A 57,671-nucleotide genomic window follows, 5' to 3' on the forward strand; every position below is an offset into this window, starting at 1 on the left:
ATGATTGAAATAAGGATAACGTCCCATGAGTACAATCTCGTTGTTTTTTAGATTGATTTCAGAAGATTGATGTTGAGAAAATTTTCCCCTATGTAAAGGCATTTCTTTTTTTGAATATAGGGAAATGTTTTTGTTTTTAAAGGAATAATCCTCCCATTGAGCATCTATTTCCTGAGCCAAAGCACTGAGAAAAGTGGATTTTCCAGCACCATTAGGACCGATAATCGCTATGAGTTCGCCTGGTTGAATGTCAATTGAAAGCGAATCTAACAAAGATTTATTGTTTATTTTGAAATGTAAATTTATGATTTTTAGCATAACTGATAGGGGGTATTACATTTTTCTCTTATAATTTATCAGAATAGCGATAAAAACGGGAGCTCCCATCAATGCGGTAAGGATTCCAACAGGCAATTCGGCAGGGAGTACGATGATACGACTGATAGTATCTGCCAAAAGCATAACTACTGCTCCTAAAAGCATTGAAAGTGGTAGTAAAATTTTGTAATCCGATCGAAAAATAAATCGCAAAATATACGGTACTACCAATCCAATAAAACCAATAGTACCATTAAATGCCACAATAGTTCCCACTATAAAAGCAACTGCAATGATGATGTGTTTTTTGGTTTTTTCAACATCAAATCCCAAATGAGATGCTTCCTTTTCCCCCAAAAGTAAAGCGTTGAGTGTCTTTCCTTTGTTTATTAAAAAAAGCGAACCGATGATTACCACAGTGGCTACAATTAGTACTTTCCACCAATTGGTTCCTGCCATACTTCCCAATGACCAAAAAGTAATATCTCGCAATTCGTCTTCGGTAGAAAGGTAGGTTAAAAAACCAGTAACAGCACCAGCCATAGCCGAAATCGCTACTCCGGATAAGAGTAAAATGAGAATATGCGTTTTTCCTCTACTTGTTGCCATGCGATACACAAAAATCATAGTAAGTAATGCTCCAATAAATGCCATAATACTCAACAGAGAATATTTGACAAAAGAGGGTAAAACTTTCATCATACTAGCCCCAGAAACAATGGTCAATGCCGCAAATAGAACTGCTCCAGAGGTGATACCAATCAAATCTGGAGTAGCCAATGGATTTTTAAACAATCCCTGCATACTCGTACCTGCGATTGCCAATCCTGCTCCTGTGCATATTGCCATCAATATTCTTGGAATACGCAATTCGATTAATACATACGAATCGGGCGTATGCTGACCAGTAGAAAAATAGTTTTTTACACTTTGAATCATTGATTGGTCAAAATCATAAGCACCTAAGTATAACGAAGATGCAAATGCGATAATCAATAGTATGTAAAATACTATTTTATAGCTGTTTATTTTGTTCATTATAAATCTTTTGGATTTTGTCTATTGTCCCAAAAACGAACGATTCTAATCGTATTATTTTCAGAATAAACATAGAAAAACAAACTAAATTTTTTTAATATCAAAGTTCTTCTAAGTTGTTGAAAATCTGTAATTGGATGGATTTCTGGAAAATGTGAAATAAAATACATTTCCTGATTCACGAGTTCTTGATTTTTTTTGTGAATAGGAATTATTACCTGTATATTCTTTCCAGAATTGGAGAATGTCTTTAAATCTTGTATTGTTTGTTATGATCAAATTATTTCCATAATTCATCAATTTCAGCCATTACCTATTGATGTGTATGAAATTTTCCGTTTTCGAAATTATCAAGTCCTTTTTGAAGTTTTATTTTTTCTTCTTGTGAAAGAAAAATTTGATTTGTAAAATCTTCAGAAACTTCAATACCAATATTTTCAAGGGTTTTCACAGCCATTTAATATTGTGTAAAACTGATTTTTCCTTTCAATGCAATAACATTCATAATCTTTTTTCTGTAAAGTTACAGATTTTTCAATTACTTCTATTTTTTCTATGTAGATAATTTTATAATATTTTACTGTAACAACTTATTCAACTCAACAACAGCTTCCCCCAATCTTGGTCCAAATCCTGATAAAAATTGTCCATCCATTGAGATGATTTTTTTGTTTTTTCCAGCGTTTGTAGCTTCAATACCTTCGATTTTCAGTACTCCGTCTATACCTCCTACACTTTCCAAACCTTTGTCGAACATCAAAATCACATCTGGATTGTTGGTCAATAACGCCTCTGGAGTCAATGGTTTAAAATCTTCAATAGCTGCAGCTGCATTTTCACCACCAGCCAACTCTATTATGTTGTGTAATTGAGTACCTTTTCCTGCAACCATTAGCATACCTGCACCACGCGCATAGATAAACAACACTTTGGGTTTGTTTTCTGATATTTTTACAGATGCAATTTGATTATCAATAGAATCAAAAAGTTCTTGAGTACTTTTGAAATTCATTTTTTCAGACACACTTGCAATCAATTTTTTTGTGCCATCTACTGTAAATTCTTGGTCAATAATTAAGGTTTCAACACCAGCATTTTTCAATTGTTCTTCCATTTCTGGTTCAAAATCCGTAGAAGTTCCGATAACCAAAGTAGGTTTGAGTTGTAGAATCGCTTCAACTGCAATTTTTTTTACATGTCCCAAATCTTGTGCGGTTTCTTTAATATTTTCTGGATAAGTACTTGTAACATCTACCCCAACAATTTGATTAGCCACACCGATTTTAGCCAATACCTCAGTTACCGCCCCGTTTAATGATACAATTCTTTGATTGCTAACCAATTGTTCGGTTTCAGAGTTAGAAGTGTTACCATTTTCTTTTTTACAGTTTGTGAAAGCAACAGCAGCGATTGCCATCATTACGATTACTTTTTTCATTATTATTTAGATTAATTAGATTAAAATTTCGTGTGCAAATATAGAATAATTTTTAATAAAAAAGCAATTTAGAATAAATAAAGTTGTCTGTGTTTAATAATACATTTACAAGTTGAATCAGTCCTTTTGTAAATTAATCCGTTGTGCATTTTAAATTATACTTGCTTTAATTTTATTTATTTCCTTTTTTAATACAAATTTTGTTAATGTATTGAATTAAGGCTATAGCAGTTATTTTACTGATAATTCGTGTTTTAAAACTGTTGAATGATTTTGGATAATTTCTTCTACAGAACAGATAATGAGTAATTTATACCCAAGATAATGGATTTATATGATAAAAAAGATTTCGTTTTCTTTTGTTGTAAATACTCCTTTATTATGTTGGTTTTTAAAAAATTAGGTAGTTTTCTAAACAACTGCATTTCACTATCAATACTTAAATGTTCAACAATTAAATTCAAACTCACAAGTTATAAATCACTCATTTTTGGCTTTCTCCTTTGATAAGGTAAAAGCTGATGAGGGAAAAACTTTTTTAAAACTTCTAAAATTCTTTCGTATATTTAACTTTGTTGAATCTTCGATTTGTCCTAAGTTGTTCATTTTTGATTTGTTTTGGCGAACTAAATATACAGATTTTCAGTTAAATGAATAACTTTTTTTAATTATTTCATAATGCACAACAGGTTAAATATACTCTTTTCGGATTATTTTATATCAAAAACATTTTTATAAAACAATTTAGAATAAATAAAATTTCTTTATCTTTGCAATCGAAAAAAATATTCTTTATAAAAATGAACAAAAACCCCTTTATATTGATGAGTTTGCTTTCGGTGCCAATGATTTCTTTTGCTCAAGAGGAATTGATGGAGGACGAAAGTGAAGTGTTGGACGAAATTATTATTTCTACACAAATCGAACCGCAATCGTTGAAAAAAACGGTGCATAATGTTCGTATAATCAGTAGTGAGGATATTCAAAATCAGGCGGCTAATCACTTGGGTGATGTGCTCAATCAGTACCTGAAAATCAATGTGATGCCCAATACTGGGCAGGGGCGTTCAACGGTAGCATTGTTTGGATTGGACAGTCAATATTTGAAAATCTTGGTGGACAATGTACCTATGGTTAGCGATTCGGGTGTGGGAAATGCCATCGATTTAACCCAAATCAATCTAAATGATGTGGAACGCATTGAAATTGTGGAAGGTAGTATGGGAGTAACACACGGTGCTAATGCGGTTTCTGGAATCATCAATATCGTAACCAAAAGGAAAATTTCGACTAATTGGCAAATCAATACTTCGATTATAGAGGAAACTGTCGGAAAGGAATATGCGTGGTTTGACAAGGGAAAACACATTCAGAATTTGAAAATTTCAAGAAATTTTTCAGACAAATGGTTTGTGTCTTTTGGGGGAAGTCGCAATCATTTTTTAGGATATTTGGCTGACAATCACTCGGGAATTGATATTGAGGAAAATAAAGAACGAGGTTTTGAATGGTTGCCGAAAAAAATTACTACAATCAACGCGTTGGCTTCTTATACAACCGAAAAATCAAAATGGTTTTATAAGGCGGATTATTTCACTGAAAGAATACAATTTCACAATTCCATTGTCAAACAACAAGACAATTATCCCTTCGATCCCATTTTATTGGCAGATGACCGAAATTATCTTACACACAGAATGTATCATCATGTAAATACCAATGGAAAATTGTTGGGAAATGCAGATTATAATCTATCGATTTCATATCAAAAACAAACTCGTGATTTTGAGGATTATCAATATTTTTTTTCTGAAAAACAGAAGCAAAATTTTGATAGAAATACCTACGAACAAACAGAGATTTTATATTCCACAGGACAACTTTCCAATTTTATTCCTTCGGAAAAATATGCCTTGCAAGTGGGATATGAATTGGTCAATCAGCAGTCGTTTGCCTCGGGAAAATCTGGTCTTTTTCGCAATGATAACAATCAATTGATTGATGTAAATGCACGATTTGAAAATTATGATGTTTACAGTGTTTTGGAATACAAACCTACCGAAAAATGGACGGTACGACCTGGAGCAAGGTATTCGTTTCAGTCGAGATTTGACAATCAATATTCCATTTCGTTGGGTACTCGATATGGAATGAATGCTTTTACAGAGTTTCGTTTGGGATTGGGGAAATCGTATCGAACGCCAAATTTTACCGAAATGTACACCTATTTTATAGATAGTAATCACCATTTGGAAGGGAACAAAAATTTGACACCAGAGCAAAGTTTATCGGTAGAGTTGAATGTAAAACATCAGTGGAATGACGATTTTTACAAACCTTTTCGTTCGCAAATTACTTCGTCTTACATTAGTGTAAAAGACAGAATTTCAATGGCGTTGGTAGGAGTAAATCCCACTTGGCAGTTTAAATACATCAATATCGATAACTACAATATGTGGAATACTACACTCGAAAATTCATTGATTTTCAGTAGGGGAGAGGTTCACGCAGGATTGTCTTTGTTGGGGATTTCGCAACAATTATCTATGGGGCAAGTAGCCACAGAAACGGATTATTTGTTTACCTATCAAGCCAATGCAAAATTTGTTTATAAAGAACCATTGACCCAAACACAATGGGCAGTGTATTTCAAACACCAAGGCAAACAACCACAATATGTGTTGAATACAGACGAAAACAATCAACCTGTATATAAACAGGCCGAAACCGCTCCGTTTACTTGGCTCGATGCCTCGATTACCAAAAAATATTTAAACGATAAATTGTGGTTTACCGTAGGAGCAAGGAATTTATTGAATATCAAGAGTATTCGTACACAATTACCTGCTAATATCGGTCATAGTGGCGGTGGAAATGCTATGGCAATGGGGTATGGAACATCGTTTTTTGTAAAAGCGGAGTATCAGTTGAATTTTTAAAACATCAATACAATGAAAAACTATATAATACTTAGTTCGTTGATTGCAACTACAATAATTAGTTGTAAATCTGATGATAATTCGGTAAAAAATAACATTGCCGTATCTTTTGAAAATCCGTCGGTAAATGCAAATCAAGAAACCACCGAAGTGAAAATTTTGTTTTCAAAACCTACTTCAGATGCAGGTGTTTTGCATTTGACATTGACTGAAACGAATGCAGTGTACGGAACTGATTATACCACTGCTCCGTCGGCAAATAATCAATCGTTGCAAGTGCCGTTTCAAGCAGGAGTACAATCGGTAAGTTTTCAGTTTGTAAGACAAAACGCATCAAATACAGGTAGCGTAAAAGTTGCCATTCAGAGTATTGCCTCTAACGGAATTTATCAAGTGCAAGGAAATACTTCCACCCAGATTTCTTTGTCAGAGTCGAGTTCGCTTGGTGGAGTTATTGCCCCCGAAGTTGGCGGTTCTACTCAACCCAATCGAGTGTATATCGACTTGTCTGACAATAGTCAGAAAGGCTATCGAAGAGACCAATGGGATTTAGGATTTTACAGCGGAAACGAATACCGGGTAATCCTAAATAATAGTATGAAAATGGCTGTAAAACAATTGAATACCAATGATATTACACAAATGGTAAGCATTGACGAAGCCGTAGCAGTAGGAACATTCCTCGAGTCGAATATGGCATTTGTCGATCATCCCAACGGAGCGATTTCACAAACAGCAATAGCAGAAATTTCAGCCAATGCAGATGAAAATAAAGTGTATTTGCTCAATTTAGGAAATGCAATTCCAACAACACCAGCTTCGGCAGGAGCGGTAAATGTAGCAGGAGATGCAAGGGGGTGGAGAAAAATAAAAATCAATCGAGCAGCTAATGGGTATCAGTTGTTGTATGCCGAATTGGGTAGTACAACTTACCAAGAGGTATCCATTCCAAAAAATACCACACATAATTTCTCGTTTTTTAGTTTGCAAAACAATCAAATCGTAACAGCAGAACCAGAAAAAACGAAATGGGATTTGTGTTTTTCCACTTTTACAAACGAAGTAGAAGGATTTGGTTCGTATTTCTTTTCAGATGTGATACTTTCCAATCATAAAAATGGGGTAGTCGCATATCAAGTGAAAGAAGAAAATGGCGTTTCGTATAATTCTTTTACAGCATCACAAATAGAGCAAAGTAAATTTCAAACTAGCGAAGCCAAAGACCAAAGAGCCATTGGTGCGAGTTGGCGAAATACCCAACCTTTGGAATTGTATCTCGATGTGTTTTATGTGGTAAAAGATGTACAAGGAGCAGTGTACAAATTGAAAATCACTCAAATGCAAAACAGCACCAACGAAAGAGGTTATCCAAAAGTGCAATATAGCAAGTTGTGAGAACGATGAAAAAAACATCGCCAAAGTATTCAACAAAATGCTTGATACTTTGGCGATGTTTTATTTAGTATTTTTAGTATTTTTGTGAAATAATTTTTTGAAAATGTCTATTCAGGTAAAAAATATATCAAAAGTTTATGGCGAGCAACGTGCATTGAACAATGTGTCGTTTGACATAAATAAAAATGAAATCGTAGGTTTTCTTGGGCCTAATGGAGCAGGAAAATCTACGTTGATGAAAATAATGACTTCATATATTTCGGCTACGGATGGAGAAGTTTTTATCAATGGAAAAAAAGTGGGAACTGAAGATTTGTCTATCAATAAATCGATTGGATATTTACCAGAACACAATCCGCTTTATACAGAATTGTATGTAAGAGAATATTTAGAGTTTAATGCAAATATTTATCAAGTTTCCAAAAATAGGATAGAAGAAGTAATCAAAATTACAGGACTGACTCCAGAGGCTCACAAGAAAATTGGTAGTCTATCAAAGGGATATCGTCAGCGTGTTGGTATTGCATGTGCTTTGCTACATAATCCTGATATTTTGATTTTGGACGAACCTACCACAGGATTAGACCCTAACCAATTGATAGAAATCCGTCAGTTGATCAAAAATATTGCAAAAGACAAAATCGTTTTTCTTTCTACACATATTATGCAAGAGGTAGAGGCTATGTGCAATCGAGTGATTATCATCAAAAAAGGAGAAATAGTTTCAAATTATTCTTTAACAGAGTTACTGCAAAATGAAGAAAATCAGACGGTTGAAGTAGTATTTGATGTGAAAATTGAAGAACAATTCTTAGGAAAATTGCCACATTTGATTCAATTGAAAAATGTACATGGTAATGAATGGGAATTGGTATTTTCTACAAAGGACGATATGCGATCAAAATTGTTTGATTTTGCTATCGAATTGGATGTAAAAATTCTTTCAATGAATTTGAAAAATAAAAAATTAGAAGAAATATTTAGAGAAAAAACAAGCTGAAAGTAAACAAGGGAATTGAACGATAAAATTCAATTCCCTTGTTTTTTGGAAAATAATATAAAAATTACACTTACTGCTTCTTAACCACAAATTTATTGTAAATCATCAACGAAATAATAGAAACCATTCCTACTCCAAGGATTACCCACCATATTTTATTCGGTTGATAATGTTCCCAAAGCATATCGGTCATTTCCCAATGTGATAATTGTAATTTTTGTTCGGCTAAAGTAAAATATTCACTTTTTGTAAATGGTACATTCAATGATGAAGTGTTTTTTCCTATGGAAAGTGCGTATTCGTTTACTTTAGTAGGAATTTCCTTCCAATTGACATCGGCGTTTTTTAATCCGAACATTTTTTCAAATTCAGAAATTTTCATTCCCAAAACCTTTGATGCTTCCTCTATATAAGTTTCTTTTGATGTAACCTCAGGCATAGCGATATTTCGACGATTCATTTCAGTTTGCAACAGCGACAATTTATCCGACCATTTTTGATACAAACCACCTGAGATGAAACCAGTTACCCAGTTACCTACAGCTACTGGCAAAAAGTAGGTTCCTTGATACAATCCTTCTTTTCCTTTTGGAGTAATCGTTGCAATAAACGAAGATAGGGTAGGACTACTCATCATTTCTCCTATGGCAAAAATCATAGTTCCGATGATACAAAACCACACATTGTTGAAATAAAATGTCAAACAAACTCCGATAGTTGCAATGATAGCTCCTCTGATAATCGAACTAATATGAGGCAAATTGATAACCATATACGAAATGGCTACTTGTAAACAGATAATCATAAAGGCATCGAGATTGGTAAACCATTCGGGTTTTACTTGACCATTTTCAGTCAATAAATTGGCTAAAAACGGAAGATTTGCATTGATCCAATCACTTATTACGGCAGAATTGATCCAATCGGCAATAAAATTGGGTAAAGTATAAAACAATTGATTGAACATTGTCCAAAATCCAATCATCAACAATAATAATAAAGTTAACTTTTTGTCTTTCAAAGCTTTCACAATATTTAGCACCGAATTTTTCAGTTCAGTAAGTAAAGGAGTTTTGTATGTTTTTTCAATTTTGGGTTCTTTGTAAAACAGAAGTACAAACAGCAAATTGATACCAATAACCACAGCTGCTTGAATAAAAATAATTTTCCAACCAAATTGTGTACGCAAATACGACGAAGCAGCAGGACCTACAAATCCTCCGATGTTTACCATCATGTAAAAGATTCCGAAGCCCATAGTACCAGTGGTTTCGTCGGTGTTTCGGGCAATGATTGCCGAGGCAACAGGTTTAAAAAATGCGGCTCCGATAGCTACCAACATGAAAATCATATACATACCGAAATAGGTATTGACTTCGCCCATGAGATAATAGCCAACAATCATTATGGTGTAAGCAATGACCAAGGATAGTTTGTAACCAATTCTATCGGCAATTACTCCAAAAAATAAGGGTAAAAGATATAAGATAGCAGTTACATTTCCCATAATTGCCCCTTTTTGAATGTGGTTAAATCCAAGACCACCTTCGTCTGTAGAGGCTACAAGGTACAGTCCCAACAATCCAAAGATTCCGTACCACGCCCAGCGTTCCATAAGTTCCATAAAACTAGCCAACCAAAAATTCCCATTAAAGGATTTTAGTGAACTGAGCAATGAAGTTTTGTTTTGATTTTGCATAAAATTATCTATTAGAAAAAATGTCCGAAAATAGTTGAATTGATTAATTTTCGGACATTTTAATTATAAGTTGATTATTTATTGTTTACTTCACAGGAATATTTTCTAATGTTTGTAAAACAAAATTCCAATATTTTTGAACCGAAGAAATTTGTACTTTTTCCTCTGGCGAGTGAGCTCCTTTGATGTTTGGACCAAATGAAATCATTTCCATTTCAGGATAGTGTGTACCTAAAATTCCACATTCCAAACCTGCGTGACAAGCCACAACTCTTGGTTCTTCTCCGTTGATTTTTTGATACAATTCTCTCATTACTTTCAAGATAGAAGAATTAGGATTTGGAGCCCAACCTGGATACGAACCTGAAAATTCTACTTCACAACCCATCAATTCAAAAGCAGAGCGAAGAGAATTTGCCAAGTCAAATTTTGATGATTCTACAGACGAACGCGTCAGACATTGAATTTGCAATTCTCCATTACCAACTCTTACTTTTGCAATATTGTTTGAAGTTTCAACCAAATCGTCAAAAGCTGCACTCATTTTATAAACACCATTATGGGCTGTGTATAAGGCTCTTACTAAATAAAATTGAGCTGCAGGAGTCATTACTTTTGCAGGAACTTCTTCTTTGCGTTCAAATAAAATTTGCATTTCTGGTTCTGTTACCGCATATTCCTCTTTGATTTCTCTTACAATTTGTTGCATATCAAAGATAAACGCCTCGTCATACACACCTGCAATGATTACTTCGGCTACACTTTCACGAGGAATCGCATTGCGTAAACTACCTCCGTTGATACTTGCTACTTGTAATCCAAAACCATCAAAACCGTTGAAAATAAGACGGTTCATAATTTTGTTGGCATTCCCCAATCCTTTGTGAATATCCATCCCCGAATGACCACCTTTTAAACCTTTCACAGTGATGGTATAAGCCACCGAATTTTCAGGAGTGTCTTCCTCAGGATATTCGGCTTTGGCAGTTACATCTACACCACCCGCACAACCGATGTCCAATTCATCGTCTTCCTCCGTGTCTAGGTTTAACAAAATATCACCGCTTAAAACACCTGGTTGCAATCCCATAGCACCTGTCATCCCCGTTTCTTCGTCGATAGTAAACAAAGCTTCTATTGCAGGATGCGGAATATCAGTCGAAGCTAAAATAGCCATAATCGTAGCAACACCAATTCCGTTGTCTGCTCCTAAAGTAGTGCCTTTTGCTTTTACCCAATCGCCATCAATAAACATTTCGATACCTTGAGTATCAAAATCAAACTCGGTATCGTTGTTTTTTTGATGAACCATATCCAAATGCGACTGTAAAACCACCGTTTTTCTATTTTCCATTCCTGCGGTTGCTGATTTTTTAATCAAAACATTTCCCACTTCGTCAACAGTAGTCGGCAATCCCAATCCGTTACCAAATTCTACCATAAAAGCAATCACTCTTTCCTCTTTTTTAGACGCACGAGGTACAGCGTTTAGATTTGCGAAATAACTCCACAAACTCTTTGGTTCTAAATTTTGAATATCTGTATTCATTTTTTATTTTATGATGTTTATTATTTTATTTTATTGTAATTCCCTATTTATAGAGAGAATTTCTCAGAAAATAGCGTAAGAATAAGTCATGCTAAAATCTAATTGATTGATATTTGTAATTGGAGTCATAGCTTATGATATTTTTACAAATGTAATGAATTTATTCATAAATAGCTATACAAATTTGGAAGTGGAAAATGTGGAAAAATAAAAAAAATCCCTATCCAAAAAAGAATAGGGAATTTTTGTATAAATAGAAAAATGAATGTATTACAAACTTTCAATGATTTCGTTTAAAGTAGTACTTGGACGCATCGCAGCTGAAGTTTTTTCTGCTGATGGTTGGTAATATCCTGCAATTTCTTGTGCTTTACCTTGCGAACTAATCAACTCTTCATTGATTTTAACTTCATTTTCAAGCATTTGTTTAGCAATTGGAGCAAATTTCTCAGCCAATTCATTGTCTTTTGATTGATTTGCCAAAGCTTCTGCCCAGTACATTGCCAAATAGAAGTGAGAACCACGATTGTCGATAGTTCCTAATTTTCTACCTGGTGATTTGTCTGTATCCAAGAATTTGTCATTAGCTTCGTCCAAAGCGTCTGCCAACACTTGTGCTTTTGTGTTGTTTTGCGTTTGAGCTACATGTTCTAATGATGCTTGTAATGCCAAGAACTCTCCTAATGAATCCCAACGCAAATATCCTTCTTCTTTAAATTGTTCGATGTGTTTAGGAGCCGAACCTCCTGCACCTGTTTCAAACAATCCACCACCGTTCATCAATGGTACAATCGACAACATTTTTGCAGATGTTCCAACCTCTAAAATTGGGAATAAATCTGTCAAATAATCTCTCAATACATTTCCTGTTACTGAAATTGTATCTTCTCCTTTGCGGATTCTTTCGATTGAAAATTTACATGCTTCGATTGGTGATAAAATGCGAATATCCAATCCTGATAAGTCAAATTCTGGTAAATATTTGTTTACTTTTGCAATAATTTCTCTATCGTGAGCACGGTTTTCATCCAACCAGAAAACTATAGGTGTGTTTGATAATCTCGCTCTGTTTACTGCCAATTTTACCCAATCTTTAATAGGTGCATCTTTGGTCTGGCACATACGGAAAATATCTCCTTTTTCAACAACTTGTTCCATAAAAACTGTTCCGTTGGCATCTACTACACGAATTGTACCGTTTTCAGTAGCTTGGAAAGTTTTGTCGTGCGAACCATATTCTTCAGCTTTTTGAGCCATCAATCCCACATTTGGCACAGATCCCATCGTTGTAGGGTCAAAAGCACCTTTTTTCTTACAATCTTCGATTACTGCTGTATAAACTCCAGCGTAATTTCTATCTGGAATCAATGCGAAAGTATCTTGTTGTTTTCCTTCTTTGTTCCACATTTGTCCAGAAGTACGAATCATTGCTGGCATAGAAGCATCAACGATTACATCAGAGGGTACATGCAAATTGGTTATTCCTTTGTCTGAATTTACCATTGCCAAATCTGGCCCGTTTGCAATTGCAGCGTCAATCGCAGCTTTGATTTCGTTTTCTTGAGCCTGTCCTGCGATTTTTGCGTACAATTCACCCAAACCATTGTTTGGATTGATACCCAATTCTGCAAATAATGTGGCGTATTTCGTGAAAACCTCTTCAAAATAAACAGAAACAATAGCTCCGAAAATAATAGGGTCAGAAACTTTCATCATCGTAGCTTTTAAATGTACAGAAAGCAATACACCAGCAGCTTTTGCCTCTTCTTTGGTTTGTTTTACAAATGCTTTCAACGCATTCAAATTCATCACTGAAGAGTCGATAACTTCACCAGCTTTTAATGGAGCCAAACCTTTCAATTCTTTTACTGAACCGTCAGTTCCAACAAATTCGATTTTGAATTGTGTATCATTTTCAACAGTAACTGATTTTTCAGTCCCATAAAAATCTCCGTTTTCCATGTGAGCTACTTTAGTTTTAGAGTCTTCAGACCAAGCTCCCATTGAATGTGGATGTTTTTTTGCATAATTTTTCACAGCTTTAGGTGCACGACGATCAGAGTTACCCTCACGCAACACTGGGTTTACAGCCGAACCTAAAACTTTTGCATACGAAGCTTTGATTGCTTTTTCTTCCTCTGTTTGTGGATCTGCTGGATAGTTAGGTACAGCATATCCATGAGCTTGTAATTCAGCAATAGCAGCTGTCAATTGAGGAATGGAAGCCGAAATGTTTGGTAATTTGATGATATTTGCTTCTGGAGTTTTTGCCAATTCGCCTAATTCAGCCAAAGCATCACCGATTTTTTGGTCTTCTTTCAAATATTGAGGAAAGTTAGCTAAAATTCTACCTGCAAGAGAAATATCTTTTGTTTCAACATCGATATTTGCTGTAGAAGTAAATGCCTGAACGATAGGCAAGAAAGAATAAGTTGCCAACATAGGCGCCTCATCTGTCAATGTGTAAATGATTTTTGATTTAGACATTATCGTTAAAAATTTTTTATTACAAAATAATTGTTCCGCAAATATAGTGAAATATGTTATTTTATGCAAAAAATAGTTAGTAGAGAGAGTAGAGAGTAAATAAATTTCGTTTCATTGTCTCGTTATATAGAAAAATGAAAATGCGTAGCATTGAATAGTTAATAACCAATGAGATAAAATTTTTTTTCAAAAAAAATAATGAAAAGTGTTGTGAGTAAATATTTTTTTAGTAATTTTGCATCAGAAAAATAAAGGCCTCGTGGCGCAACTGAATAGCGCATCTGATTACGGCTCAGAAGGTTACAGGTTTGAATCCTGTCGAGGTCACTACTTTTTTTCGGCCGCGTGGCGCAACTGAATAGCGCATCTGATTACGGCTCAGAAGGTTGCAGGTTTGAATCCTGCCGCGGTCACTGAAATCAAAAACAACCTATTGATTTTCAACAGGTTGTTTTTTTTATCTATTAATTGGCAAAGTTTAAAATTTAATGAATTATTTTATTTGTTATTACGACAAAAGGAGAAATCTTTTTCAAAATCAACAAAATAAAAAGATTATTTTTTAGACAACTTCTTTTTATCTAATAATTCTAAAACCTTTTACTTTTTTCAACAATTGTTTTTGTTCTTTTTTGGTTAAAAGCATACAGCTGGTACTCAATGCATTGCAAATTGTAGCGTTTTCACCAACATTAGTTATAGATTTCCAAAGTCGAGTAGGGTAGCCAGTTCTTGCGTCGATGATGTGCGAATATCTCGTGCCGTTGATATAAGCATATTTTTGATAATCTCCAGAAGTAGTAACAGCTCCTGAATTTAATCGTACAATTTTTTTGATTTGATTTTTCTTTTCAGGGTGTTGTACGCCGATATTCCAAGTTTTTTGATGGGGCGGATTTCCCATTACAGTAATATCTCCTGCCGCATTGACCATAGCAGATTGTACTCCAAGATTTTTTAGAATAGCTAAGGCATTGTCGGCAGCAAAACTTTTTCCTATTGAGTCAAAAGTGATTTTCATCCCTTTGTTTTTCAAGAAAATTGTTTGATTTTTTGAGTCGATTACAATGTTTTTGAAATTGACATTTCTCTTGGCAAATTCAATTTCTTGAGATGTGGGAAGAGTGTCCATAGTACCGTCAAATCGCCAAATTTTGTCCATAGAAGCAATGCTAATATCAAAAGCTCCGTTGGTCAATTCGGAAAAATGATTGGCTATTTTTGTTAAAAAAATTAATTCTTCCGAAACTTTCACAGGTTGAATCCCCGCATTTTGATTGATTAATGAAACCTCTGATGTTGATTTGTAAGTAGATAACATTTCTTCTAATCTCACAATTTCAGCTATAGCCAAATTTATTTTTGAATGAGCGTTTGTTTCTTTATCATCTACAACGGAAATCTGAAATTTACTCCCCATTAATAAGGTATCTCTTGTAACCAATATTTGTGAAAATGATGATATAGAGAAAAACGCTAGTAAAAATAAAATGATAGGTTTCATCAATAACAATCTGTTTTTATTTGTTGATTTTCAATATAATATTCCAAAGAATAACCGTTGATTTGTGCAATGATTTCTAATTCTTCTTGTACATTTTTCCACATTGAAAGCGAACCGCAAACCATAACAACTGCTCCGTTTTTCAATAATTCAGCCAATTCGTTTTGGTCGTTTTTGATGAGATGTATTACATATTGTTTGTCTTCAATTCGTGAATAGGCAAATTGCAATTTGGTGAGTTTTCCTTTGGAAATTTGTTGTTCCAACCCTTGTTTTATATTTTGAATAAAATCGGTAGGTTGTTGAAAACCAGCATACAAATACATCGGTTGTTTATAGTTATTTTCGTATATCATTCCCAAAAATGGAGCAATACCAGTTCCGTTGGAAATACAGATTACTGATTTATTTTTTGGGAAATGAAATTTTTGATTATCAATGATTTTTGCTTCAAATTGTTGGTTTGTTTTCAAATTGTAAAGGTAATTTGACCCCAATCCTTTTTCGTGTAATTTCACTAAAAGAAACAATTTATTGTCTATTTTTGATACAGAATATAAGCGCTGGATATGATTATCAGAAGGATAAATTGCCAATAAATCTCCCGATTGAAAGTTTGCTTTGGTTTGTAATTCTATGCTAAACAAGTGATCTTCCGATTGAACTTGGATATTATTTTTTACTAGAAAGGATTGTTTTTTGGTGCTTTCACAGTTGAATAAAGCTGGAGTTGTTGCAATAGTTGATTGATTTTCAATATTGTATTTTTCTACCCATTGAGCAAATTCTAAAGGATTTTTATCATTGATGTAATGAATGGGGATACTTTCTTTTGCCCAATTTAACTTTTGTAATTCATGGTTTACTTCTTTAGCAAAACTACAAAAATTTTCATATTGAGTAGAACCAAATCCTACTACTGAAAAACGAATTTCTTTAGATGTTTGTGTGTTTTTTAATTTATTTATCAATAAATTGGCATTGCTTGGTGCATCGCCTTTACCATAGGTTGAAGTGAAAATTAAAATTTCTTCTATCGAATTTCCCAGTTGAAAATGATTTGCCTCTTGAATAAAAACTTTTTTTCCAATACTATTTGCTTGATTTTGAAAGTTTTTGGCAAATATCCACGAACTTCCGTTTTCGCTACCAACGAGCAATAGGGAAGTGGCTTCGGCAATTGAAAAAGGATTGTCTTTTTGTTTGTTTTTTGTTCGTTTATAAGTGATTACAAATCCGCTGTAAATAAAAAACAATAATTGAAGAGAGGCAATTCCAATGATCAAAGACCAAATGCTGTTGATTTGACCTGTGTGTAAATCAAAACTCCATTTTCCAAGAATTGTCCATTTAGAATATTGACTTTCAGAAATAATTGTTCCGTCAATTTGATTTACTGTAAATTGACTTGTTTTTGTTTTTACCTTGAAAACTTCATCGGCACTATCGTCAAATGGGAGTTCAATTTTTTCAATATCAGCCAAGTACAAATTTTTGAAAGCAGGATAATCCTTCAAAGGCAATCGTTGTTTTTCATTTGATGAATATTCAACGAAGTCAAATTCTTTTTCTTCTGGTAAATATTCAAAGCGTTGAAGAAAAAGGTAACTTCCTGTAATAGATATTATTAAAATAGGAATTAAGGTCAATCTTCCTGCTAAAATGTGGTAAAATTGTTCCCAAAAATCGGTTTTTATTTTGTCGTACAATCCTCGAAAACCTGTAGAGCGTTTTACCAACAATGCCGTTCCAGAAAGAGCGATGAGTACCAATAAAATAGAGAAAATTCCAACGATAAATCGACCTGTTTCGTGTAAAAATAACGAACGATGCAAATGGGTAATCCACTGCATAAATTCGGATTTTTCAATTGGATTTGCAAGAAATTCGCCCGTGAGGGGATTTGCTATTTTTGTAAAATCATTTTCCTCTTCATCAAAGCCCTTAATCGTTACAAATTGATGATTATCAACAGAAATTTCCAACAATTCTGGGTGAATTTCTTTTAGTTTTGACAAAGAATGAGCTACGGTAATCGTGTCGAAATCCGCTGTTTTGTACGGAAGGTTTTTCTCTTGAATAGGCTCAATAGACAAAATGGCTCCTGTAATAGAAGCCATTACAATAAATAGAAAAGAGACGATTGCTAACGCTAAATGTGTTATTCGCCAGATTTTTAACATAGGTTATATTTTACTCAACTTTACATATCGGATGTATCCTGTACCATCCGTTTTTTTAGTTAAATCGTTGGTTGTTAATGGAATTTCTACATCAGTTGTATAGTAATTTCTTTCCTCAACAGCTGATTCAAATCTCAATTTATATCCTTTGTTTAGTTTTGATTCGTCGATAGTGAGTGTTACTGTGCTACGATCACCCGCTGCAATCGAAGCTTCCGGTGATTCCGTTGAGATTTTCTTTTTTGTTGAACAAGTTTTTGTACCAAACTTTAAATCCGTTGTACCATTCTTTGTCTTTTCCCATCATGTAAACGGTTTTTTCGTATTTACCTTTTGGGTCGATTAACGATACTACAATATACGCTTCCAAGCCTTTGTAGTTGGACATTTGTAGCATACATTTATATTTTGCATTTTGTGCAAAGGCCGATATACTAATTGTAAATAACGCTGTAAATACAGCTGTTTTGATGATTGATTTCATATTTTTTTATTTAAAAAATTACTTTAAAAATGACAAATCTGCTTTTTGTGCTTGTAATAGTTCGTTTTCCATAGCCAAATCATAAGCCGTTTCGTCCATTTCGGTTTTGATTTTTTTATTACTGCCAATCGAAACCAAATATTTCAAAACTTCAACATTTTTGGTCATAGATGCCGCTTTGTGTAAAGCTGTCATTCCGTTGTCGTCTTGCAAATTGAGGTCAATGTTTTTATCTTCCAATAGTTTCAATAAATCCAAATCGTCTTTTACTACAGCTAAATGATACAACGAAATTCCATTGTGTGTTTCGTTGAACGGAACTTTGCTCAAATCCAACACTCTGATTTTATCTTCAAAATCTTTGTTGTTTTCATTAGGGCGAGGTTTTTTATAAGACTGTATCAATGCAAAAGCTAAATTTCCGTTTTTAGAAATAATGTTTTTGTCTGCACCAATGCTCATCAACATTTCTGCAATATGAGTTGTACCGTTTTGAAACGCCGAATACAAAGCCGTTTCTCCTTTTCTATTAGCAGTATTGATATCTTTTACATACGGAACCAATGATTTCACCAAGCCATAATCTTTAGAGTGCATAGCATTGGCAAATACGGTATTACCATTTTTGTCTTGAGCATTTACATCAATTTTTTTATCTAAGAAATACTGTACGATTTCTCGTTGATCTTTCTTTTTTACCAATAGATGCAACACAGTTTCTTGATTGTCGTTTGTAGCCAATGGGTTTAAATTTATTTTTTCTACCAAATATTGATAAGTTTCTATTTTGGGAGAAGCAAATCGAGTACCTTGGGCTGCGAAAAACAAGGCTTGATTGGTAGGTTTTACACCTTTTTCTAAAAGATTGTTCAAAATATCTACATTTCCCATGCGACAAGCATAGTCGAAAACTGTGCGATTTTTGTCGTCAATATCTTTTAATGAAAGTCCTTTGCTTTGCAAATAGTTAGCAACCAAACTGTTTTTGTCAAACGCACTTACCAAATGCAAAAGAGTAGCTCCGTCTTTGTATCGTTGGGTTGGCTTTACCCCAGCATTGAAAAGCATTTCGTAAATTTCAATGTTTAGCTGACCATTTCCAGCGGCAAAGCTAAGTGGAGTTGCCTCTTTATCGTCGGTAGCGTGAATATCCGAACCTTTTTCCAACAAGTATTTTACCAAAGCAACATTACCTTTGTTTGCTGCCCAGTGGATGTACAAACGACCGTCGTGAGTTTGTTTGTCTATGCTATTTCCAGGTTGATCCATTAGATAAGTAATAACCTCTAAAGGAGCATCGTTGTTGATAGCTATACTTACGACATCGTGATTTCCGGCGTTGGCATCTGCAGGATTACTGCCTTTGTTTATCTCAGCTTTTACGGTTTCGATAGACGGTTTTTCTTTCCAAAAGTTACCGTTCAATAAGGTATTTTGCTGAGCATTTGCCCACATAGAAACCCATAATGCCAAAGAGAGAACTATTTTTTTCATGAATAGTATTTTATTTAGAATAATTTTAAGATTGACAAATTTAATTGAAATAATTCTAATTTAAAAAACAAAAGGATACATATATGGAGTATTTAACTATTATTTATCAAAGTAACTAAATTATAATGATTTCAATAAAATATAAAAGTCATTACCTATGTTATCAACAAGTTTTAATGAGCCAAATGTGTTGATATGCCCACGATCGTTATATATCAGTGTATCATTATAATATCCATTTTTTTTCTGAATTAAAAATTTTACTTTTAGAAATATCGAAAGAAAAACATTAGGATGCCTGTTTGTTAATTTTAGTATAGCCTCTCTATTATTATCACATATTGAATAATTATATTTAATACCAGAACTCAGAAATGGATAATTTTTTAAGGGATGTCTATTCAAAACTGGAAATGTTGAAAATAATATCAATTTTTGTTTATTATTTAATTGTTGAGCAAAATAATCTATAGCATTATAAATATTATCATTTGAATAATCATCAATATTCAATCAAATATATCACCAAGTTTTACTATTTTTCCTTCATAATGAGATTATTTACCATTTTGAGGTTTGTCTAATAAAAGAGGAAGTTTTTTATATTCTGTTTATCCCCAGTGCCATAAATATAATGAATATGAAAGCTCACCTTCAAATACTAGTAGTTTATATGAAAATAATTTAGACACGAATGAATCATTGAAAATAAGTAGATTAGCCATTGCAAAACATAGTATTAAAGCAATAACTCCAGGAAAATTTGAATATTCATTTAAAATAAAAAAACAAAAAATAATTAATAATAAATTGACTATAGAAATATATTGTTGTTAAATAATGAATGTGATTTTTTATTTGTGAAAAAATGAAGCATGAAAAACACCTATAAAAAAAATCGGATATTCTGCTTATCAATAAAAAATATACAACTTGTTGTTGATCAAATAATAAAATAATGGATGATGTGGTAATGGAGATGGTGAATATTACAACTAATGAAATTGAATTGAGATGATTTTTGAAAAAGTAAATTGCAAAAGGTGAAATCAAATAAAATTGCATTTCAATCGAAAGAAACCAAGTATGTAAAAAAGGATTTTCTATTGACTGATTTCCAAAATATGAATCCCTCTATTTGCAAAGAAAATATTTGACCCGAAAAAGAAAGCAGAAAGAGAGCTTTTTTTGAGGTTTTCTATATCGGTGTATATAAATATAAGTGAACTAACAAAAGTAAAGACAATCAATTAAAGTAATACGCAGGAAGTATTCGATTGAATCTTTTTTTGAAAAAATCTTTAATAGTGAATGCATTTGAATCTATTCGATTTAAAGTTAAATATGTAATAAAATAACTATAAATTACGAAAAATAAATCAACTCCCATAAAACCTTATGGTAAAATAGTTTTATTCAAGTGAAATACAATACACTAAAAGAAAATCCAATGCTCTATATCCTTGAATACCTTCTCTATATTTCATATTGTATAGTATAAAAAAACGCAACCTCTTTAGAAAGTTGCGTTGGTAGTAGCGGGAACAGGACTCGAACCTGTGACCTTCGGGTTATGAGCCCGACGAGCTGCCTACTGCTCTATCCCGCGATATTCGATTGCAAATATACAACAGTTTTTTCAATTGACAAGAGATATTTGTAAAAAATATTGAAAAAAATATTATTCTTTAGTTTTAATGGTTGAAAAATAAGAAATAACACTAAAAAGAAAGTTTATTTTTAGGTATATAGTGTTGACCATTACTAAATAAAAAAAGCTGAAAATAAAAAAAAACTCCCTCAAACAAAGTAGGAGGGAGGTATTTTGTGGAGTCGCAGGGAATCGAACCCTGGTCCAAACAAGCAATCAAAGAGCTTTCTACATGTTTAGTTGTTATTTAAATTTTCGTCGAATTGCTTGACTAACAACAATCACAACTCGCTTAGTTTCTAAAAATTTCAAAAGATGTTCGAAACACTAATCTTTCTAGATTTACATTTACGGTTCTCCTGTATCGGACGCCATAAATCAAGGCTTCCGAGGAGAATTTAGCTTTCCTATCTTATAGGACGAGGCCAGTTCTTACTATGATTCAGAAATTAGGCAGCCAAAGCGTAATTTTCTTCGCCGTTTAAAAAGTTCCATTCATGAGATTTACGAGCTGTAAATGAGCGCTCGACATGCTTACTGTTCAATTCCACTCGCTGTCAAAACCGATCGACCCCAAGTGATATTGGGTAGTGGGGAGAGCAGGATTCGAACCTGCGAAGGTTTCCCAACGGATTTACAGTCCGTCCTCGTTGGCCGCTTGAGTATCTCCCCATCGCAATTTTGCGGAGGCAAATATAATAATTTTATTTGATTCCTACAAATCGTCTCTTAAAACTTTTATAGGTTTTTTGTTTTCGTCGATAGCTACGAAGGTAAACATTCCTGTAATTGCTGAATATCTCACCTCTGAATACATTTCTTCGATGAATACCTCTATCGAAACTTTCATACTTTTGTTTCCTACTTCGGCTACTTTTCCTACCAATTCTACGATAGTTCCCGCTGGAATTGGATGGTTAAAGTCGATTTTGTTTGACGATACCGTTACCATTCTCTGTCTTGAAAAGCGAGTAGCTGTGATAAAGGCGATTTCGTCCATCATCAACATTACTGCTCCACCAAACATAGTATCGTAGTGGTTGGTGTCGCTCGGAAATACGGCTTTGAATACGCGTGTTTCCGCTTGTGCAATTCTTTCTTCTATTGTCATTAGCTATTTTCTTTTATGCTTCACATGATGAACATACCACCAAGTTGTTTACCATTTCTTTTGATACACTCTGACTGCGTTGATAGTACAATGTTTTTACTCCCAATTTCCATGCTTCAATCAACAATTTGTTTACATCTCTGATTGGTAAACTTGCAGGAATATTGATGTTCAAACTTTGTGCTTGGTCTATGTATTTTTGACGAATCGACGCTTGAAGGATAATTTCGTACTGACTCAATTCTTTGAATGTTTTAAAAATATCTTTTTCCTCTTGTGTCAATTCTTCCAAATGCTGCACCGAACCGTGGTTGAGCATGATACTTCTCCAAGTTTCTTCGTTGTCGATGCCTTTTTCTTCCAACAATTCTTTTAAGTACTTGTTTTTACGCATAAAGTTTCCTTTTGCCAAACCAGCCTTATAGTAGTTGCTACTAAATGGCTCGATACCTGGTGAAGTCTGTCCCAAAATAGCCGAACTCGAAGTAGTAGGGGCTATTGCCATTAAAGTGGTATTTCTGCGTCCGTATCCTTTCAACAATTCTGGTTCACCGTAGATTCTTGCCAAATCTTGAGAGGCTTTCAATGATTTTTCCTGCAATTCTCTAAAGATTTTATTGGTCAAGTTTTTCGCTTCCATACTTTCAAAGGCAATCTTATTTTTTTGCAAGTAAGAATGCCACCCCATTACTCCTAATCCTAATGCACGGTGATTTTTTGCAAAATTGTGTGCAGATGCCAAGTAATAGTTTCCTTCTGTTTTTGCAATGAATTCAGACATTACCGCATCAAGGAAATAAGTAGCCAATTTTACAGCTTCTGTATCTTTCCATTCGTCGTATAATTCCAAGTTCATTGAAGACAAACAACATACAAAAGATTCTTCTTTTGAAGAAGGCAATGCGATTTCGCTACACAAGTTACTTGCATAGATTTGCATTTCTTTGTCTTTGTACACCTCTGGTTTGTTTCGGTTGATATTGTCTGTAAAGAAAATGTAAGGCAAACCTTTTTGTTGTCTCGATTCCAAAACTTTTGCCCATACTTCGCGTTTATCCACATCACCATCAATCATATCTTGCATCCAATAATCTGGCACACAAACTCCGTAGAATAAGTTTTGGATAGGATTTCCTATGTTTTTGATTTCCAAAAACTCTTTAATATCTGGGTGGTCGATGTCGAGATAAGCAGCAAATGCACCTCTACGCACACCACCTTGACTGATGGTATCCATTGCGGTATCAAATAGTTTCATAAACGAAACTGCTCCCGAAGATTTACCATTATCAGTTACGGCACTACCTCTTTCTCTCAATTCTCCAAAATATCCCGAAGTACCGCCACCGATTTTTGTTTGCATGATTACCTCACCCAATTTGTGAGTAATTCCCTCGATGTGGTCTGGTACATACACATTGAAACAAGAAATAGGCAATCCTCTTTCTGTTCCCATATTTGCCCAAATAGGTGATGAAAGGCTCATCCAACCTTTTTCAATCATTTCTATAAACGCATCAGCCAATTCTGGTTTGTACAATCTTTGAGCCGCTGCAGTTGCTACACGCTCGATGGCTTTTTGAGTCGTTTCTCCCTTCAATAGGTAGCCCCTGTTCAATATTTGTTCGCTTTCTTCATTCAGCCACCACAATCTTTCCATAGTCATTTTAGTTTCTTTTTTGGGGTTAAAATAAATCGTTTGCTGTAATACTCTTGTCGTGTTTTGTATATTCCACAGGCCTTTTTGCAAAGAAATCATCTAATGTATTTGAGAAAACTTCTTCTTCAAACCATACCATTGGTTGATATTCTTCGTTGGAAATGTTGTAAATTTTGTCCATTCCAATTTTTGTTAAACTTTCGTCTAAACGGAATTTCATAAAGTTCAACAAATTTGCCTTTGAAACAGTATCCAATTCTCCTAATTCAAAAATCCAATCCAAGATTTCTTCTTCAATTTGGATAGATTCTTTTACAATAGTTTGAATTTCTTCAATCGCCTCTGAATCGAAAAAGTCAGGGAATTCTTCCTTGATTTTATTTACTATATAGATACCAGCGTTTGCATGTAACTGCTCATCAACCGAAGTCCAAGCGATGATATTGCTCACATTTTTCATTGCACCTTTAAAGCGAGTAAATGATAAAATAATTGCAAATTGGCTAAATAAAGAAACATTTTCGATTAATATGGTAAACAAAATCAACGATTTCAAATAATCTTTAGGATCTTCTGCCTTTGCGTGTTTCAATGCGTTTGACAAATAGTCGATACGCTTGCTAATCGCAGGAATTTCAATTACTCTTTCAAATTCGTTGTTGTATCCCAATACTTCCAACAATCGAGAATAAGCCTCTGAGTGTCTAAATTCGCATTCTGCAAAGGTAGAACCCAAGCCGTTGAATTCTGGTTTTGGCAAGTGCAAATACAAATTTCCCCAGAAAGTTTTTACATTCACTTCGATTTGAGCTATTGCCAACAAACATCTCTTTACAATTTCTCTTTGTTCAGGAGTTAGATGTGAGTGAAAATCTTGAATATCGGCTGTAAAATCCACTTCCGAATGTACCCAAAACGATTTGTTGATAGCGTTTACAAAATCCATGATTTCAGGGTATTCAAATGGCTTGTAATTCACGCGTTTTGTAAAAATACTCATAGCTTTTTGTTTCTTTATTTTTTCTTTTAAACTATTGATTTTTATAGTATTAAAAGTTTTTTTGTTAGTAAATCTATTCTTTTCCAATGGAAATAGCCTCGACAAAGCACACCTTATTTCCGAGTGTAAAATTATTAATATTCCTACGATGTTTTCAACAAGAAAACTATTTAATTATAAACAAAATTTGTTGATAATTTTTTCTACTTATTTTTCTCCTTTGATTTCTATTATTTTACAATGGATTGCAGATTTTTTTAGATTGATTTTTTTTTTTTTTTTGAAAAATAAATTTGTTTTTGATGAAAAATTTTTATATAGTTTAAAAAATTTGGGTTGATTCAATATTTAAAAGGAAATTATATAGATTTGTCAAGTATTTTACTCTATTGCTAAACATTTTTCAATAGGTAGGAAATTTTTATTTGGATAAACGTTTTTATTCTAATGATATTTACCAAATTTATGAGAATGAATAGTGCAAATTTCTATCTTGTTGTCATAAGCAAAATCGGGAGGAAATTACGAAGCGAGAGAAAACGAACCGATTTTTTTACAAAGATTTTATCTTATACAGAATAAAATCAACGGAAACTTTTACTAAAAATCTCAGTTTCCATATTTTTTAACTACTTTTGCAGAAAAATAATAATACGAAATGAGTAATAACGATATATTAAAAAAATTGCGAGTTGCTTTGCAATTGCGTGACGAACAAATTGTTGAAATCTTACAATTGGTTGATTTTAGAGTTTCCAAAGGTGAAATTGGAAATTTTTTTAGAAGCGAAGATCATCCGAAATATGTTGTTTGCAAAGATCAAATTTTGAGAAATTTCCTCAATGGTTTGGTGATTTACTTACGAGGAACTAAAGATGAACCCAAAAACCCAATGGAAGTTTTAGTAGCAAACAAAGCTAAAATTTCTCCAACTCCTCAAAAGAAAATAGCACCTTCAACTGCAAAGAAAAAAGAACAAGCAACCAAAGAATTTAATCCTGCTAATGCGATTAGATTTAAAAATGGTAAAAAGAAATAATATTTTTCTGATATTATTTTAATGATTTTATCGTTTTTTAGTAAAAAAGTTGCTATTTTTGAATAAATATACATTAAACTTTGAATTATGGAACTTTCTGATTTTTCTAATTTAATAAAAACGATTGTCATTTTATTGTTTATCTATTATGCAATAAAATTTTTTGCAAAATTTTTTGCAAAATTGTTTGCTCCTTATTTTGTCAATCGCATGTTGAAAAAAATTCAACAAAAGTTTGAAAATCAAATGAATCAACAACAACAACAATATAATAGAGGACAATCTACCAATAATTTTAATAGACAACAGAATACAAACTCTTCTTCTACATCAAAAATCGAGTTTAAGGAAAAGAAAAAAGTAGGGGAGTACATAGATTTTGAAGAAATAAAATAAAAAAAGCTGTCATTACGACAGCTTTTTTATAAACGATTACTTCTTGTTTTTCAAATGTTCGTCGAGGAAGCGTTCTTGTTCCCAAAGCAAGTGCATGATATTTTCTTTTGCAACATAACTATGACTTTCTTTTGGTAAAATCACCATTCTTACAGGTGCTCCCAATCCTTTCAACGCTTGAAAATAACGCTCGGTTTGCAGAGTAAATGTACCAGGATTATTGTCTGCCTCTCCGTGTACCAACAGCATTGGCGTCTTCATTTTTTCTGCATTCATAAATGGCGACATCGTGTTATACACATCAGCTGCTTCCCAATAATTTCTTTGTTCGTATTGGAATCCAAAAGGCGTAAGCGTACGGTTGTAAGCTCCCGAACGAGCAATACCACAAGCAAACAAATCTGTGTGTGTAAGCAAGTTAGCCGTCATAAATGCTCCATAAGAATGCCCTCCAACTCCTACGCGTTTTCTGTCGATGTAGCCCAAATTGTCCAAAGCGTCGATGGCAGCTTCTGCATTAAGTTTCAATTGTTCTACAAACGAATCGTTTGGCTCTTCGTCGCCTTCTCCTACAATTGGGAATGCAGCGTCATCTAAAACCGCATAACCTTTGGCAACCCAATACACAAACGAACCATAATATGGGAATGTAAATTCATTTGGATTTGCCGAACTCTGACCTGCACTGTTTTTGTCTTTGTATTCCGTTGGATACGCCCAAATCAACAATGGCAATTTTTCTTGTGGATTTTTTCTATCAAATCCTGCTGGTAAATACAAAGTTCCCGACAACTCTACACCGTCTTTACGCTTGTATTTGATCACTTCTTTGTGTACATCTTTGATACTTTCAAACGGATTTTTGTTGAAAGTAATCTGTTTCAAACTATTTTTCTTTTTGATATTTCGGAAAAAATAATTTGGATAATCCGTTTTGGATTGAATATTCACCAAAATTTCTCCTTTTTTTGCATCAATTACCTCAGAAATTGATTCAATTTTATCTGAAAAATTTGATTGATACAATCTCTTAGTTTTCAAAGTAGCAAGATTCAATTCGTCAAAAAAAGGAAATTGACCTTTGGCTGTGTGTCCGTCTCCAATCAAATACAAATGATTGTTTTCTTTCATCAAAGTATAAGCACCGTATTGATTTTTCTTAGTTTCAAACGCACCTGGATCGCTGTAAATATCTTGGTAATTTCTATCCCAAATCAATTTAGTTTCCTTGGTTGTTGGGTTTAACAAATAAGTTTTAGAATTACGCGTATCGTACCAACGGTCGTACAAAATAGCCGTTTCTTTGTCTCCCCATGTGATTCCTGAAAATCGTTGCGGTGTTTTTACCAACAATTCTGGTTCTTTGTCAAACGGTGCTTGCCAAGTGTAAACCGCATCTCTGTATTCCACCTGATTTGCTGGATTTCCCTCGTCCAAGGCTTCTACAAAGTACAACGAAGACGCCTCATCACTTCTCCACGCCATGTTGCGTTTTCCTTTGCGAACAGCCATAAATCCTTTCGGCATAATCTCGTTTAGTGGTACTTCGTTTACTACTTTTACTTCTTCACCTTCTGCTGTATAAACTACCGATTTTGAAGGAAAACGGTTGAGTTGCACCAAATATGAATACGGTTTTTGGATAGTTGTTATAATCAAATAATTTCCATCCGGAGAAAACGATTCTCCAGCGTAAGTATCAGCCGATTTAAACAACTTTTTAGTACCGTTTACATCTACAGTGTATAATTCTGAAGTAATGATGTTTTCAAAATTTGCCTCGTCTGTTTTGTTTTTCAACAAATCTTGATAAGTTCTATTTTGAGAAACCACACCTTCTTGAGCTGTTGAAACAATAGGGCCAGTAGGAATATCTGTTTTGGTATCGATGAGTGGTTTTCTGTTGGTTGGCAATGTTTTGATTAACAATCTTTTGCTGTCTTTGTACCAAGTAATAGGATTTCCGAGATTAGCATTTAAAGTAGCTTCTGTCATTTTTTTGGCACTAGCCGTTTGCAAATCGATAATCCATAATTCGTTACCATTTGCCACTGTATTGGTAAACGCCAATTTTGTTTCGTCTGGCGACCAAGACATATTATTGATCAACGCATTTTCTGGAAGACCTTTGATTTGAATTTCGTCATTTCCACCTACTTTTTTTATTTTCAAGTTGTTGATAAAAGTAGCGGTACTCGAAATATTGGTGATAGGATTGATACGCAAACCACCCAAACGCAATTCTTCTTGGTTCAATTCAGGTAAAGATTTGTAAGTTTTTCTGTAAATCAAAATCATCAAATCTTTTTTAGAATTCATCGAAACCGATGGGGCTCTTTCAAAATCAGCCAATTGTAAAATTTCTTGTGAAGGCTGTTGAAAGCTAATGTTTTCTTGTGCTTTCATAGTCGAAGTTGCTAATAATAAAGCCAATACTGTTAGTTTTAGTCTTTTCATTAAATTAAATTTATTTTAAAAATATTAGTTATATTTCATTCATTTCAAAATCCATAAATGGATGTTTTGCATTGATTTGTTGAATATCATTTTTCAAGGTTTCTACAAATTGTACATATTCGTTTGTTTGCTGATTAAACGGTCGATGCATCAAACCACTGTTGATTTTTTGTACCAATTTCATATCCATATAAACGGATGAATCTATACAATTATTTTTAAACTTTTCCCATACAAAATCTATCGCAAAATCTGAAGGATGTATCAAATCATTGGCATAAAATCGATAATCTCTCAACTCGTCCATCAACATTTCATAAGTAGGAAAATAGTAATTTTTGTTACAGTTTTTATCCAAAAAATTGTGTAATGCTGTTATTAAATGTGATTTACTACGCTGATTTTCAATAATTCCGTCTTTGATATGTCGTACTGGTGAAATAGTAAAAATACATTGAAGCTCAGGATTGACTGTTCTTATCAGCTGATTGATTTCTGCTAATTCGCTTTCTATTTCTTCAACACTTAGCAAGTGTTTTGTAAACTGATTTTGAGGAATTTTATGACAATTGGCAACATAGTTTCCACTTTCTTTCCATTGATAAGCCCAAGCCGTACCCAACGTAATAATTAAATGCGTAGCCTCTTTCAATTGATGGTAAAAATCAATTATTTTTTGATTGACTTTTGATAAAAAATCCTCTTTAGTCAATTGATTCAGTGAGGAATGACATTCAAAACTACACCAAATTTCTCTATGTAAAAAAATGTCTTTTTCTTGAAAAAAATCTTTGTGTATTGTTCTGTGAAACAATTGTTTGATAGCCTGTGGATGGAACAATATTCCTGTAGGATTGACCGTATTTCTCCATTTAAAATAAGACAGCTTTTTTGAAATATTTTCAGCAAAACAACTACCAATACTTACAATTTTTGAATCGTAAGTCAATTTTTTTTCGAGAGGCTGTATGTTTATTTCAGTTGAAAATTTCATTTTCAGCAATTATTTTTCAATTTCCTTTAAAGATTCCATTTTTTTCAATGCCAAAAATCCTTGAATATCTTCAAAATGTTCTTTTACTCGTTTGTTTCCAAATTCAAAAACTTTTTCTGCCAGACCATCTAGGAAATCACGGTCGTGTGAAACTAAAATTACCGTTCCTTCAAATTCTTTCAATGCCTTTTTAATAATATCTTTAGTCTTCATATCCAAGTGGTTGGTAGGCTCATCGAGAATCAACACATTGTAGGGTTCTAACAACAATTTAATCATCGCTAAACGCGTTTTTTCTCCACCCGAAAGTACTTTTACTTTTTTGTCGATGTCTTCGCCAGAAAACATAAAGGCTCCCAAAATATTTTTGATTTGAGTGCGAATATCACCTTCGGCAATGCGGTCAATGGTTTCAAAAATCGTGATGTTTTCATCCAATAAAGACGCTTGATTTTGAGCAAAATAACCAATTTTGGCGTTGTGTCCGATTTCCACAGTTCCGTCGTAATCGATTTCGCCCATAATGGCCTTTATCATCGTAGATTTACCCTCACCATTTTTTCCAACCAAGGCTACTTTTTGACCTCTTTCGATGACCATATTGGCATCTTTAAATACGATGTGGTCGCCATAAGATTTGCACAAATCTTTTACAATTACAGGATATTGTCCCGAACGAGCAGCAGGTGGAAAACGCAATTTCAAGGCAGAAGTATCAATTTCATCCACCTGAATTATTTCTAATTTTTCCAACATTTTTACACGAGATTGCACCTGTAAAGTTTTGGAATAAGTTCCTTTGAATCGCTCGATAAACTCCTTGGTTTCGGCAATCATTTTTTGTTGCTCCTCGTATTGTTTTTGTTGCTGTTCGCGTCGTTCTTGTCTCAAAACCAAATAGTCAGAATACCTAGCTTTGTAATCGTAAATGCGTCCCATCGTAACCTCTATCGTTCGGTTGGTGATATTATCTACAAATGCTCGATCGTGCGAAATTACCATTACAGCTTTGGCAGAATTAATCAGAAAATCTTCCAACCATTGAATTGATTCGATGTCTAAGTGATTAGTAGGTTCGTCCAACAAAATCAAATCGGGCTTTTTCAAAAGGATTTTCGCTAATTCGATACGCATACGCCAACCACCTGAAAAGGATGAAGTAGGACGATCGAGGTCTTCTTGTGTAAATCCCATTCCCTTCAAAACTTTTTCAACTTCGGATTCGTAATTTACTTCTTCAATAGAGTAAAATTTTTCGCTTAATTCCGAAACGCGTTCGATGAGTTTCATATAATCGTCACTTTCGTAATCCGTACGACTCACCAACTGCTCGTTGATTTCATCGATTTCTTTTTTCATCGAAAACACTTCGTCAAACGCTTTTGCCGCCTCTTCTCGCACGGTATGTTTGTCTTCAGTAAACAAATGCTGTGGCAAGTAAGCAATGATTGCATCTTTTGGAGCAGCAACACTTCCAGAAGTTGGTTTATTGATACCCGCTACAATTTTGAGTAAAGTTGATTTTCCCGCACCATTCTTCCCCATCAAGGCGATTTTATCGTTTTCATTTATGGCGAAATTGACTCCACTAAATAGGGTAGTTGCACCAAATTGCACGGCTATATCGTTAATTGTAATCATGTTGTTTTGTAAATGTGAAATTTATAAAATATAAGTTGTAAAGGTAGGGAAAATTTGTCAAAGGTGAAAAGGGAAAAATTGATATATGGAAGTTTTGAATAGTTTAAAAATTACTTTAAATATTAGGCTATCATAGTTGAAATATTTTGTATTTTCGTAAACTGTGATTTAAAATAAATGGAATTAAGGAAATGCTTCAACTCTGAACGATTCAATTCAAAAGAATGATATGAAAAATTAATGAAAGACGGAATAATCTATGGTGATTTAGAATATATAAAACCTTATTGGGAAGATGATGATAAAATGTTAGAAGGTTATGGTTGGTTGCTTGAAAAAATGAAAGAAAAATTAGGCAAAAGTCCTATTTCTAATGGTTATCCTATTTGGGCATGGTATTAATATCGTTGTGAAAAACGACGAAAACCTGATTTGCGAAAAAGAGGACACCTTGAAAAGGGGATACATGGAGTTAGAATAGAAATTCGTAAACACGAATCTGAAGTTTTATTATCAGATTTTGATTTTTGGCATTACCCTATTAGTTATCAATCGTATATTTCAGATGGCGAAAAAGATTGTGAACTTTATGAAAAAAGTTAGAAGATTTAGGTTTTGGGAATGCCGATTTGAAAGATTTACCAATTAATTTTCAACAAAAAATCATTAAATCATGGGATAAAGTCTTAGATTTAGATTTTGAAGCCCCTTATTGGACTTATCCTAAAAGTAATAAATCAATCCAAGCAACATTTTGGACGCTTAAGGTTGAAGAAATTGTAAAAGTAGTATATTTTATAGCGAGATAAATTATGTCAACCAAGCAAGAAATACAATTAAAATCCTTAGAAATCCTCTACCAAGATGATTATATTGTAGTGATTAATAAACCGCATGGCTTGCCTGTTCATCCTTCGTATATCACTCGAAATGTGGAGGTTTTTGCTTTGCAATTGCTCCGAAATCAGTTGGGGCAAAAGGTGTATCCTGCTCACAGATTGGATAGTAAAACTTCGGGAGTGCTTTGTTTTTCCCTTGATAAGGAAACCAACCGACTGATGCAACAAAAATTTCAAAATAGGGAAGTGGACAAGAAATATCAGGCTATTGTTCGTGGTTTTACACCAAATGAAATGACTATAGACTATCCGCTTAAACATGAAAATGGCAAAATGCAAGATGCAATAACTCAGTTTTCAACGCTCGAAAGGTTTGAAATAGACTTGCCTTTTGGAAAACATACAACATCTCGTTATTCTTTAGTCGAGGCAAATCCCAAAACAGGAAGAATGCATCAACTTAGAAAGCATTTTGCACATATTTTTCATCCAATTATTGGAGATAGACCGCACGGTTGCAACAAGCAAAACAAACTATGGAAAGATACCTTTCAGATGATGACTATGTTGCTGCACGCTTCGGAATTGTCGTTCACTCATCCTTATAACGAAGAGGAAATTAGGATTAAAGCATTATTGTCAAAGGAATTTTCCGAAGTTTTAGAGTTGTTGAAAGAGAAGGATTTAAAATAAATAGATTAGAAAAATAAAAAACTTGTTTGTTTAATATTTTTTAAAAACTCGTTTCATACAACATTAAATGTTATCCTTTAAATATTATAATTAAATTTTTGATTTTCTTTGATTTTAAACAAATCAACTCTGAGTGAATAAATAAAAAAAGTATAAACCATTAAATTTAAAATAAATGAAAATATTATTTGCATCAAATAATCAAAATAAGGCAAACGAAATCAGAAAACAATTGCCTTCTCACATTAAAATTGTAACTTTACAGGACATTGGATGTACTGAAGACATCCCAGAAACAGGAACTACACTGGAAGAAAATGCTCAGATAAAAGCTGATTATGTTACACAAAATTATCAACTGCCTTGTTTTGCTGATGATACTGGTTTAGAAATTGACGCTTTGAATGGTGAACCAGGAGTGTATTCAGCTCGTTATGCAGGCGAAGACAAAAATGCCGACAAAAATATGGATTTGGTCTTGAAAAGATTAGGTGATTCTACTGAGCGTTCGGCTCAATTCAAAACTGTAATTGCACTAAATATCAATGGAGATAAACATTTGATAACAGGTGTGGTAAAAGGTGAAATTCTTACAGAAAAAATAGGAACAGAAGGTTTTGGTTACGACCCTATTTTCAAACCAGAAGGGAGTAATTTGTCATTTGCCGAAATGTCTATGGATGAAAAAAATCAGTGGAGTCACCGAGGAAAAGCCGTTGCTCAATTGATACAATTTTTAGAGAGAATTTCTTCTGAGGTAAAATAGTTTGTTTAAATAAAGTCTTATATTTTTAATTTAGAGTATGACAAAGTCTCTGTACTTTGCCATACTTTTTTATTTCTAACCACTGAAGCATAGAGTAAATCTAGCTCCCTAATCTCCGAAGGAATAAACTATGAAATATAAGAGCTATGATTTCTTTTAAGCGAAGCGTATCTGATATCTTAAATAATCTCTGTTACTCAATTGTGAAAAAATAAGCCTTTGTGATGATAATCCTACAAATATATCATCGCCAATAAACTTGGTATCAAATATATAACTATCGTTCTGGCTCCGTCAAAATCTTTTGCAAATCGCTGACCTATCAACATCAATAAAAGGCAAAAGATATTGGCAACCATCATCCATTCTATAGAATCATTTTGGTCGAAATAAAATAACGAATGAAAGGCATATATCGACAATAAAAAGGTTATCAATTCGCCTATTAGCAAAACAACCAATCCTATAGGAATCAATGATTTTATGGGCGTTTTTTCAAAATGTACTTTCATCCAACCCAATGTATCTGAAAAATTAAAGATTTTTTCAAAAAATGAAAATCCATAAGTAATCATGATAAACAATACAAATGTAAAGGGAAAAAGAATTTCTTTCATTTTAGAGCCTGTTTAAAATCTTGATATAATTCGACCTAATTTGGTTGAAAAACGATTGGACAATTGAATATAATCCATAATTAATGGTAAAATTTCATGTGTTTTTGCATCGGGAATTGCCATTTTATTTTTCAAATTTTCCACCATGGCATTCAACAAACACCAACGAAAAGTCAATATGGTTTCGTGTACCAATTGAGAAATACTTGCTGATTTTTCTTTCACAAAAATGTTTTTAGACTCCCAATTGTGCAACACCTCTTTTTCATCTTCCATCAAAATGTTTGAAATTTCTTCAACATATTCCTCAGGTGCTTGAGTCAAATATTCCGAAACATTCCAATAGCCATTTTGCTTGTAAAATTGAATAATATCTTGGTAAATTCCGCTGTATAAGGAATGAGTAAGCGAAATTTCATCCTCTTGCAAACTTACCAAAATTTTATCTATAACCAATTGATTTCTTTTAATATATGATGTAACAACCTCATCATCTTGAATGGTATAAACCTCATCTTGAAAGGTTTCTGTTACATTGCCGTACAACAACAAAATTTCAATCAATTTCTTTTCCAAAAATTCCATAGAATTGACTTTTGGAGCAGGGGCAGTCATCGCACGAGAAATTTCCATTTTTCGTTCTTCGACTACTTTTTTATTGGCAGATTGAATTTCTTTTTTTATGTATTGAGACAAACTACTAAACAGTACTTCCTCAGAAACTTGCATCAAAGAAGCACATTCTTTTATATACAATTCCCTTTTGATGGGATCGGAAATTTTTGAAATAGAAACGATGATTTCTCTGACTACTTCAGCTTTTTTAATCGGGTCATTTCCAGAGTCTTTTGTAAGAAAATTAACCTTGAATTTGATAAAATCGGTTTCATTTTCCTTTAAATAGTTTTCCAGTTCCTCCGTTGACAGTTTTTTTGCCATACTATCCGGATCTTCGCCATCTGGAAAGGTACATACACGCACATTCATTCCCGCTTCCAAAATCATATCAATTCCTCGCAACGACGCACGCATACCGGCAGTATCTCCGTCAAATAGCACCGTGATATTGGGAGTCAATCGCTGTATCAAACGGATTTGATCTGTTGTCAAAGCTGTACCCGACGAAGCCACCACATTTTCTATTCCTGCTTGATGAAACTGAATCACATCGGTATATCCTTCTACCAAATAGCATTTATTTACCCTGACGATAGACTGTTTGGCTTGAAAGATTCCGTATAAAATTTTACTCTTGTGATAGATTTCACTTTCGGGCGAATTGAGGTATTTTGCCTGTTTTTTATGATTGGTGAGGATACGACCACCAAAACCTAAAATGCGTCCACCCAAACTCAAAATCGGAAACATCACACGACCTTTGAAACGGTCAAAATACTTTCCATCTTCCTTTTTTATAGTTAAACCTGTTTTTTCGAGGTATTCCATTTTATAGCCTTTTTGCAAGGCATAATCAGAAAAAGCACTCCATTGGTCAGGTGAAAATCCCAATTTGAATTTTTTGATAATTTCTACTCGAAAACCACGCTCTTTAAAATAGGAAAGTCCGATGGCACGACCTTCTTCCTCTTCCCAAATTTGTTTTTCGAAATAATTTGCCGCCACATCATTAACCAAAAACATACTTTCTTTTTCGTTTTGAAGTTTTTTGTCTTCGTCGTTTTGAATGGTTTCTTCGATTTCGATGTTGTATTTTTTTGCTAAATACCTAATGGCTTCAGGATAAGAAAATTGCTCATGCTCCATGATAAAAGAAATCGCATTACCACCTTTTCCAGAAGAAAAATCCTTCCATATTTGTTTGGCTGGTGAAACCATAAACGAAGGAGTTTTTTCACTCACAAACGGACTCAACCCTTTGTAATTGGATCCCGATTTTTTCAAAACGACAAAATCCTGAATTACCTCCTCAACTCTAGCGGTTTCTAAAACAGTTTCTATGGTTTTCTTTGATATCATGAAGAAATATTTGATTGGAGGACAAAAATACTAAGTTTTATCTGAGTAGGACAATTTTTTCGGATTGAATTATTTTATTGATATGAAATAGGAGGGGAGTTAATGTTATTGATAATTTAAAATTGGCAATAGATAATTATTCACACCCATTTCCGTAAAGATTGCTCTAAAGTTTTGCATTGAAATTCAAAGCCTAATTCCTCCAACCGTTGGGCTTCTACGCGACTTCCCTCAAGCATTAACACTGATGCTTCGCCTAAAATTATTTTCAATATAATAGCAGGTAAGGCAGGTAAAACAACCCTTTTTCCTACTATTTTTGCTAGGGTATGAGTAAATTTTTTATTAGTGATATGTTCAGGAGCCACAACATTATATATTCCCGAAGTTAAGTTATGGTGCATTAAAAACAACGTAACACGAACTAAATCATCTAAATCTATCCATGGAATCCACTGTTTGCCATTGCCCATCACCTGAGCAAGTCCCTTGTTAAAAATAGGTAGTAAGGTAGCTAGTATCCCACCTCGATTACTAAGAATTACGCCTAAACGCAATTTCAATACCCGGTCGGAAACCTCTGTAAAAGCATCAGCGGCTTGTTCCCATTGTTGACAGACATCACTTAGGAAATCATTACCTAAAGTCGAATTTTCAGTGTAAATATTCTGAGAAGTTACAGAACCGTAATATCCTACTGCAGAAGCCGAAACAAAAGTTTTGAGCTTTATATTATGCTGTTTTACAGATTGGAATAATAGTTTAGCAGAAGTAATTCTACTGTCCAAAATCTCTTGTTTACGGCTTTTTGTCCAACGTTTCTCACCAATAGAAGCACCCGCCAAATGCACGATATGTTGCACACCGATTAAAGCATTATTAGCAATATATCCTTTGTCAATATCCCATAAAAAATGATTGGGTTTGTCTGCCTTTCGACTCAAAAATCGAACCTGATAGGTTGGAGTCAATGCCTCTGCCAATGCTTGAGCGTACATCCCCGAACCACCTGTAATTAATACTACTTCTTGCGACATTCTCTAATATTTTCCGAGCTTTTAAATTATTTAGAAATACAAATTTAGTAATCATTTGGTGAAATTTATTAGAAAAAGAATTTGAAGTTTTCTTTATTCCTTTTTGAAAAATTTCACCTTTCAATTAGTTTTTATTCCTCTTCTTAGAAGAAATAGAAAAAAATGGTTACAATTTTAGAAATTTACGAAAGAAGTTTTTGGGAACAACTTCTTCTTCAACCTCAAACTATTCCCCACTACACTTACGGAGCTCAGTGCCATAGCGGCTCCTGCAAGCATCGGGTTGAGCAGAAATCCGTTGATAGGGTAGAGGATTCCCGCAGCCACAGGAATACCGATAAGGTTGTAAATAAATGCCCAAAACAGATTCTGACGGACGGTCGTCACCGTGTGTTTTGAAAGGCGAATGGCTTGTGGAATTTTGGTCAAATCTGATGAAATGAGTGTCATTTTGGCAACATCCATCGCAATATCCGAACCTTTGCCCATTGCAATGCTTACATCTGCCGTGGCAAGTGCCGTGCTATCGTTGATGCCATCGCCTACCATGGCCACTACTTTTCCTTGAGATTGCAGTTTTTTTACAAAGTCTGCCTTGTCTTGTGGCAAAACTTCTGCCTGATAATGCTCGATGCCCGTTTGTTGGGCAATAGCTTTTGCAGTAGTCTCGTTATCGCCCGTGAGCATATACAGTTCAATCCCCATTTGTTGCAATTCTTCAATCGCCTGAATGGAAGTTTCCTTGATTTTATCCGAAATTGCCAACACACTCAATGCCTTTTGGCTATCAGCAAACCAAATCACGGTTTTGGCTTGGTGTGTCCATTCATCGGCTTTTTCAATTAGCTTTGCATCAATATTGATGTGATTTTCGAGGAGTAATTTTTGATTTCCTACGAAATACATTTTATCATTAAATATTGCTTTTGCTCCTTTTCCTGTGATACTTTGGAAATCCGATATTTCAACTTTGTCAAAGTTTTTATTAAAACAACCCACTACCGCTTCTGCCAACGGGTGTTCCGATTGTTTTTCGATGCTTACCAAAATATTTTCAGTAGTATCTTCATCGTTTAACCATTGAATATCGGTAACTTGCGGTTTGCCTTCGGTGATGGTTCCCGTTTTGTCAAGGATAATCGCATTGATTTTATTTGCCGATTCCAAACTTTCAGCATCTTTGATGAGGATTCCGTTTTCAGCACCTTTGCCTACGCCCACCATTATCGCGGTGGGAGTAGCCAATCCCAAGGCACAAGGACAAGCGATAATCAATACCGTAACCGCGGAAATTAATCCTTGCACCCATTGATTTTCAGCACCTAAAATTACCCAAAGTGCGAAAGTCAGCACGGCAATTGCTAAAACCGTAGGCACAAAAATCGCTGCAATTTTATCCACTAACTTTTGTACGGGGGCTTTACTTCCCTGAGCGTCTTGCACGGTTTTAATGATTTGAGCAAGGAGTGTCTCTTTGCCTACCTTTTTAGCTTGAAACTGAAAACTTCCCTTTTGGTTAATCGTTCCTGCATAGACTTTTTCGCCTTTGGATTTCTGTACAGGCACAGGTTCTCCACTGAGCATACTTTCGTCCACAAAGGAAGTTCCCAAAGTCACCACACCGTCTACGGCAATCTTTTCACCGGGTTTTACAAGAATAATATCCCCTGCATTTACCTCGCCTATCGGAGTAATTTTTTCAGTATTTTCATCAAGTACCACCACGGTTTTGGGCTGTAATCCCATTAGCTTTTTTATGGCTGTGGAAGTATTTCCTTTGGCTTTTTCTTCTAAATATCGTCCCAATAAAATAAAGGCAATAATCACCGAAGCAGCCTCAAAATAAATATGCGGATGAATGCCCATTCGATGCAAAGATTCGGCGAAAACCATCATCGCTACACTGAAAATGTAGGCGATTCCTGTGCTGAGTGCCACGAGTGTATCCATATTGGCAGTGCGATGTTGGGCTTGTTTCCACGCATTTACGAAAAAATCTTTTCCTAACCAAAATACGACAGGCGTAGCAAATAACCACGAAGTTTCGTTGCCATAGGGCATATTCATAAAAAACATTCCGATAATCACCACAGGAAGCGAAAAGATAATTGCCCAAGTGGTTTTGAATTTCAGTTTTTTAAGTTTCTCTTCGTGAATGTTTTCGAGGGTTTGTTGTTGTTCTTCTTCATTTTCGATAAGTAGGTCGTACCCGCCTTTTTGTACGGCTTTTTTTATTTCGGCAATGCTTGTTGCACTCGGAAAATATTCCACCGTAAGGTTGCCCGTGGCAAAATTTACCGAAGCCGATACGATGCCCTGGGTTTGCTTTACAATGTTTTCTGCCCCGCTGGCACAAGCCGCACAGCTCATTCCAAGGATGGGAAAAGTTTGTGTGATGGTATTTTTATTTTTTGACATTTTTCTTGATTTTTATAATGCGAATTTCGTGAATTTTTTGCTAAGGATTGTTGTGGAATTTTTTTGAAGGATTGTAAGATTGCTTGTTAAGTGTTTTTTATTAAAGCTCATTTCTTAAGCATAATTTTATTCCAAGTGGTTAGAATAATCAAAAAAACAATAACACAAATTAATGTTACAATATTCGTTTTAATCAATAAAGTATGAATAGTAGCGGGAACAATTAGTGATTTTGTTTTTAAAACTGAAAAAGTAAGCAAAATTGAAAAAACAATGCAAAATATGAGAAATAGATAAAATCCACCATATTGTTCAAAATCATTGAATATGAATACATGCCATACAGCCCAAAATATTCCTGATATTAAGCTTTTTATAATTAGATTTAACTTTCCTAAATTTTCAATTAGATATCCTCGCCAAGTGTATTCTTCCATAATATTATAAATAAATGTTATGAAACAAAATATAAATGCCCAAATATGTTCATCAACTCCTTGGTTGTTTTTGAATCCATAAATAGTATAGCCTGTAAATAGAATAATTGGAAAAAGCAATGCTTTTACTTTTTGATTTCCTAAGAAAGAAATTTTGGATTTTTCATCTGTATAAAATTTATAAAAAAGGATTGAAACAATTAAAATTGCAAATCCGTGATTGAAATTCCACGGTAAGTGTACCTCTGTAAAAAGAGTCACAATTATTTGAAAGAGATTTGGTAGTTTTCTTGATAAAAAAGTTATTATTAGAATAGAAAAATAGAAGATGATAATTTTATACCAATTTACTTTTTGTAATTCTTTCATTTTTCAAGTAATTTTAGTGAGTGTTTAAGGGGGGATTCATTTATTTTGTCATTAAATCAAAAATGTTCTGTAAATCAGTGTAATTCTGAATATGCTGAAATCTGTTTTTACATTTTATTATTTGTAATATGTGAACTAAAATAATTTAAAAGAGCTTTTTGTTTTCCTATGATTCTTTTTTCATTACAAAGGTAGAAAATTCTCTTAAAATGGGAGTGCCTATTTTGCTCAAAATATTTTCTGATTGATGTTCAAATTTGTGAATTACAAAGCGTGAATTGTCAACTAACTCTTTGATTGAATGGTTATTATAGGGAATGAATCCAAACTTTGTAAAAGGTAAATTTTTAAATGATTTTTCTTGGATAAAAGTTATAATTAATTTTCCTTTGGGCTTCAACACTCGATACAATTCTTGAATAAAATGAATAGGATTTTGCCAAAAATAAAGTGTATTTACCGTAAAAACAGCATCAAAAGAATCATCTTTAAACGGAATGTTTTCTCCGTCATATAGTTGAAAATGAATTGATTGAGAAAGTGAAAGATGGGTGGTGTTTTCAATTGCTTGTTTATACATTAATTCCGAAATTTCTAAACCGAAATAAGCTAATTTGGGCTTATTTTTAAATAGATATTCCAAATGTTTTGCATTTCCGTGACCGATTTCTAATACTTTTGAATTCTCAAAAATTTCCAAAAAATCAATCGCGTGTTTGATCATTGAGAAATTTGATTGATGCATCATATTGCCAATTTCAACACCTTTTTCTCCAGAAGGCAATCGGAGTTGCTCTGCTAACTCTTTATATTTTTGTTGGCACATAGGCTAAATTTGAGTTTTTTAGATTTTAAACCTGTTTAAACTTTTAAAAGAGTAAAAGTTCCAAGAAAAATAAGTATTTTTGTTTTGCATAAAAAATTAAAATTCAAGGAACTTTGGGCAAAGATACGATAAAAAAATGGATTCTTCCTTATTTGAGTACAGGAAAAAGAGGATTTAAAACAAAATTTGATTTATCATTGATTTCTCTTCTGATAATCAAACGATTAAAAACAGGCTGTCAATGGAGAGAACTTCCAGTAGAAATGTATTTTAAAGACCAAAAAATAAGCTATCAAACGGTTTATTATTACTTCAACAAATGGAGTAAAAATGGTGATTTCCAGAGAATTTGGCTTAATTTATTGCTTCATAACAAACGAAAATTAGATATGTCTTGCGTGCAATTGGATGGAAGTCATACACGATGCAGAATGGGCGGTCAATCCGTTGGTTATCAAGCAAGAAAGAAGTCAAAAATGACCAATTCTATTTTTTTGTGTGATAATTTGGGGCAAATTTTAGCAATGGGCAGTCCGAAATCTGGTAATCATCACGATTTGAAAGATATAGAATCGGTTTTAAAAGAAATTTTGAGGCTTTTGAAAGAAGCAAAAATAGAACATAAAGGTCTGTTTCTCAATGCATATTCAGGTTTTGATAGCCGAGATTTAAGGCGATTTTTAGAGAAAAAAGAAATTATTGCCAATATCAAACAAAATCCGAGAAATGGGCAGGATGAAGATGTTTATTTTGATGAAAAATTGTATAAAAATCGTTTTAAAATAGAGCGGACTTTTGCGTGGTTAGATGGATTTAAAGGATTGGTAATGAGATACGAAACCCTAAATACAACTTGGGTTGCAATGTTGTATTTAGGGTTTATAATGAGGTTTATTAGAAAAGTTTAAACAGTTTTTTTTTGTAAATATTTTCGAGGGTTTGTTGTTACTTTTCTTCATTTTCGATAAGTAGGTCGTAGCCGCCTTTTTGCACCGCTTTTTGGATTTCGTGAATGTTGGTAACATTGGGCAGATACTCCACCATAAGGTTGCCCGTCCCGAAATTTACCGATACCGACACGATGCCATCCAACTGACTGACAATGTTTTCTGCTCCACTGACACCAAGTGGCACAGCTCATTCCAAGCACGGGAAATGTTTGTATTATAGCGTTTTTATTTTTTGACATTTTTTTGATATTGATAGTACAAAGGTCGTGAATTTTTTGTTGAGAATGGGAGGGATGTTGAAATAACTTTACATTCGATAAACCAATGATAAATTGTGAAGAACTCCCGCGTGAGTGGCGGAAGCGACATCCTTTTTATGGAACCGCAGTGGAATAAAAAGATACAGTGGACGACGCGACCCAAAGGGGCACGCTCATAGTATAAAAGAATCATAAATCCCCTTCTGAAAAATGTCAAAAGGGGATTTATATCTTATTGAAAGAATTACTTTCTCTTCAAAACTTTCAAAGATTTTTCTACGATGCTTTGAGCGTTCAATCCGTATTTGTTCATCAAATCTTCTGGTGTTCCTGATTCTCCAAACACATCATTTACCGCTACAAACTCTTGTGGTACAGGATTTTTCAACGCCAATACTCTGGCAACACTTTCGCCCAATCCTCCCAACATATTGTGCTCTTCAGCAGTTACCACACATTTTGTTTTCGCTACAGATTTCAAAATTGCTTCTTCATCCAATGGTTTGATGGTATGGATGTTGATAACTTCGGCAGAAATTCCTTGAGCTTCCAAAGTTTCAGCTGCTTGGAGAGCTTCCCATACCAAATGTCCTGTTGCTATAACCGTTACATCTGTTCCTTCTGAAAGTACAATGGCTTTTCCGATTTCAAACGGCATATCCTCAGGGATAAAATTTGGAACTACTGGACGACCAAATCTCAAATAAACCGGTCCTTGGTGTTCGGCAATTGCAATGGTAGCTGCTTTGGTTTGGTTGTAATCACAAGTGTTGATAACCGTCATTCCTGGCAACATTTTCATCAATCCGATGTCTTCCAAAATTTGGTGCGTTGCACCATCTTCTCCCAAAGTAAGTCCTGCGTGTGAAGCACAGATTTTTACATTTTTCTCAGAATACGCCACCGATTGACGAATTTGGTCATATACGCGACCCGTAGAAAAGTTGGCAAATGTACCTGTAAATGGAATTTTTCCACCAATGGTCATACCTGCCGCCAAACCAATCATATTTGCCTCGGCAATTCCCACTTGGAAAAATCTTTCTGGGTGATTTTTGTTGAATTCGTCCATTTTCAACGAACCAATCAAATCAGCACAAAGTGCTACTACATTTTCATTTGTTTTTCCCAATTCAGCCAATCCCGCTCCAAATCCAGAACGTGTATCTTTTTGACCTAATACTGTATATTTTTTCATTTTGTTTACTTCTAAAATTTTTAAATTATTGGTTATTCTAAAATTTTTGTGAAACTATTAATCAATTTTTCACCACATAGTCACATAGTTTATTACCTCTGAGAAACTGAGATTTCTATAAAAATCAGAAATGCTACGCTTTTAGAGAAATCATAAGTTACAACAACTGTAAAACATTGAAGTCATCTTGATTTTTTCCTCACGCAGCCCCTCTACAGAAAAGGAAGTTTCTCACGCAGATTTTACAGATTGGCACAGATTTTTTGAAATGATAAAAAAAATGTATTTAAAAACGATTAAACTTTCAGTTTAAAGCTGATTACCAGAGATTTTTTTTGATAAATCAAAAAAAATAATCATCATAATTTATATATCTGCTCCCGTTAGTTATCAGGAATCGCTAAAATATAGCGTAAGGATGATAAAATTGATAATCTGTGTGAAACCATTTGAAATACATTTCACAAAAATTTTATCTATGACTATTTAATTCAAAGCCATCCTCTAAAATAGAAAATAGTTTCAATAAACACTCATTTCCAATTGCTTATAGCCCAATTTATCCCACCAAATACGGGATGCCAATAGCTAAAGGTGTATTAATAATCTTGTAATGTAGAAATGTTTTGAGCCAAAGCCGTTTCCAATTGCTCATCATTTGGAAGCTTTTCCGTGCCAAGCATGTGTGTGCATCATAAAGTCCACACCGTAACCCATTTCTGTTTTTAGCAAAACCATCACTGGTTTTCCTTTTCCTGTTCTTGTTTTTGCTTCTGACAATCCGTTGATTACAGTTTCGATGTCATTTCCTTTTTCTATTTCCAACACATCCCAACCAAAAGCTTCGAATTTGTTTTTCAAACTTCCCATATTCAAAACTTCGTCTGTAGGTCCGTCGATTTGTTTACCATTCAAATCTACTGTCGCGATGATATTGTCCACATTTTTTGCAGAAGCATACATAGCTGCTTCCCAATTTTGTCCTTCTTGCAATTCACCGTCTCCCAACAATACATAAACTAATTTTGAATCGTTGTTCATTTTTTTAGCTTGAGCCGTTCCTATAGCCACCGACAAACCTTGTCCTAACGACCCCGATGCCATACGTACACCTGGCAAATGCGAGTGAGTAGTAGGGTGTCCTTGTAATCTCGAGTCGATTTTTCTAAAAGTAGCTAATTCGCTCACTGGAAAGTATCCGCTACGAGCTAATACACTGTAAAATACAGGTGATATATGACCATTTGAAAGGAAAAACACATCCTCATTGATTCCATCCATTGAGAAATCTTTGTTGTTTTCCATCAATACTTGATAAAGAGCTACGAAATATTCTACACAGCCCAAAGAACCACCTGGATGCCCTGAGTTTACTGCATGTACCATGCGTAAAATATCTCTTCTTACCTGAACGATTAAATCTTGTAATTGTTGCGTGTTTGGTTTCATTTAGAAATTGAATTATTTGTGGGTACAAATATACTTTATTTTATTTTTTTAGTTAATGATATTTAGTAGAAAAAATGAGTTTTATTGTTTATTTAACTTAAAACTATAAATGTATTGATACTACGGTCAAACGTTAACAGACTATTCAACATTGGTTTGTAGCAGAAAATTTGATAATTAATTAGTAAAGAAATGAAATATTCTGATATAAAATTGTTTCTTTATCGAAAGAAATTATATCTTTGTAGTTGGATTAAAAATAAAATATATTAATTGAAACATTTAAATAAAAAAACAAGATGAAAGATTTGTTGAAAAAATTTGAGAATAAAAAGCCTGAAGTTGTATTTCATTGGTCTGATAGCGAAACAGAAGCTGAAGGATGGGCTGTAATTAATTCATTGCGTGGTGGTGCTGCAGGTGGTGGCACTCGTATGCGTAAAGGGTTGGATATGAACGAAGTACTTTCGTTAGCAAAAACAATGGAAGTGAAGTTTACAGTTGCAGGACCAGCAATCGGTGGTGCAAAATCAGGTATCAATTTTGATCCAACAGATCCACGAAAAGAGGGAGTATTGAAAAGATGGTACAAAGCGGTTTTCCCATTGTTGAAAAACTATTATGGTACAGGTGGAGATTTAAATGTGGACGAAATCCACGAAGTAATCCCTATGACTGAAGATTGCGGTTTGTGGCATCCACAAGAGGGGGTTTTCAACGGACACTTCAAACCAACGGAAGCAGAAAAAATAAACCGTATTGGTCAATTGCGTCAAGGAGTAGTAAAAGAAGTTACAGATGCTGCGTATTCTCCATCGGTTGAGAAAAAAATCAAAGTAGCTGATTTGATTACTGGATACGGAGTAGCAGAGGCAGTGCGTCATTTCTACAATACTTTTGGAGGTGATATTAAAGGAAAACGCGTAATTGTTCAAGGATTTGGAAATGTAGGAGCTGCGGCTGCTTACTATTTCGCAGAAATGGGAGCTAAAATCGTAGGAATCATCGACAGAGACGGTGGTATTATGAATCCAAATGGATATTTGTTTGAAGAAGTAAAAGAATTGTTCTTGAACAAAAACGGAAATACTTTGGTAGCTGATAATATGGTGCCTTTTGCAGAAATCAACGAGAAAATCTGGTCTATGGGTGCAGAAATTTTCGCTCCATGTGCGGCATCGCGTTTGGTACAACAATCTCAAGTTGACGCAATGATTGCTTCAGGATTGGAAGTGATTACTTGTGGTGCCAATGTGCCTTTTGCTGACAAAGAAATTTTCTTTGGCCAATTATGGAATACACAGATTCAAAAGTAGCATTGATTCCAGATTTTATTTCAAACTGTGGTATGGCAAGAGTTTTTGCTTATTTTATGGAGAAAAAAGTTTCTTTAAACGACAAAGAAATTTTCGAAGACGCATCAAATACAATCAAAAAAGCTATCGAGGCTATTTACGCTACTCACAAAGAGAAAACAAATATCTCGGCTAAAGCTTTTGAAATTGCATTGGCTCAATTAGTATAATAAAATTCAAGTATAAAAAATGTTTACGATTTTACAAGTACCTGCAACCGATACTTTAAATCAAGTTACCCAAGTTGCAGAAAATCAAACACAAGAACCGATTGTAAAAGAAACTTCATTGTATGAATTGATTTTCAGCGGTGGAATTATTGGGCAATCTATTATGGTATTGTTGTTTGTAATGTTGTTTGCTGTTCTTTTTATCTATATCGAAAGATGGTTAACGCTAAAATCAACAACCAAAGTAGATGCTAACTTTATGCCTCAAATCAAAACGATGTTGTCGCAAGGAAAGTTAAGCGAAGCTCGTTCGTTTTGTAAAGCAGCCAACACTCCTGTTGCTCGTGTCATAGAAAAAGGAATTTCTCGTATCGGAAAACCTATCGAACACATCAATATGGCAATGGAAAACGCTGGTAAAGCAGAGGTGTATCATTTAGAGAAAAATACACATTATTTAGCTACTCTTTCGGGTATTGGACCTATGACAGGATTTTTAGGCACTGTAGTAGGTATGGTATTGGCTTTTAGAGAAATGGCTGAAGCAAAATCATCGAGAATTGATATGAGTATGTTGTCTGAAGGGGTTTATACCGCAATGATGACAACGGTTTTCGGATTGATTGTAGGAATTATCGCATATTTGGGATACAACCACATCATCGGAAAAATTGATAGATTTTCTCATAAATTAGAAGCGGAAGGAGCAGACTTTTTTGATTTGTTAAACGAACCTGCATAATTTATGAATATCAAAGGTAAAAGAAGAGTTTCTACGCAGTTCAATATGTCTTCGATGACGGATATTATCTTTCTGTTGTTGATATTTTTCATTGTTGCATTGACGACAATGACTTCTACCAACGCATTGGATTTGGTATTGCCTACATCCGAAGGAAAATCTGACGAAGTAGAAACCGTAGCTGTAAGTATCGATGACCAATTGAACTTCTTTGTGGATCAAGACCAAACATCTACCGAAGTGATAGAGGAAGTCCTTGCAGAAAAGTTGAAAGATCAGCCTCAGAAAAACATTGTTTTGCACGTAGCAAAAGGTGTAGCAATCGAAGAGGCGGTGTTTATTATGGATATTGCCTATCGCAACAATTATAATGTGGTATTGGCTGTAGAACCTAAGTAAAATATGACTTTTTTAAACACAACATCTGAAAAAAAATCATTTTTGATAACCACAATAGTATTTTTGATACTATTGTTGGTTATCTTTTTGTATAAATTCCAGACTATAGAACAAAACTTTTTGCAACAAGGTGGTGAAATAGCTATTCGCTTTGGTCAGCATAATGCTGGACAAACTCCTAAAAGTGAAAAAGAAAGACCTGCGGCTCCTGTAGAAACACCTTCGCAACCTACGGAAACACCTAAACAACCAACTCCAACAAAAGTAGTTGATAAAAAGGTAGTTACTCAAGATAAAGTGGCAACAAAACCCATAGTCGCAGCGGAGAAAGTTCAAAAAAAAGAGGTAAGAAAACCAACGAATCAACCAACGAACCGTACATCTACTCAAACGCAAACGAAACCAACGCAAAACACGACAAGAAAACCATCAAATTCGGCTTTAGACAATATCTTAGCAGGAAGGAATTCGGGGAGTGGTAATCAAGCAGGTACGGGAGATGATGGAGTTCCTGGAAACAAAGGAAGAATCGACGGTGATCCGTATGCCAATAGTTATTATGGGGCGGGTAGAGGACAAGGAATTGGTTCTGGAAACAGTTGGGGATTGAGCGGTCGCAGTTTGGTAAGTCACAATATTTTCAAAGCAGATTGTAACGAAACAGGTACGGTAGTCATCCAAGTAACTGTAAACAAACAAGGACAAGTAACCAACGCAAAACAAGTGATGAGTGGTACGACAAATAGTGCCCCATGTTTGGTAGAACCTGCATTGAAAACCGCACGAACCTTTCGCTGGAAAGCAGATAGCAATGCACCAGCAAGTCAAATAGGATTTGTAGCGATTACATTTAGAAATTAATAAAAAAACAAAGTGTCAAAACTATCGATTTCTGATAAACTTATAAGATGTTCTAATTTAAAATTTTTATAATTGGTTTGAAACATTTCATCACAGTCATCACAAGGGACACTATCCCCCAAAGTGTGTGAGTTAAAAAAGTTATTTCTGAAATTTTTTAACTTACACAGATTATTAAATACTACCTATTTAGATGGTGTATGATTTTCCCAGTCAAAGTTACCAAATTTTCTTAACCAATTCAATACTGTATTTCGACCTTGAATTCCGTATTTTTTAGTAGCTGCTGTAACGGAGATTTGTCCAGATTCAACTTCTTTTACCACACTGAGTTTAAAACTCATATTGTAATCCTTTTGGGTACGTTTTACATACTTTTCCATAATAACGATTCTTTTTGTGTATCGCTATTTCAGGACTAGACATACATTTTTAATAAAAAAATCTGTTCGATAGTTCGAACAGATTTTTTTGTATTGTATGAAATTATGAATTCTTATAATTGAGGTCCAGCTACTACCAAAGATTTACCTTCCTCGTTGTCTGTATAATTTTTGAAGTTTTCTACAAACAATTTCGCTAAATCAGTAGCTTTCGTTTCCCATTCTTTTGCATCAGCGTAAGTGTTTCTTGGGTCTAAAATGTTGGTATCTACACCTTCCAAAGTCGTTGGAACCTCAAAGTTGAAGATTGGAACAATAGTTGTTTCGCAGTTTTCGATAGAACCATCCAAGATACGGTCGATGATTGCACGAGTATCTTTGATAGAAATACGCTTACCTGTACCGTTCCATCCTGTGTTTACCATATATGCAGTAGCGTTGTGTTCTTCCATTTTCTTTACCAACTCTTCACCGTATTTTGTAGGGTGCAAGCTAAGAAAGCTTTTCCGAAACAAGCAGAGAAAGTAGGTTCTGGTTGTGTAACACCTCTTTCCGTTCCAGCCAATTTTGCTGTAAATCCAGAAAGGAAGTAGTATTTCGTTTGTTCTGGCGTCAATTTAGAAACTGGTGGCATTACTCCAAAAGCATCTGCTGTCAAGAAGATTACTTTTTTTGCATGACCTGCTTTAGACACTGGTTTTACGATGTTTTCAATGTGTTCGATTGGGTATGAAACACGTGTGTTTTGTGTAACCGAACCATCTGTAAAGTCGATTTTTCCGTTGGCATCAACGGTAACATTTTCCAATAAAGCGTCACGCTTGATAGCTGCGAAAATTTCAGGTTCGTTTTCTTTTGACAAGTCGATTGTTTTTGCATAACAACCACCTTCAAAGTTGAATACACCGTCGTTATCCCAACCGTGCTCATCGTCTCCGATTAATTCACGTTTAGGGTCTGTTGACAAAGTTGTTTTTCCTGTACCAGACAATCCAAAGAATACAGCCACATCACCGTCTTTTCCTTTGTTTGCCGAACAGTGCATTGAAGCGATTCCTTTCAATGGTAAATAATAGTTCATCACTGAGAACAATCCTTTTTTCATCTCACCACCGTACCAAGTACCACCGATTAGCTGTATTTTTTCAGTAAGATTGAACGCAATATATACTTCAGAATTTAATCCGTGAGCTTTGTAATCTTTAAATGAAGTTTTAGAGGCGTTGATTACCACGAAATCTGGTTCTCCAAACGATTTCAATTCCTCCTCTGTAGGACGGATAAACATATTTTTTACAAAGTGTGCTTGCCAAGCTACTTCAGTGATAAAGCGAACTTTTAAGCGAGTATCTTCGTTTGCACCACAATATGCGTCGATGATGTATAATTTTTTTCCGGACAATTGTTCTGCTACGTTTGTTTTTAGAGCATTCCAAGTGTCTTGAGAAATTGGTTTGTTGTCGTTTTTAGCATGCTCAGAAGTCCACCAAATTGTATTTTCTGTAACAGCGTCTTTTACGATGTATTTATCTTTAGGTGAACGACCAGTAAATACTCCAGTCATTACATTTACAGCACCTAATTCGGTAACTTGTCCTTTTTCGTATCCTTGTAAATTTGCATCAGTTTCTGCAATAAACAACTCTTCGTATGTTGGATTGTAAGCCACTTCGCTTACATCTTTGATTCCATACTTATCTAATTGTAATGTATCCACAAGACTCATATTGTAATTTTAAATCTTTTGTTAATATTAATTTTGGGCAAACTTAGTAAATAAAAACCATACAAAAGCTATTATTTGTCAGTTTTTTGAGAAAAAGTATAAAAACATAGAAATATCCATGCAATAATCAATAATGTTCCTCCAATTGGAGTTACAGGCCAAAGAAATTTTAGGTTCATTCCCATCAAATCTTGAGTTGCTAATAAGTAAATCGAACCTGAAAACATAATCGTTCCTAATAATGTCAGAATATGCAATGTTTTTCGTTGTTTATCCGAAAGAAAATTTATCAATCCGACAAACAATAAAAAGATGGCATGATACATTTGATAGCGAACCCCCGATTCAAAACTTGTCAATTGATCTATAGTTAATATTTCTTTTAAACTATGAGCACCAAACGCTCCCAAAATGATACTTATTGCTCCTAAAATAGCACCTGATAAGATGATGTTTTTGTTCATGTTTTGTAGTTTTTATGCAAAGGTAAGGTTTTGTGATTAAAAATTCAATGACATTTTTTGAATATAATGGCACAGTGATTGACCAATATACCATCTTATAATTAGAAGTATGTTTTTTAGTTAAAAAATATGCTTTTTTCTGACATTTTGACAATATTTACCGATGAAAAAAGAAAATATTATTACTATTGACAATTTGACACTTCCCGAATTGGACAGTAATGCAGAATTTATTCCATTATTGACTCCTGAAGAAGAAGAGGAAATGTCATTGATTGAAATTCCTGATACTTTATGTATTTTGCCTTTGAGAAATTTGGTGTTGTTTCCTGGTGTTGTGATTCCGATTACAGCTGGGAGAAGCAAATCTATGAAGGCGATTGAATATGCTCAACAAAACAATCAAATGATTGGGGTAGTTGCACAGAAAAATGAAAAAATAGACGACCCTACTAAAAATGATTTGTATGAAATAGGTACCATTGCAAAAATCTTGAAAGTTGTAAAATTACCCAATGGAAATTATACCGTATTATTACAAGGTCAAAGAAGATTTCATTTGGAAGAAATTTTCGAAGATAAACCATTTATAAAAGCTATTGCAAAACCAGTTTCAGAGTCATTTGAAGGGGTAGAAGAGTCAGAGTTTCCTTTGATTATAGAGTCTATCAAAGATGTGGCAACGGATATGATTCACAGCAATGAAAATATTCCGTCGGAAATGTCTTTTATCATCAAGAATATTGAAAGCGGACAGTTTTTAATCAATTTCGTTTCGTCAAATATGCAGATTTCTGTTGAAGAAAAGCAATCTTTGTTGGAAAGATTCGACCTTAGAGATCGTGCATTGGCTACTTTGCAATTGATGCAAACCGAATTGCAAAAATTGAAGTTGAAAAACGATATTCAACACAAGACTCGAATGGAAATGGACAATCAGCAAAAGGAATATTTCCTAAATCAGCAGATTAAAACCATTCAAGAGGAATTGGGCGGAGGAACGCACGAGGCAGAAATCGAAGATATGAAAAAGCGTGGCAAACAAATGAAATGGAATGCCAAAACAAACGAACACTTCGAAAAAGAGTTGAGCAAAATGCAACGCTTGCATCATCAATCTCCAGATTTTGCTTTGATGAGAAATTACTTGGAATTGATGTTGGAATTGCCGTGGAATGTGTATTCTGAAGATGTTTTTGACTTGAAAAAGGCAAAAGAGCTTTTAGATAAAGAGCATTACGGATTGGAAGATGTGAAAAAACGCATTTTAGAACATATGGCTGTTTTGAAATTGCGAAACGATATGAAATCGCCTATTTTGTGTTTGTACGGTTCCTCCTGGTGTAGGAAAAACTTCTATTGGAAAATCAATAGCTGATGCGTTGGGTAGGGAATATGTGCGATTTTCTTTAGGAGGATTGCGTGATGAAGCCGAAATTCGCGGACATAGAAAAACCTATATCGGTGCAATGCCAGGTCGTATTTTGCAAAATTTGAAAAAAGCCAAAACATCAAATCCTGTTTTTGTATTAGACGAAATTGATAAATTGTCAAATTCGCACAATGGAGACCCATCGTCTGCTTTGTTAGAAGTGCTTGATCCAGAACAAAATAAAGAGTTTTACGACAACTTTTTAGAGATAGGTTACGACTTGTCTAAAGTAATGTTTGTGGCTACATCTAATAGTTTGAATACCATTCAACCCGCTTTGCTCGATCGTATGGAAATTATCGAAATGAATGGATATACCATCGAGGAAAAGGTAGAAATTACCAAACAACATTTGTTGCCCAATCAGTTGAAAGAACACGGATTGGACAAAAAAGTCATTCAATTGGGTAAAAAACAATTGGAATTTATCATTTCTCGCTATACAAGAGAATCAGGTGTTCGCTCATTAAATAAATTAATGGCTCAAATTGCTCGATTTATAGCCAAATCATTGGTGATGGAAGAGGAATTTAATTCAAAACCTACTGAAGAGGATATAATCACTATTTTAGGAGTGCCAAAATTTGACAATGATATGTACGAAAATAACGAAACTTCGGGGGTTGTTACAGGATTGGCTTGGACACGAGTAGGAGGTGATATTTTATACATTGAGTCTATTTTGTCAGAAGGTAAAGGCGGACTGACTATGACGGGAAATTTGGGTACAGTAATGAAAGAATCTGCTACGATTGCTTTGGAATACATCAAGGCGTATGCGGAAGATTTTGGAATAAAACCCGAATTATTTGAAAAATACAAAGTGCATGTGCATGTACCCGAAGGAGCTACACCAAAAGACGGACCAAGTGCTGGTATAGCAATGCTTACCGCTATGGTTTCGGCATTTACACAAAAACGAGTAAAGAAAAACCTGGCTATGACAGGAGAAATTACCTTGAGAGGAAAAGTATTGCCAGTAGGTGGTATCAAAGAAAAAATATTAGCAGCTAAAAGAGCCAATATCAAAGAAATCATTTTGTGTAAGCAAAACCAACGCGATGTAGAAAAAATCAATCCAGATTATATCAAAGGATTGACTTTCCATTATGTAGATCATATGGAAGAAGTACTCAACATTGCGATTACCAACCAAAAGGTGAAAAATTATCGAAAGAAGTTGGAAAATTAAAATAGTAAGTAAATAATCCAGCCATATTAAAAAATGGCTGGAATTTTTTATGAAAAAATAGAGATACAACCAATAGTTTGATATATTTGTAAATTATTAAAAGCTAAAAAGATGAAACAAGTCGTTCAAGCACTGTTATTGGGGGTATCATTAACTTCATTTTCTCAAAAATATACAGAATGGAAAGATTATTATTCTTATAACCAGATTGTAGAGATTGATGCAGAATATTCCAAGACATTTTATGCTACAGAAAATAGTGTAATTATTCACAACGATATAACCAATGAAAAAGAAATTTTCAATTCAATAAATGGATTGAAAATAGCAGATATAACTACAATGGCTTATAGTCCTACAAACAAAAAAATTATAGTAGGAAATGCAAAAGGAGAAATAGCACTTATTTCTGTTTCAAATGGCAATGTTCAATATATCAATGATATTGTAAATAAATCAAATTTGCTATCAGAACAGAAGAAAATCACTAAAATAGTTGTACGAAGTGGCAATGCATATATTGCGACAGGATATGGGGTTTCAAAGTTTTTGTTGAATAGTAATACATTTGGAGATACGTATTATTTAGGTGAAAATGGGACTGAAATATTGATTAAAGACGTTGCTGTAAGCAATCAGTATCTATTTGTAATAGATGAGAATGGGCATTTGAGAAGAGGAAAAATTTCTGAAAATTTGGTCAATGTAAACAAATGGGCTACATTGAGTAATGAAGTTTGGGATAATATTGAAATTTTAGGTAATGAGTTGTATGCATATAGAAATAATGCTTTGTTCAAATACAATGGAAGTACGTTTGTAGATGTAAAACTATTTGATGCAACAGTAAAAGAGATGACTGTTTTTGGAAACAATCTTACATTGATATTTGAGGATAAAATGTTTGTGTTGAATACTTCAAATACAATGCAATACAATTTTCAATCGGTTGAAAATTTGACTAATTTTACAACAGGAATTTACAAAAATCCAACATACTCATTTGTAGGAACAAATGAAAATGGATTGTACAATAGCATTTCGAAGCAAAAAATTTCACCAGAAGGGCCATATAGCAATAAGGTAATCAAAGTGAGAAATTCTCCGAACAACGAATTGTGGTTTTTATATGGAGGACATAGGAATTATAATCCATATCCATTAATCAAAGCACCAATTTCTTTTTTGAGAAATAATAAATGGGAATTTATCCCTACAGAGCAACATAATATTCCGGCGGTTTCTGATGTAGCTTTTCCTCCGTTTGATGATAGTATTATGTATATCACAAGTTTTTATACAGGGATTATTGAAGTAAAAAATTATAAACAATCTGTAAATGATTTTGAATATAAATTTTATAACGCTTTCAATGGATATCCAATTTCCGCAATGCATATAGATAATTCAGTAAGGGTAAATGGTATTTCATTTGATTCTGAAGGAAATGGTTGGTTTATGTCTTCTCTTGCACCTAATGAGTTGCATAAATTTGATAAAAATCACAACTTTACATCCTATCATTTATCCTCAGATTTTTCAGATTCCTTTAAACCTGTTGTTGATAAAAATGGTACTGTGTGGGCGCCTACTAGAGGTAAAGGTTTGTTTGGATTTAATGAAAAGCAATCAAATAAGTTGTATGTTATTACAACAGAAAATGGTTTAGTATTTAATTTTATAGAAAGTATAGCTGTAGATAAAAATAATCAATTGTGGATAGGAGGATTTAGTAGTTTAAGAATATTACCAAATGTAAATCAATTTTTAACTTCCAACAATTTAACGGTTACTCCTATAATCTTCGAAGAAAATGGAATTGGATCAGAATTGTTTGAAGATCAAAATATTTCACAAATCAAAGTTGACGGAGCAAACAATAAATGGATTGCAGTAGCAGATGCTGGGGTATTTTGTGTTTCATATAATGGACAAGAAACATTACATCATTTCGACACAACCAATTCACCTTTGTTGAGCAATAATATTCATTCTATCGAAATAAATGAGTTGACAGGAGAGGTAATTTTTGGTACGGAAAAAGGAGTTGTTTCCTTTTTCAATCCTACTTCATCTACAACCAGAGACAATTTAGATGAGTTGTACGCCTTTCCAAATCCAATGCGACCAGAATTTGTAGGTGATGTAAAAATTGTAGGATTGACGGAACGTTCAAATGTAAAAATTGCTGACGTAGCAGGAAATTTAGTCTATGAAATAGTTGCTAATAGTGGTACAATCACATGGGATACAAGGGATTTCTTTGGAAATAAAGTTCCTTCTGGAGTTTATACTGTTTTTGTAAGTGATAACCAAGGTGCTCAAATAGGAACTACAAAAATTGCAATCGTAAGATAAACAATGGTCACAACTCAAGCTATAGTGTTGAATGTAGTAAAGTATCAAGAGAAAAATCTGATTGTAAAATGCTTTACTGAAACAGATGGAATTAAAACATTTTTTGTGAGAGGAGCGGTCAAAAAATCTTATTTTCAACCGCTCAATCTTTTGCAAATTTCTTTTCAATCTCGCAATAAAAGTGAATTGTTTCATTTTAAAACAGTTGAAATTCTTCACCCCTATCAATCTTTGCAATTGGACTATAAAAAAAGTGTAGTTGTTTTTTTTCTTAGTGAATTTCTATATAAAATATTACGAGAAGAATACGCACAAAAGGAATTGTTTCATTTTATAAAAAACACTTTGTTGTTTTATGATTCTGTACATTGGAATCCTGATTTTCATATTTGTTTTTTGATGAAAATTACTAAATATTTAGGATTTTATCCAGATGATTCTACAGTTGAAAATCCCTATTTCAATGTAAAAGAAGGTGGATTTGAATCAGTATTTTCATATAATTGTTTGCCAATAGAGGAAAGTGATTATATTAAAAAAGCTATGCTTACACAATGGGATAAAGTTACTATTTTTAATGGAAACGAACGAAAAAAAATAGTAAAGACCTTATTGAATTATATTCAACTGCACAGTCATTCTAAAAACGAATTTCAATCTCTACAAATTGTAGATGAATTAATGTAAAAAAAAATGACTAAGGAAAATAATTTGCAATTCTTACGATTGCTGTTAGCATTTATGGTTTTTGTAACTCATTTTATAGAGTTGTCGGGTTTTACATCGCTTACTTTTGCAAGAAATTTTCATTATGCTATTTATGCATTTTTTGTTGTGAGTGGTATGTTGATATATGCTAGTGTTGAAAAAAATGATAAAAAAACTTATTTCAAAAATAGATTTTTACGTATATATCCCGCATATGCTTTTGTAATTTTGTTTTTTTCGGTTCTTTTGTTTTTTGTATCAAAACTTACTTTAAAAGAATACTTTTCTAATGAATATTTATCTTATTTAGTTAATAATTTATCTTTCCTAAATTTTTTAAAACCTTGCATTCATGATGTCTTTGCTTTAAATCCAGATAATTGTGCCGTGAATGGTTCGCTTTGGACGATAAAAATCGAAGTAATGTTTTATATATTTGTTCCTGTATTATTCTTTTTGATTAAAAATAAAAGTAGAATTACAGCAAATATTTGTTTGGCATCTCTATATTTAATGTCATTTATTTATTTTTATTATTTTAATGAAATTCAACAAAATAATTTGTATG

43 protein-coding genes, 4 tRNA genes, 1 other RNA gene and 8 pseudogenes (2 of these 56 only partly in view) are annotated in these 57,671 nt (G+C 33.8%); 21 read left to right on the forward strand and 35 right to left on the reverse strand.

What is annotated here, in order from left to right; all coding sequences use genetic code 11:
* The 7 genes and pseudogenes from AB4865_RS08735 to AB4865_RS08765 all read right to left on the reverse strand — a co-directional run.
* Positions 1 to 318, reverse strand: partial view of a heme ABC transporter ATP-binding protein gene (locus AB4865_RS08735; RefSeq protein ID WP_372472894.1) — the 5' end (the start) only. The gene continues 456 nt to the left of window position 1, outside the view; 318 of the gene's 774 nt are visible here — the first part of the coding sequence; the start codon lies at positions 316 to 318; its stop codon lies beyond the left edge, outside the window.
* A 15-nt stretch (positions 319 to 333) separates the two neighbouring features.
* Positions 334 to 1,359: a FecCD family ABC transporter permease gene (locus tag AB4865_RS08740; RefSeq protein WP_372474897.1), complete on the reverse strand. Its 1,026-nt coding sequence runs from the start codon at positions 1,357 to 1,359 to the stop codon at positions 334 to 336.
* Entirely contained in the window at positions 1,356 to 1,538 is a 183-nt protein-coding gene (locus AB4865_RS08745; RefSeq protein WP_372472895.1) for a hypothetical protein, read from the reverse strand. The genes AB4865_RS08740 and AB4865_RS08745 overlap by 4 nt, the downstream gene beginning before the upstream one ends.
* 131 nt (positions 1,539 to 1,669) lie before the next feature.
* Entirely contained in the window at positions 1,670 to 1,807 is a 138-nt protein-coding gene (locus AB4865_RS08750; RefSeq protein ID WP_372472896.1) for a hypothetical protein, read from the reverse strand.
* Positions 1,808 to 1,933: 126 nt separating this feature from the next.
* Entirely contained in the window at positions 1,934 to 2,794 is an 861-nt protein-coding gene (locus AB4865_RS08755) for a hemin ABC transporter substrate-binding protein (protein WP_372472897.1), read from the reverse strand.
* Between the two features lie 150 nt (positions 2,795 to 2,944).
* Positions 2,945 to 3,083, reverse strand: a pseudogene (locus AB4865_RS08760) (IS982 family transposase); the annotation flags it as partial.
* Positions 3,084 to 3,137: 54 nt separating this feature from the next.
* Positions 3,138 to 3,360, reverse strand: a pseudogene (locus AB4865_RS08765) (IS982 family transposase); the annotation flags it as partial.
* 234 nt (positions 3,361 to 3,594) lie between these two features.
* On the opposite strand from AB4865_RS08765, the gene AB4865_RS08770 reads away from it, so the two are divergent.
* From AB4865_RS08770 to gldA, 3 genes are all read left to right on the forward strand, one after another.
* On the forward strand, positions 3,595 to 5,733 hold the full coding sequence (locus tag AB4865_RS08770) for a TonB-dependent receptor plug domain-containing protein (RefSeq protein WP_372472898.1): 2,139 nt from the start codon (positions 3,595 to 3,597) through the stop codon (positions 5,731 to 5,733).
* 12 nt (positions 5,734 to 5,745) lie between these two features.
* Positions 5,746 to 7,128, forward strand: coding sequence for an HmuY family protein (locus AB4865_RS08775; protein WP_372472899.1), 1,383 nt, complete (start codon positions 5,746 to 5,748; stop codon positions 7,126 to 7,128).
* A gap of 103 nt (positions 7,129 to 7,231) precedes the next feature.
* Positions 7,232 to 8,128 (forward strand): gliding motility-associated ABC transporter ATP-binding subunit GldA, encoded by an 897-nt coding sequence (gldA, locus tag AB4865_RS08780; protein ID WP_372472900.1) that lies wholly within the window; start codon positions 7,232 to 7,234, stop codon positions 8,126 to 8,128.
* A gap of 70 nt (positions 8,129 to 8,198) precedes the next feature.
* Here the strand turns inward: gldA and AB4865_RS08785 are convergent, their stop codons facing one another.
* The 3 genes from AB4865_RS08785 to AB4865_RS08795 form a co-directional block, all read right to left on the reverse strand.
* Positions 8,199 to 9,827 carry an MFS transporter gene (locus AB4865_RS08785; RefSeq protein WP_372472901.1) on the reverse strand — a complete coding sequence of 543 codons (1,629 nt, stop codon included), beginning with the start codon at positions 9,825 to 9,827 and terminating at the stop codon, positions 8,199 to 8,201.
* Between the two features lie 85 nt (positions 9,828 to 9,912).
* The gene (locus AB4865_RS08790; RefSeq protein WP_372472902.1) at positions 9,913 to 11,376 is read right to left on the reverse strand and encodes an aminoacyl-histidine dipeptidase; all 1,464 of its coding nucleotides are present in this window, start codon (positions 11,374 to 11,376) and stop codon (positions 9,913 to 9,915) included.
* A gap of 270 nt (positions 11,377 to 11,646) precedes the next feature.
* Positions 11,647 to 13,866, reverse strand: a complete 2,220-nt coding sequence (locus AB4865_RS08795) for an NADP-dependent isocitrate dehydrogenase (RefSeq protein ID WP_372474898.1) — start codon at positions 13,864 to 13,866, stop codon at positions 11,647 to 11,649.
* A 250-nt stretch (positions 13,867 to 14,116) separates the two neighbouring features.
* On the opposite strand from AB4865_RS08795, the gene AB4865_RS08800 reads away from it, so the two are divergent.
* Both AB4865_RS08800 and AB4865_RS08805 read left to right on the forward strand, forming a co-directional pair.
* Positions 14,117 to 14,190, forward strand: a tRNA-Arg gene (locus AB4865_RS08800).
* A gap of 12 nt (positions 14,191 to 14,202) precedes the next feature.
* Positions 14,203 to 14,276, forward strand: a tRNA-Arg gene (locus AB4865_RS08805).
* A gap of 164 nt (positions 14,277 to 14,440) precedes the next feature.
* Here AB4865_RS08805 and AB4865_RS08810 read toward each other — a convergent pair.
* The 10 genes and pseudogenes from AB4865_RS08810 to AB4865_RS08855 all read right to left on the reverse strand — a co-directional run bounded on the left by AB4865_RS08810 (position 14,441) and on the right by AB4865_RS08855 (position 24,950).
* A complete protein-coding gene (locus AB4865_RS08810) occupies positions 14,441 to 15,367 on the reverse strand; it encodes an FAD:protein FMN transferase (protein WP_372472903.1) in 927 nt (308 codons plus the stop codon).
* Entirely contained in the window at positions 15,367 to 17,550 is a 2,184-nt protein-coding gene (locus tag AB4865_RS08815; protein ID WP_372472904.1) for a PepSY domain-containing protein, read from the reverse strand. The genes AB4865_RS08810 and AB4865_RS08815 overlap by 1 nt, the downstream gene beginning before the upstream one ends.
* 3 nt (positions 17,551 to 17,553) lie before the next feature.
* Positions 17,554 to 18,034 (reverse strand): annotated as a pseudogene (locus tag AB4865_RS08820) (DUF2271 domain-containing protein).
* 18 nt (positions 18,035 to 18,052) lie between these two features.
* Positions 18,053 to 19,528: an ankyrin repeat domain-containing protein gene (locus AB4865_RS08825; protein WP_372472905.1), complete on the reverse strand. Its 1,476-nt coding sequence runs from the start codon at positions 19,526 to 19,528 to the stop codon at positions 18,053 to 18,055.
* Between the two features lie 1,536 nt (positions 19,529 to 21,064).
* Positions 21,065 to 21,137: transfer RNA gene (locus AB4865_RS08830), tRNA-Met, on the reverse strand.
* Between the two features lie 216 nt (positions 21,138 to 21,353).
* Positions 21,354 to 21,754, reverse strand: a transfer-messenger RNA (tmRNA) gene (gene ssrA, locus AB4865_RS08835).
* A gap of 16 nt (positions 21,755 to 21,770) precedes the next feature.
* Positions 21,771 to 21,851: transfer RNA gene (locus tag AB4865_RS08840), tRNA-Tyr, on the reverse strand.
* 43 nt (positions 21,852 to 21,894) lie between these two features.
* Positions 21,895 to 22,290, reverse strand: a complete 396-nt coding sequence (locus AB4865_RS08845; protein WP_372472906.1) for an acyl-CoA thioesterase — start codon at positions 22,288 to 22,290, stop codon at positions 21,895 to 21,897.
* 13 nt (positions 22,291 to 22,303) lie between these two features.
* Positions 22,304 to 23,956, reverse strand: a complete 1,653-nt coding sequence (locus AB4865_RS08850) for a ribonucleoside-diphosphate reductase subunit alpha (RefSeq protein ID WP_372472907.1) — start codon at positions 23,954 to 23,956, stop codon at positions 22,304 to 22,306.
* Positions 23,957 to 23,975: 19 nt separating this feature from the next.
* Positions 23,976 to 24,950, reverse strand: a complete 975-nt coding sequence (locus AB4865_RS08855) for a ribonucleotide-diphosphate reductase subunit beta (RefSeq protein WP_372472908.1) — start codon at positions 24,948 to 24,950, stop codon at positions 23,976 to 23,978.
* A 658-nt stretch (positions 24,951 to 25,608) separates the two neighbouring features.
* On the opposite strand from AB4865_RS08855, the gene AB4865_RS08860 reads away from it, so the two are divergent.
* Together AB4865_RS08860 and AB4865_RS08865 are read left to right on the forward strand one after the other, a co-directional pair.
* Complete coding sequence (locus AB4865_RS08860) at positions 25,609 to 25,989, forward strand: DUF1456 family protein (protein ID WP_372472909.1); 381 nt, start codon at positions 25,609 to 25,611, stop codon at positions 25,987 to 25,989.
* 87 nt (positions 25,990 to 26,076) lie between these two features.
* Positions 26,077 to 26,385: a DUF4834 family protein gene (locus tag AB4865_RS08865; protein ID WP_372472910.1), complete on the forward strand. Its 309-nt coding sequence runs from the start codon at positions 26,077 to 26,079 to the stop codon at positions 26,383 to 26,385.
* Between the two features lie 36 nt (positions 26,386 to 26,421).
* Here the strand turns inward: AB4865_RS08865 and AB4865_RS08870 are convergent, their stop codons facing one another.
* From AB4865_RS08870 to AB4865_RS08880, 3 genes are read right to left on the reverse strand one after another with little or no spacing between them, the layout of a single operon-like run.
* Positions 26,422 to 28,842, reverse strand: a complete 2,421-nt coding sequence (locus tag AB4865_RS08870; RefSeq protein WP_372472911.1) for a prolyl oligopeptidase family serine peptidase — start codon at positions 28,840 to 28,842, stop codon at positions 26,422 to 26,424.
* Between the two features lie 28 nt (positions 28,843 to 28,870).
* Positions 28,871 to 29,836 (reverse strand): GSCFA domain-containing protein, encoded by a 966-nt coding sequence (locus AB4865_RS08875; protein WP_372472912.1) that lies wholly within the window; start codon positions 29,834 to 29,836, stop codon positions 28,871 to 28,873.
* 9 nt (positions 29,837 to 29,845) lie between these two features.
* Positions 29,846 to 31,477 carry an ABC-F family ATP-binding cassette domain-containing protein gene (locus AB4865_RS08880; RefSeq protein WP_372472913.1) on the reverse strand — a complete coding sequence of 544 codons (1,632 nt, stop codon included), beginning with the start codon at positions 31,475 to 31,477 and terminating at the stop codon, positions 29,846 to 29,848.
* A gap of 240 nt (positions 31,478 to 31,717) precedes the next feature.
* Here AB4865_RS08880 and AB4865_RS08885 point away from each other — a divergent pair, with 240 nt between their 5' ends.
* The 5 genes and pseudogenes from AB4865_RS08885 (at position 31,718) to AB4865_RS08905 (ending at position 33,775) form a co-directional block, all read left to right on the forward strand.
* The gene (locus AB4865_RS08885; RefSeq protein WP_372472914.1) at positions 31,718 to 31,879 is read left to right on the forward strand and encodes a DUF3841 domain-containing protein; all 162 of its coding nucleotides are present in this window, start codon (positions 31,718 to 31,720) and stop codon (positions 31,877 to 31,879) included.
* Positions 31,880 to 31,909: 30 nt separating this feature from the next.
* On the forward strand, positions 31,910 to 32,080 hold the full coding sequence (locus AB4865_RS08890; protein WP_372472915.1) for a hypothetical protein: 171 nt from the start codon (positions 31,910 to 31,912) through the stop codon (positions 32,078 to 32,080).
* An 11-nt stretch (positions 32,081 to 32,091) separates the two neighbouring features.
* Positions 32,092 to 32,286 (forward strand): annotated as a pseudogene (locus AB4865_RS08895) (DUF3841 domain-containing protein); the annotation flags it as partial.
* A gap of 3 nt (positions 32,287 to 32,289) precedes the next feature.
* The gene (locus tag AB4865_RS08900) at positions 32,290 to 33,009 is read left to right on the forward strand and encodes a pseudouridine synthase (RefSeq protein WP_372472916.1); all 720 of its coding nucleotides are present in this window, start codon (positions 32,290 to 32,292) and stop codon (positions 33,007 to 33,009) included.
* Between the two features lie 175 nt (positions 33,010 to 33,184).
* A complete protein-coding gene (locus AB4865_RS08905) occupies positions 33,185 to 33,775 on the forward strand; it encodes a non-canonical purine NTP diphosphatase (RefSeq protein ID WP_372472917.1) in 591 nt (196 codons plus the stop codon).
* Between the two features lie 233 nt (positions 33,776 to 34,008).
* Here the strand turns inward: AB4865_RS08905 and AB4865_RS08910 are convergent, their stop codons facing one another.
* From AB4865_RS08910 to AB4865_RS08935, 6 genes are all read right to left on the reverse strand, one after another.
* On the reverse strand, positions 34,009 to 34,392 hold the full coding sequence (locus AB4865_RS08910; RefSeq protein ID WP_372472918.1) for a DoxX family protein: 384 nt from the start codon (positions 34,390 to 34,392) through the stop codon (positions 34,009 to 34,011).
* Positions 34,393 to 34,404: 12 nt separating this feature from the next.
* Positions 34,405 to 36,369 carry a DNA primase gene (gene dnaG, locus AB4865_RS08915; protein WP_372472919.1) on the reverse strand — a complete coding sequence of 655 codons (1,965 nt, stop codon included), beginning with the start codon at positions 36,367 to 36,369 and terminating at the stop codon, positions 34,405 to 34,407.
* A 140-nt stretch (positions 36,370 to 36,509) separates the two neighbouring features.
* Positions 36,510 to 37,406 carry a TIGR01777 family oxidoreductase gene (locus AB4865_RS08920; protein ID WP_372472920.1) on the reverse strand — a complete coding sequence of 299 codons (897 nt, stop codon included), beginning with the start codon at positions 37,404 to 37,406 and terminating at the stop codon, positions 36,510 to 36,512.
* 174 nt (positions 37,407 to 37,580) lie between these two features.
* Positions 37,581 to 39,824, reverse strand: coding sequence for a heavy metal translocating P-type ATPase (locus AB4865_RS08925; protein WP_372472921.1), 2,244 nt, complete (start codon positions 39,822 to 39,824; stop codon positions 37,581 to 37,583).
* Between the two features lie 107 nt (positions 39,825 to 39,931).
* Entirely contained in the window at positions 39,932 to 40,630 is a 699-nt protein-coding gene (locus AB4865_RS08930) for a CPBP family intramembrane glutamic endopeptidase (protein WP_372472922.1), read from the reverse strand.
* A gap of 166 nt (positions 40,631 to 40,796) precedes the next feature.
* Complete coding sequence (locus tag AB4865_RS08935; protein ID WP_372472923.1) at positions 40,797 to 41,456, reverse strand: class I SAM-dependent methyltransferase; 660 nt, start codon at positions 41,454 to 41,456, stop codon at positions 40,797 to 40,799.
* Between the two features lie 113 nt (positions 41,457 to 41,569).
* Between AB4865_RS08935 and AB4865_RS08940 the strand changes: the two genes are divergently transcribed.
* Entirely contained in the window at positions 41,570 to 42,364 is a 795-nt protein-coding gene (locus AB4865_RS08940) for an IS5 family transposase (RefSeq protein WP_372472924.1), read from the forward strand.
* A 37-nt stretch (positions 42,365 to 42,401) separates the two neighbouring features.
* Here the strand turns inward: AB4865_RS08940 and AB4865_RS08945 are convergent, their stop codons facing one another.
* The 3 genes and pseudogenes from AB4865_RS08945 to AB4865_RS08955 all read right to left on the reverse strand — a co-directional run bounded on the left by AB4865_RS08945 (position 42,402) and on the right by AB4865_RS08955 (position 45,313).
* Complete coding sequence (locus AB4865_RS08945; protein WP_372472925.1) at positions 42,402 to 42,590, reverse strand: cation transporter; 189 nt, start codon at positions 42,588 to 42,590, stop codon at positions 42,402 to 42,404.
* A gap of 320 nt (positions 42,591 to 42,910) precedes the next feature.
* Positions 42,911 to 43,864: a transketolase family protein gene (locus tag AB4865_RS08950; RefSeq protein WP_372472926.1), complete on the reverse strand. Its 954-nt coding sequence runs from the start codon at positions 43,862 to 43,864 to the stop codon at positions 42,911 to 42,913.
* 599 nt (positions 43,865 to 44,463) lie between these two features.
* Positions 44,464 to 45,313 (reverse strand): annotated as a pseudogene (locus AB4865_RS08955) (transketolase).
* Positions 45,314 to 45,612: 299 nt separating this feature from the next.
* Here AB4865_RS08955 and AB4865_RS08960 point away from each other — a divergent pair.
* The 4 genes and pseudogenes from AB4865_RS08960 to AB4865_RS08975 all read left to right on the forward strand — a co-directional run bounded on the left by AB4865_RS08960 (position 45,613) and on the right by AB4865_RS08975 (position 48,840).
* Positions 45,613 to 46,838, forward strand: a pseudogene (locus tag AB4865_RS08960) (Glu/Leu/Phe/Val dehydrogenase dimerization domain-containing protein).
* Between the two features lie 19 nt (positions 46,839 to 46,857).
* On the forward strand, positions 46,858 to 47,580 hold the full coding sequence (locus AB4865_RS08965) for a MotA/TolQ/ExbB proton channel family protein (protein WP_372472927.1): 723 nt from the start codon (positions 46,858 to 46,860) through the stop codon (positions 47,578 to 47,580).
* A gap of 3 nt (positions 47,581 to 47,583) precedes the next feature.
* On the forward strand, positions 47,584 to 47,979 hold the full coding sequence (locus AB4865_RS08970; RefSeq protein ID WP_372472928.1) for an ExbD/TolR family protein: 396 nt from the start codon (positions 47,584 to 47,586) through the stop codon (positions 47,977 to 47,979).
* A gap of 42 nt (positions 47,980 to 48,021) precedes the next feature.
* Positions 48,022 to 48,840, forward strand: coding sequence for an energy transducer TonB (locus tag AB4865_RS08975; protein ID WP_372472929.1), 819 nt, complete (start codon positions 48,022 to 48,024; stop codon positions 48,838 to 48,840).
* A 185-nt stretch (positions 48,841 to 49,025) separates the two neighbouring features.
* On the opposite strand, the gene AB4865_RS08980 is transcribed toward AB4865_RS08975, so the two are convergent.
* From AB4865_RS08980 to AB4865_RS08990, 3 genes and pseudogenes are all read right to left on the reverse strand, one after another.
* Entirely contained in the window at positions 49,026 to 49,223 is a 198-nt protein-coding gene (locus tag AB4865_RS08980; RefSeq protein ID WP_372472930.1) for a helix-turn-helix domain-containing protein, read from the reverse strand.
* 113 nt (positions 49,224 to 49,336) lie between these two features.
* Positions 49,337 to 50,949 (reverse strand): annotated as a pseudogene (pckA, locus tag AB4865_RS08985) (phosphoenolpyruvate carboxykinase (ATP)).
* Between the two features lie 71 nt (positions 50,950 to 51,020).
* Positions 51,021 to 51,413 (reverse strand): DUF423 domain-containing protein, encoded by a 393-nt coding sequence (locus tag AB4865_RS08990; RefSeq protein WP_372472931.1) that lies wholly within the window; start codon positions 51,411 to 51,413, stop codon positions 51,021 to 51,023.
* Between the two features lie 163 nt (positions 51,414 to 51,576).
* Here AB4865_RS08990 and lon point away from each other — a divergent pair.
* The 4 genes and pseudogenes from lon to AB4865_RS09010 form a co-directional block, all read left to right on the forward strand.
* Positions 51,577 to 54,037 (forward strand): annotated as a pseudogene (lon, locus tag AB4865_RS08995) (endopeptidase La).
* A gap of 111 nt (positions 54,038 to 54,148) precedes the next feature.
* Entirely contained in the window at positions 54,149 to 56,395 is a 2,247-nt protein-coding gene (locus AB4865_RS09000) for a hypothetical protein (protein ID WP_372472932.1), read from the forward strand.
* 3 nt (positions 56,396 to 56,398) lie between these two features.
* The gene (gene recO / locus AB4865_RS09005; protein WP_372472933.1) at positions 56,399 to 57,082 is read left to right on the forward strand and encodes a DNA repair protein RecO; all 684 of its coding nucleotides are present in this window, start codon (positions 56,399 to 56,401) and stop codon (positions 57,080 to 57,082) included.
* 6 nt (positions 57,083 to 57,088) lie between these two features.
* Positions 57,089 to 57,671: the 5' portion of an acyltransferase family protein gene (locus AB4865_RS09010; protein WP_372472934.1), read on the forward strand. It continues 389 nt past the right edge of the window; only the first 583 of its 972 coding nucleotides appear in the window; the start codon lies at positions 57,089 to 57,091; the stop codon falls past the right edge of the window.

It is taken from the genome of Capnocytophaga sp. ARDL2, from assembly GCF_041530365.1.
Taxonomy (GTDB): domain Bacteria; phylum Bacteroidota; class Bacteroidia; order Flavobacteriales; family Flavobacteriaceae; genus Flavobacterium.

Excerpts from the sequence above, each read along its gene's own strand:
- AB4865_RS08900 (WP_372472916.1), top strand. The coding sequence starts at position 32,290 with ATGTCAACCAAGCAAGAAATACAATTAAAATCCTTAGAAATCCTCTAC.
- AB4865_RS08905 (WP_372472917.1), top strand. The coding sequence starts at position 33,185 with ATGAAAATATTATTTGCATCAAATAATCAAAATAAGGCAAACGAAATC.
- AB4865_RS08935 (WP_372472923.1), bottom strand. The coding sequence starts at position 41,456 with ATGTGCCAACAAAAATATAAAGAGTTAGCAGAGCAACTCCGATTGCCT.
- AB4865_RS08875 (WP_372472912.1), bottom strand. The coding sequence starts at position 29,836 with ATGAAATTTTCAACTGAAATAAACATACAGCCTCTCGAAAAAAAATTG.
- AB4865_RS08910 (WP_372472918.1), bottom strand. The coding sequence starts at position 34,392 with ATGAAAGAAATTCTTTTTCCCTTTACATTTGTATTGTTTATCATGATT.
- AB4865_RS08775 (WP_372472899.1), top strand. The coding sequence starts at position 5,746 with ATGAAAAACTATATAATACTTAGTTCGTTGATTGCAACTACAATAATT.
- AB4865_RS09000 (WP_372472932.1), top strand. The coding sequence starts at position 54,149 with ATGAAACAAGTCGTTCAAGCACTGTTATTGGGGGTATCATTAACTTCA.
- AB4865_RS08860 (WP_372472909.1), top strand. The coding sequence starts at position 25,609 with ATGAGTAATAACGATATATTAAAAAAATTGCGAGTTGCTTTGCAATTG.
- AB4865_RS08865 (WP_372472910.1), top strand. The coding sequence starts at position 26,077 with ATGGAACTTTCTGATTTTTCTAATTTAATAAAAACGATTGTCATTTTA.
- AB4865_RS08825 (WP_372472905.1), bottom strand. The coding sequence starts at position 19,528 with ATGAAAAAAATAGTTCTCTCTTTGGCATTATGGGTTTCTATGTGGGCA.
- AB4865_RS08790 (WP_372472902.1), bottom strand. The coding sequence starts at position 11,376 with ATGAATACAGATATTCAAAATTTAGAACCAAAGAGTTTGTGGAGTTAT.
- AB4865_RS08925 (WP_372472921.1), bottom strand. The coding sequence starts at position 39,824 with ATGTCAAAAAATAAAAATACCATCACACAAACTTTTCCCATCCTTGGA.
- AB4865_RS08920 (WP_372472920.1), bottom strand. The coding sequence starts at position 37,406 with ATGTCGCAAGAAGTAGTATTAATTACAGGTGGTTCGGGGATGTACGCT.
- AB4865_RS08850 (WP_372472907.1), bottom strand. The coding sequence starts at position 23,956 with ATGACTATGGAAAGATTGTGGTGGCTGAATGAAGAAAGCGAACAAATA.
- gldA (WP_372472900.1), top strand. The coding sequence starts at position 7,232 with ATGTCTATTCAGGTAAAAAATATATCAAAAGTTTATGGCGAGCAACGT.
- AB4865_RS08770 (WP_372472898.1), top strand. The coding sequence starts at position 3,595 with ATGAACAAAAACCCCTTTATATTGATGAGTTTGCTTTCGGTGCCAATG.
- AB4865_RS08950 (WP_372472926.1), bottom strand. The coding sequence starts at position 43,864 with ATGAAAAAATATACAGTATTAGGTCAAAAAGATACACGTTCTGGATTT.
- AB4865_RS08970 (WP_372472928.1), top strand. The coding sequence starts at position 47,584 with ATGAATATCAAAGGTAAAAGAAGAGTTTCTACGCAGTTCAATATGTCT.
- AB4865_RS08845 (WP_372472906.1), bottom strand. The coding sequence starts at position 22,290 with ATGACAATAGAAGAAAGAATTGCACAAGCGGAAACACGCGTATTCAAA.
- AB4865_RS08880 (WP_372472913.1), bottom strand. The coding sequence starts at position 31,477 with ATGATTACAATTAACGATATAGCCGTGCAATTTGGTGCAACTACCCTA.
- AB4865_RS08980 (WP_372472930.1), bottom strand. The coding sequence starts at position 49,223 with ATGGAAAAGTATGTAAAACGTACCCAAAAGGATTACAATATGAGTTTT.
- recO (WP_372472933.1), top strand. The coding sequence starts at position 56,399 with ATGGTCACAACTCAAGCTATAGTGTTGAATGTAGTAAAGTATCAAGAG.
- AB4865_RS08930 (WP_372472922.1), bottom strand. The coding sequence starts at position 40,630 with ATGAAAGAATTACAAAAAGTAAATTGGTATAAAATTATCATCTTCTAT.
- AB4865_RS08965 (WP_372472927.1), top strand. The coding sequence starts at position 46,858 with ATGTTTACGATTTTACAAGTACCTGCAACCGATACTTTAAATCAAGTT.
- AB4865_RS08870 (WP_372472911.1), bottom strand. The coding sequence starts at position 28,842 with ATGAAAAGACTAAAACTAACAGTATTGGCTTTATTATTAGCAACTTCG.
- AB4865_RS08785 (WP_372472901.1), bottom strand. The coding sequence starts at position 9,827 with ATGCAAAATCAAAACAAAACTTCATTGCTCAGTTCACTAAAATCCTTT.
- AB4865_RS08755 (WP_372472897.1), bottom strand. The coding sequence starts at position 2,794 with ATGAAAAAAGTAATCGTAATGATGGCAATCGCTGCTGTTGCTTTCACA.
- AB4865_RS08990 (WP_372472931.1), bottom strand. The coding sequence starts at position 51,413 with ATGAACAAAAACATCATCTTATCAGGTGCTATTTTAGGAGCAATAAGT.
- AB4865_RS08810 (WP_372472903.1), bottom strand. The coding sequence starts at position 15,367 with ATGAAACCTATCATTTTATTTTTACTAGCGTTTTTCTCTATATCATCA.
- AB4865_RS08885 (WP_372472914.1), top strand. The coding sequence starts at position 31,718 with ATGAAAGACGGAATAATCTATGGTGATTTAGAATATATAAAACCTTAT.
- AB4865_RS08815 (WP_372472904.1), bottom strand. The coding sequence starts at position 17,550 with ATGTTAAAAATCTGGCGAATAACACATTTAGCGTTAGCAATCGTCTCT.
- dnaG (WP_372472919.1), bottom strand. The coding sequence starts at position 36,369 with ATGATATCAAAGAAAACCATAGAAACTGTTTTAGAAACCGCTAGAGTT.
- AB4865_RS08855 (WP_372472908.1), bottom strand. The coding sequence starts at position 24,950 with ATGAGTATTTTTACAAAACGCGTGAATTACAAGCCATTTGAATACCCT.